Source organism: Microbacterium sp. 4-7, assembly GCF_014332665.1.
Classification (GTDB): Bacteria; Actinomycetota; Actinomycetes; order Actinomycetales; family Microbacteriaceae; genus Microbacterium.
In genome coordinates, this window is the sequence record NZ_MCRH01000001.1 from 1 (window position 1) to 57,671 (window position 57,671).

Here is a 57,671-nt window from a genome sequence, read left to right on the forward strand (position 1 = left end):
GCGTTCGCCGACGAGGTGAACGACGCCACCGGGTTCGCATTGGGCGGCGGCACGACCGTGCCGGGGATCTTGGCGACCAGGTTGTCGAACCGCACCAGGAACGGCACGTTCGATACTCCGGATCCCGCGTATGCCGCCAGGCCCACCTGACCGGGCGCCTGGAGCGCGGCCGTCGAGTCCGTCGTGCTCAGCTGCCATGCCGCCGGCTCCGCCGTGCCCGACTTCCACGCCTTCGCCCGGACGGTCGTCGGGTTCGTCCCCGATGCCTCCACCCGCAGCGTCAACGCTGTTCCCGGCGTGACGGTCAGACCCGTCAAGTTCTGCGTCGCCAGCGTCGTGCCGCTGCGCAGCACCTGCAGACTCACCGAACCGCTGGCTGTGACCGTGACCCGAGCCCGGTAGTCGTCCGCACCGATCCGACGAGCGAGCGCCTGCGCCTGCACGCTGCCGCCGACCGGCACTGAATCGAACGTCGCATCGACCGTGACCTCGGTCGCTGCCGACGAGACACCGGGCAGATACGCCGTCCGCAGCGCGCCACCGGCCGTCAGCCGGAACACACCCGAACCGTCCACGGCATAGTTCGCTGCCGCGTTCGCCAACGACCACGCACCGCCGGCCGTGGCCTCGCCGAGACCGCTCGCGGCTGTGCGATCGAAGACGTCCGACGCGAGGATCCCGTCGCCGACAGAGATCGCCACGGATTCCGTCTTGGTCGTCGTCGCACCATCGTTGTCCGTCACCGTCAGCGTGACCGGATACGTCCCGGCTGCCGCATACGTGTGGGTCGCGGTCGCGCCGGAACCGTGCGCGGTGTCGTCACCCCAGTTCCAGTCGTACGACGCGATCGACCCGTCCGAATCCGTGGATCCGGATCCGTTGACGTCGACCTTCAGCGGTGACAGTGCCGAGGTGAAGGTCGCTGTCGGCGCGACGTTCGCCACGACCGCGATCGAGGTGGTCTTCTCTGCGGTGCCTGTCCTGTCGTCCGTGACCGTCAGAGTCACGGAGTACGTTCCGGCCTCGGCAAATGTGTGGGTCGCGGTCGCACCGGAGCCGTGCGAGCTTCCGTCGCCCCAGTTCCAGTCGTACGACGCGATCGTGCCGTCGATGTCTGCGGACGCCGACCCGTCGACATCGACCTTGAGCTTCGACACCTGCGACGCGAAGCTCGCCGACGGCAGCTTGTTCACGGTGACGCCATCGCGTCCGAGGCTGTAGTGGTCGCTCACCGTCGCCGCGGGAATGACCGACGGGTAGACGGCGACCTCATCGATGGTCCCCAGGAAGGTGTTGCCCCCGGGGCCCCACGACACGTCACCTCCGACGTGCCAGTACCCCGTGTAGTTGCCCGACGTCTTGTTCGCGTTCTCTCCGACGAGCGCACCGTCGACATACAGCCGCATGCCCGAAGAACCCTGCGTCGCGACCACGTGATGCCACTGCCCGTTGTTGTAGGAACCGCTCGAGGTCAGGCGCACCTGCCCCCCATTGGTCGCCCCGAAGACGAGCTGCCCTGCGCTGGTCATATAGACGTGCCGGTCATAACTCGACGAGTTTCCTGTCGCGCTGTTGCCGAACCCGACGATCTTGCCGCCCGACGTCGACGTCGTCTTGAACCAGGCCTCCGTCGAATACACCACGGGGTTCACGAATGCCGTCTGGCTGATCGCCTGGCCCCCGCTGAACGTGACTGCCGAGTTGGCGACGCCCTGAAGCGCACCCGCCTGGCCCTTGGTGTTGGCGCCCACATACTTGCCGCCCTGCCCGGATCCCGACGCATCCTGAACCACGGTTCCCGTGGACTCCGCGAGACGCCAGTAGAGGGTGGGATCGGACTTCACGACGGTCGAGCCGTAGGCGTCGGCGGGCGGGTTCTGCACACCGACCGTGCGGCCGGCGGCCGTGAAGTGCTGCGCCACCTGAGTGGCAGAGAGCGATGCACCGTACACCGCGACCTCATCGATCGTGCCGGAGAAGTACTGCGCACCCGACCATGTGGCATCGCCTCCGACGCGCCAGAAGCCGCTGTAGATCTCGGCCGAGTACGAGTCGGTCCGCTGCCCGACGCGCACGCCGTCGACATAGAAGGTCATTCCTGCGATCGGATCCATGGTGCCGACGACGTGGTGCCATGCACCGTCGTTGTAGGCGTTCGGAGACGTGAGAACGCGCCTCTCGGCCGGGTAGACGCCGAAGTTCAGCCGACCGCTCGTGTCCATGTAGATGGCGCGGTCGCTCGACGTCGACGTGCCGCTCGACCGGTTGCCGAAGCCGAGGATTCGCCCGCCGGCGTTCGTCGTGGTCTTGAACCAGGCTTCAGCAGCGAAGGACTGCGGTCCTCTTTCGGCAGTCTCGGTCGAGGCATACCCCGACGTGGTGCCGTTGAACCGAGACGCGGGGATCGTCGCGGTAGCCAACGCACCGTCGACGCTCCGCGTCACCCCGTTGCGGACCGCGAGGTTGTTCGCACCCGCCCAGTCGGAGGATGCCTGTCCGGTGTCATTGAGCGGCCAGTAGTGCGTAGGGCGGTCCGCGAGGATCGCCTGCGAGTAGGACGAGGCGTTGAGATTGCCGGAGGTGCCCGCAGTCGCCGTGACGATGGTGCTCCAGGCGACGTTGCCCTTGGCATCCTGCGCGCGCACTCGATAGGTGTGGGAGCTGCCGGGGGCGACGCCGGAGTCGACGAAGGCCATGCCGGGAAGGCCCCAGTCGGCGGGCTTCGAACGGGCAGTGGTCGTGTGGATCGGAGACCCGTTGACCCCGTCGCGGATCACCTTGTATTCGAGGAACTCGTTGTCGCGATCCCAGTTCAACGGCCAGGTCACACGCACGGCACCCGAGGCGACCGCAGTCGCGGTGGGCACCCAGGTGCTGCCGCTCAGCCTCGGCCCGTCGGTGTTCGGCGCCTTCTCGGTCGTGGCGAAGCGCACGAGACCCTGCTGGATCTGGTTGTTCACGCGGGTGAACTCCCCCGCCATCACGACGTAGTCGGCGTTGCCGGTGACGCTCCAGGCCGCCTGCGTCGCGCCGCTCACCGTTCCGGTGTCGAACGTCGGGTACCAGTGCAGGAGACGAGGAGCGGGGTTGCCCGCCCAGTTCGCGTACCCGAGCGCCAGGCCGTTCGGCGTGGTTCGCGCGACGGAGTTCGAGAACGCGACCGCACGATAGTGGGTCCATGGGTCGCTCTGCGGGAAGCCGCCGACGACGCTCTCGCAGTAATGGGAGTGCCCGACGCCGTAGACGGCGTCGGGTGTGGCGTACGCGCTGTAGGTGTCGCCATGGCAATCCTCGACCCAGGTCACACCGCCGGTCGCCCAATCGCTCTTGAAGATGCCCTCGAGGTTGCCGCCTCCGCCGAAGGTGTATCCGGTTCCGTAGAGGCTCGTGCCGTCAGTGCTCAGAGACCAGATCGCACTGTCCTCGCCACCGTTCCGAACGACGCCGTTGGCCGCGAACGGAAGCAGGCCGCCCGTGGTCGCATCGACCAGGGCCATGCCGTATCCGGGGTTGGACGACCCGTTGACCGTCGTGAAGTGCCCTCCGAGCGCGACCTTCTGCTCGTCGGCCGAGATGACGATGTCGTTGCCCCTGTTGTCGAGCACGGGGGCCCAGGGCAGCAGGTCGCCCGCCGACGTCACTGCCGCGGCGCGACTGCGATCGTTGCTGGCGACGCGACCGAAGTTGCCTGTGAAGTACACCGCTGCGTTCGTCGCGACGATGCCTCGCACGGAGGCGTTCACGCTCGGAGCCCACGTGCTCACGAGGGTCCCAGAGGGCAGGTCGAATGCAGCGATCCTGTTGCGGGGCTGCCCGTCGACCGTCGTGAAGTCGCCCCCCACGTACAGGCGGGTGCCGTCCGGAGATGCGGCGACCGAGTTGATCTGGCCGTTCACGTCGGGCGCGAAGGGAAGCAGGGCTCCCGTTCGCACGTCGTACGCGAGGACGTTCTTCCGTGTCACCTCTTCGGTGCCCGCGGCCGCCCCCGCCGGACGCGCCGTCGTGAACGTGCCGCCGGCGAACACGGTATCGCCGACGATCACCTGATCCCACGCCGCCCCGTTGATCTGCACGGTCGGCAGCGCGTCGGTCGTCACCGTCTTCGGCGTGCTCGTGTCGACCGGCGCGGTGTCGGCGGATGCCGCAGACGGCGCGAGTACGAGCCCTGCCACGACCACCGCCCCCGCGGTCGCCATGACGAGAACCGCCCGACCCACGGCGCGCGAGCGCGCGAAAATCCCCAGTTGTACAGCCATAATTCATTCCCCAATGAATTGACACGTCCGGTGAAGGACGAGATCCCCAGATAACCCCAGTTATCGCTAGCTGGCGGGTGCCGCACCCCTGAACGCGGCATAAGGCTCGCCAGTTAGCAGGTCCACTGTAACCCCTACATCGCTCCGCGCGTCAACCGGAATCGAGAACGAGTACTCGCCGTCCGCGCTCTCACCGGCCGCGAGCGTCGCCGGAAGGCCACTCGCCACAGTGTCGCCGAGCGGCGGAGCGGGGTTCTGATCGGGCCCTGACGCCAGGTTCACCGTCGCTCCCCCGAGATCGAGCGCGGCGTCGGTGGAGTTGGTGACGCGGACCACGACCTTCAGCGCGGGACCGGCGAGATCGCCGGGCTGCTCGCTCGAGGACTCGAACGCCGTCATCGAGACGACCTCGACGGTCACTCCCTCGACCACAGTGGCGGTCTCGTCGATGTCGACCTCGACAGGCTCTGATTCCGACGGCTCGACATCGGTGGAACCGGGCGTGGGCGTGGGGAACACGCTGGGCGTCGGCGGCACCGACGCGGGCGCCGTCGGCGACGGCTCGGCATTCTGCTGCGCGCCCTGGGCGGTCAGGAACCAGATGATCCCGGCCACGACGACGACCAGGACCGCCCCCACTGCGATGAGAATCGTCTTGCGCGTTCGAGTCATGGGTCCCTCTCCCCTGCGCCTCGACGTCTGTGCGATCTCGGCGTTCGGCAAACTTTACCGCTTGCACCGCGAACGGTCGATGCGTCGGCTAAAGTCAGTGCAACCGCGCGTCACCGGCGCGGGTCGGCCTTGGGGAGGTCGAGCCGACCGACGCTCCGCGCGGCCGCACCGGCGAGTCCGCCATCCCGATCAGCAACGACCGGAGGATTCATGTCCCAGCAGACGCCAGGCGTCCGAGAAGCGCTCGCCTCGCTGCGGGCCGCCCAGAAGTCCAACTCGGGAGCGCCCGCATATTCGCGGTTCGTGAACCGTCCGATCGGCCGCATCTTCGCCGCCGTCGCGTTCGCATGGGGACGCACTCCCGACCAGGTGACCGCTGTCAGCGCCCTGTTCACCTTCGCCGGGATCGCGCTCATCGCGCTGGCACCGCCGACGCTGCTCACCTCGTTGCTCATCGTGCTCTTCCTCGTCCTGGGGTACGCCCTCGACTCGGCCGACGGCCAGCTCGCACGACTTCGGGGCGGCGGTTCGCCCCGCGGCGAATGGCTCGATCACATGGTCGACGCCACGAAGATGGCGACGATCCACATAGCCGTCCTGATCTGCTGGTGGCGCTTCTACGATCTTCAGCCGCCGATGCTCCTGATCCCTCTCGGCTTCCAGGTCGTGGCCTCCGTGTTCTTCTTCGGGGTGATCCTCACCGAGCTGATCCGCCGCGTCGGTGCGACGGGTACGACGTCGAAGGCCGCATTCCGGAACTCGCCGCTGTACGCCCTGCTCGTGCTGCCCGCCGACTACGGACTGCTGATCCTGGTGTTCGCGACGCTCTGGGTCCCCTGGCTGTTCATCACGCTGTACACGGCGCTGCTGGTAGTGAACGCCCTGATCCTGATCGCCTCGGTCGTTCGCTGGCACCGTTCCCTCGGCCCGAGCGGGGCAGGACATGCCTGAGTTCTCCGGGCTCTCCGCGCGCCAGTCACGCGCAGCGAAATGGAGCGCGTACCGCCGGGCGGCGGGAATGATCGCCCGAGGCCTCGTCCGTCGGCCGTTCTTCGGAACCGCGGGCGGCCCGCTCTTTCTCGGACGTCGGGTGCGGATCACCAACCCGTCGTTCATCCGCTACGCCGGACGGCTCGTCGTCGAGGACGGAGTCGAACTGCAGGGACTCTCCAAGAACGGGATCGTCTTCGGATCCGGGGTGTCGATCGGAGCCGGTACGGCGATCCGCCCCTCGTCGTACTATGGCGGCGAAGTCGGGGAGGGACTCCGCGTCGGCGACCGCTCGAGCGTCGCGACAGGATGCTTCATCGGCTGCTCCGGCAGCATCGTGATCGGCGATGACGTGATGCTGGGCCCGGGTGTTCGCGTGTTCTCCGAGAACCACGTGTTCTCGGATCCGAGCGCGACCATCAAGTCGCAGGGGGTTCAGAGAGGCGCCGTGACGATCGGCGACGACTGCTGGATCGGCAGCGGTGTGACGATCACCTCGGGCGTGACGATCGGACGCGGAGTCGTGATCGGCAGTGGCAGCGTCGTCACCCGGGACATCCCCGACTACAGCATCGCCGCAGGCAGCCCGGCGAAGGTCATCCGCACCCGACAGACTTCGATGGGTGGCGACGGCGGAGGAAATGTGTAAGCTGATCCACAGTCATGACCGTGGGGACGGCGTGGCTGGAAGGACTTTGGGGATTTTGGGGATCTGGGGATGTCAGTGATTTCTGGCGCACCCGCGGGAGCAGCGACACACGCGCCCTGCGGTCACGTGATTCTGCGTGCCGTCGATCGACGAACACCGTCAGTCCGGTTCACCGTACACATCTGATTCACGCACGTCGGCTCCGAGGGGGAACCACATGCAGGCAGCACACGACCGCACGGCGCAATCGCGGAAGAGCGACGAGGTATCACTCGTCGTCGCCATTCCGACTTTCAAGCGCCCCGAGCGTCTGGTCCAGACTCTGCAGCTGGTGGGAGAGCAGCTGGCGCCGCTCATCGACGCCAGACACGCGAGGTCCGTCTCGATCCTCGTCATCGACAACGACCCTGCCGAGTCCGCTCGCTCGGTCGTCCAGAACGAGTACGCCGGCGTGGCCACTCGCTACGTCGCGGAGGCGACACCCGGCATCCCCGCGGTTCGCAACCGCGCCCTGGATGAGTCGGTGGATGTCGACCTCCTCTCGTTCATCGACGACGACGAGGTTCCGCTCGAGGGGTGGATCTCGTCGCTTCTGCTCACCTGGTCGAACTCCGATCAGCCGGCCGCCGTCATGGGGCGCGTCGTGTCGCTCTTCGACCCGGACGCCGATCCGTGGGTTCTCGAGAGCGGCCTCTTCCGTCGTCCGCAACGCCCGACAGGTACCGAGATAGGTGTTGCAGCGACAGGGAACCTGCTGCTGGACCTGAATCAGGTGCGTGCCAGCGGTGTGCGCTTCGATCAGCGGATCGGGCTCGGCGGCGGCTCCGACACTCTCTTCAGCATGGGCCTGAAGAAGACGGGCGCGCGCCTCGTGTGGTGCAACGAATCCGTCGCCGAGGACACGGTGGAGCCCGAACGTCAGACCCGGCCGTGGGCGCTGAAGCGGTCGTTCAGCCACGGAAACGTCTCGATCCTCGTGCAGCTGCGATTGGAGTCGCGAACCGCACGTCGCCTGCTCATCCGCGCGAAGGGACTCGCCGGTGGCGCCGCCCGCGTCGTCGCAGGATACGCGCGCCATCTCTTCGGGCGCCTGACTCGCTCGATCCGCCACGATGCCAAGGGGCTGCGCCTCGCGTACCGAGGAGCGGGAATGATCTCGGCGAGCATCGGGCAGACATACTCCGCATACTCTCGGCCGGGCGCCTCGGCATGAGCCGGTTCGTCCCGGCACCGGCACGGCGATGGCTGCGCAGCCATGGCGGCCCCCTCGGGTCGATCGTGCGTGTGCGCACGAGTCGCCCAGAGTTCGTGCTCACCTACGACGACGGACCGGATCCCGTCGAGACCGAACGCGTTCTCGAGGTGCTCCGCGACGAGTCCGCGTCCGCGACCTTCTTCGTGCTGATGACGCGGGCCCGTGAGCATCGGACGCTGATCTCGGACATCCTCGCCGCCGGCCACGAGGTCGCGCTGCACGGACCCGACCATAGGCCGATCTCACGCCTCGGCCACCGCGAGGTCCGCGAACGGACGGCTGCGGCGAAGGCCGAGCTCGAGGACATCTCCGGCACTGCGGTGCGGTGGTACCGCCCGCCCTACGGACTGCAGTCTCTCACCAGCTTCCGGGCGATCAAGGCGACGGGTCTCGAACCCGTGCTCTGGGGCCCGACGGCATGGGACTCTCGCGAGGCGACGACGGAGCAGCGGGTCGCCCGCGCGCTTCGCGGTGCCGAAGCCGGCGCGATCCTGCTGTCGCACGATTCGTACGCGGGCTTCGCCGACGGCGGTCGCAGCGATTCACCGCCGACCGTGGATCGGAGCGCTCTCGCGACCCGCATCCTGGCGGCGTATCGCGAGCGAGGACTCCACGCGCGAAGTCTCGCGCAGGCACTGACCTCCGGCTCGCCGGTGAAGGGAATCTGGTTCAAACGATGAAGGGGAAGAAAGATGACTGAGGAGAACCGCCGAGAGGCACAGAAGGTCGTCGTCATCGGACAGGGGTATGTCGGTCTGCCGGTCGCGATGCGGTCGGTCGCCATCGGCCATGAAGTCGTGGGTCTCGACCTCGATCCACGCCGTATCGACAGCCTCGGCGCCGGCAGCTCGCATGTCGATGACATCTCGGACGACGAGCTGCGTGCCGCGCTCGACTCCGGCCGCTACCGCGTGTCGTCCGACTACGCGGATGCAGCCGGCTTCGACGTCGCCGTGATCACCGTGCCGACGCCGCTTCGCGAGACACTTCCGGACCTCTCGTTCATCGAGAGCGCCGCGGTGTCCCTCGCGCCGCAGCTCACACGGGGAGCGCTCGTGGTTCTCGAGTCGACGACGTATCCGGGTACGACGCAGGAGCTGCTGATCCCGCTGCTCGAAGAGGGCTCCGGCCTGACCGCCGGCACGGACTTCTTCGCCGGCTACAGCCCCGAGCGGATCGACCCGGGCAACCCGACCTGGGGCCTGCAGGAGACGCCGAAGATCGTCTCGGGCATCGATCCGGAATCGCTCGCGAAGGTGTCGGAGTTCTATTCGGCGATCGTCGACACGATCGTGCCGGTGAGCTCCCCGAAGGAAGCCGAGATGGCGAAGCTCCTCGAGAACACCTTCCGTCACGTGAACATCGCTCTCGTGAACGAGCTCGCGGTCTTCGCTCACGCCCTCGGTGTGAACGTGTGGGAGTCGATCGACGCGGCCGCCACCAAGCCGTTCGGCTTCATGAAGTTCACGCCGGGTCCCGGCGTCGGCGGGCACTGCCTCCCGGTCGACCCGAGCTACCTCTCGTGGCAGGTGCGTCGCAAGCTCGGCAAGAGCTTCCGGTTCGTCGAGCTCGCCAATGACGTCAATGACCACATGCCCGAATACGTTCTGCAGCGGGTCAGCCGACGCCTCAACGAGGAGGGCAGCGCACTCAACGGCGCGCGCGTTCTGCTCCTCGGGCTCGCCTACAAGAAGAACACCGGTGACATCCGCGAGTCGCCGGCGCTTCCGCTCATCGAGCTGCTGCAGGATCAGTCGGCGGTCGTGCATGCGGTGGACTCGCACGTCGAAGAGCACCATTGGCCTCGCACCGTCGAAAGGATCCCCGCCGCGGAGGTCGATTTCCACGCGTACGACGTCATCGTGCTCATCACGGATCACGACGACGTCGACTACGAGGTGCTCGAAGCGAGCGGTGTACCCGTCTTCGACACGCGCAACCGCCTGCGAGGCGAGGGCATCGAGCGCCTCTGACCTCTGTCATGCATGAAGCCGGGCGGTGCGACAGGATGTCGCACCGCCCGGCTTCTCTGTTGTGGCGGGAGTGATCAGCCGATCGTGTAGCGGGTGAGGGGCACAGCGCCCACCTCCCAGATGTTGCCGCTGAGCACCGGTGCGCTCGACACGGGTGCCACGATCCCGCACCCGGCGAAGATGCGCTCGGGTCCGAAGACGTTGCTCGTGACGATCGGTCGGTTGTTCGCCGCGGATGCTCCGACGTTGATGGTGCAACCACCGTCCTGCAGATAGTTGTCGCGGATGGTGATGGAGCCGAGCTTCGCGATCGACGAGTTCTGGGTGATCTGCACCGCAGCGTTCGTCGCGCCCTCCATCCGGTTGCCCTCGAGGAGGATCGATGCGCCGCCTTCGATCTGCACCGAGTCGTCATGCGACGGCGTGCCACCGCGCAGCGGGTCCTTCTCCCAGTGGGAGTTGTCGTGCAGCCAGGAGTCGCGCACGACGACGTTGTCTCCGAGGACGCGGACGGGATCGACCACGCGGTGGATGTCCATCCGCAGCGCAGTGAAGTTGGAACCCACCAGGCCGTTCCATGCCGGGTCTTCCGATGCCGCGTAGACCTCGGAGTCCTGGATGGTGAACGGCTGACCCGAGTTGACGTTGGTGACGAGTCCGATGCTGCGCGCCGTCGAACCGCCGACGATGCGGGAGTTCTTGATCACGACGCCGGGCGCCTTGATCTCGATGATCCCTCTGACCTCCAGCCCGTCGACGACGGTGTTGGCCTTCGTGATCACGAGGTCGCCCTGGTGCACCTTCAGCGTCACGCCAGCGGGTACGCCGGTGGTGGCTGCCGTCGGGTGACCGGATTCGGGCACCGTCGGGTTGGCGGGCGGTGCGGGAGCCGGCGCAGGTGCGGGAGCCGGCGCAGGTGCCGGAGCGGGCGCCGGAGCCGGTGCCGGAGCCGGAGCCGGTGCCGGAGCGGTCGGCTTGGTCGTGGCAGTCGGCTTCGGGGCCGGAGCCGGAGCCGGCAGCTGCGCTGCCGCGTAGGACGACGAGTTCACCGCGGCCTTGAGCGACGGCGATCCCTTCGAGGTGTAGAAGGTCACCGCCCCCTTGCCCTCAGCCGAGATGCGCGAGCCCGACGTGTCCTTCGCAGACACTTCGCGGGCCGCAGAAGTGCCGATCTTGGCGGTTGCCTTGAGGGTCACCGTGGAGGTGCCCTTGGCTTCGAGCGTCAGGGTGAGCTTCTGGCCCGCCTTGATCTTCTCGGGCAGAGTGATGTACGACGAGATCGTCGACTGGGTCAGCGAGCGTCCGGTCCCGTTGATGCGCTTGATCGAGACCGAGACGGTCCCGTTCGGGTAGCTGCGGGCCTGAGCGACGTACGCACCGGTCTTTCCGGATCGGGCCTGCACAGATGTGTAGACGCCGCTCCCGGAACCGGGCAGCGAAGCGAGGGTGGTCGATGCTGTGACCTTCGCATCACGGATCGCGGTGCTTCCGACCGCGACGGTGGACAGCGAACCCGGCTTGATTGTGACCGAGGTCGCGGCGCTTGCGGGTGGAGCGAAGATCAGCCCTGCGGCGACGAGGATCGTGGAGAGCAGGAGAGCGACCAGAAGTCGGGCGCTTCGAGGGGTCGAGGTGGAGGATCGGGTTGAGCGGACGAGGGCAGGGTAAGAAATATTATTCATAGGTGTCCAGCCGTTTCGGGGAGGGGCTGCGCCGAGGCACAGAGTTTGGCGGCTATCGCAGGCCATATTAGGTGGGTCGAACCTGTATGTCACCCGAGAATCTGGAATATTCCAGTAGACCCATGTCTTCAGGGCGATATATTCCGCATCCGGGTCCCCCCTAATACGCTCTTCGGCTCAGAGCTCGCCGGGCTTCATCGCCTCGGCATCGATCGCCCGTATGATGCGCAGCGTCGCCGTGTCCGGCTTCGGCTCCCCGTCCTGCGTCGCCTCCTTCGCCCGTCGCTGCGGCGCGTAGACCACGAGGGAGTGGAAGAGGAATCGCGCGAAGAAGGCGACGATGAGCGACAGCCCCGTCGCGAGCACGCTGGAGATATGCCAGGTCTCGACCATGAGCGCCATCACGGGGATCCGCAGTGCGGCTTCGACGTTGTTGAAGGTGAACGACGCGGCGAATCGGCCGCCCAGTCCGCGTGCGTCCGTGCGCATGTCTGCGAAGACGAACCGCTCCTGCAGGAGGAAGTTGCCGATGATCGTGACCTCGGCGCCGATGATCGCGGCCCATATATAAGGAACACCTGCGGCGGTGAGCAGCCACATGATCCCCAGGTTCGCGGCCGCGCCGATCACTCCGATGATCGCGAAGAGCGACATCTTGCCGAATCGGAGTCTGGCCAGGTGCGCCACGAAGGTCGCCCCCTGACGCAGGCTCGCCTTGGAGGTCCCGTGACGACGCTCGCCGAACTCCATCGGCACCTCGGCGATGCGGAGGTCCGTGCGAGCGAGGATCTCGAGGAGGATCTTGAATCCCTGCGGCTTGAGGGCGGCCAGGTCCAGACGCGACCGGTCGACGAGGAAGAACCCGGTCATCGGATCGGTGCTGCGGGCGAGACGGATCGGGAACATCGCCCGTGTCAGCCAGGTGGCCGCCCTGGAGACACCGAAGCGGACCGCCGTTCCCAAGCCGCTCGTGTCGCCGCCGCCGATGTATCTCGAGGCGGCGACGAGATCGGCGCCGCCTTCGCCGTGCCTTCCCAGGAGAACGGGAAGCAGCTCGGGCGGATGCTGCAGGTCGCCGTCCATGACGATGCAGAGATCGTGCTGTGCGGCCTCCAGCCCGACGACGACCGCTCCCCCGAGCCCACCGGTGTTGTCGGCCCGGTGGATCACGCGCACGGGCAGCGGAGCATCGGCTGCCACCCGCTCAACCTCGGCGGCCGTGCTGTCTGTGCTGTCGTCGACGAACAGGATCTCGGCGTCGTACGCGGCGAGCGCGAGCGCGGTGCGGGCCACCAGTTCAGCGACGTTGTCGCGTTCGTTGAAGGTCGGCACGATGACGGTGACCGCTGTCCCCACTGTCCGCCCCCTTCGCCTGTACCGGCATCACTGCGGACTCCATAGTTCCATGTGTTCCTATGCGTCGGGAAACCGCGACCTGCTAGAGTGACGGGATGCGGCTGTGGGAGTCGCTGGGCGGATGGGGATCCGCCTCTGGGGAAATACTGATCTGGGGAGATCATGGGGACGCGCATCGGCTATGCCGTGGGTGCTTTCGACCTGTTTCACGTCGGGCATCTCAACCTTCTTCGTCACGCCAAGCAGCACTGCGACATTCTCGTCGCCGGTGTCGTCAGCGATGAGATGCTGCGGCAGGTGAAGGGCATCGAGCCCGTCATCCCGACCGTTGAGCGGGCGGAGATCGTCCGTCACATCTCGTTCGTCGATGATGTGTACGTCGAGACCACGCCGTCGAAGATGGATTCGTGGCGAGACGTGCAGTTCACGCACTTCTTCAAGGGCGACGACTGGCGGGGCACCGAGAAGGGCCTGCGGCTCGAGAGGGAGTTCGGGGAGGTCGGCGTCGAGGTCGTGTACTTCCCGTACACCGCGCACACGTCGAGCTCGTCGCTGCGTCGTGCGCTCGATGCGATCAGCGCAGGCGCGACCGTCGGCGGCGCTCCTGCGCTCGCGACGCGCTGACTGCCCCTGACTGACGGCGGGGCGGGCCCGGGCCGGACCCTGCCGTCAGTCAGTTCGCGACGCCGAGCAGGCTGCGCGCCATCCGTGCGACGTGCGGCGGCGTGTGCGCACCGAGCCAGACCGTCCATTGCAGCGCCGGCTCCGCGCACGTCCACTCGACGCACCAGGAGTGCACCGCGTTCGCGAGGCGCTCGCCTTTCGCATGCTGACGGGCACCGTCACCGCGCAGCAGCCACCGCACGGACACTCCCTCGGGCACGTCGATGTGGCGGAACTGGATGCGAGCGGCCGCCTCGATGAGGATGACCCCCTCGGCATCCCACGGCATGCGAGCGGCGATGGCGGCGATGGCCCCGGCATCGGTCGAATCACCCGCGATCAGCACGACTCCCTCGATGTTCTCCCAGTCCGGATCCTCGAGGTGCTCGCATGCGCTGTTCATACGCCCGAGTATAGGTAAGGGTACCCTTATCTATCAATGGCGGATCAGTCGCATCGCCGCATCCGCCGTCTCGGCGCCTGCCCAGCCGAGCGGCTCTACGCTGGATACATGACTTCTCCTGCAGACTCCGCCATCACGATGTTCGGTGCCGATTGGTGCCGCGACTGCATCCGCACCAAGAAGCAGCTCGACTCCCTCGGCGTGGAGTACACCTATGTCGACCTCGTCGCCGACCCCTCCGCGGCCGACGTCGCGAAGGAGATCTCCGGTCGCACGAACATCCCCGTCGTGGTCTACCCCGACTCCTCGCACCACGTCGAGCCGTCGAACGCGGACGTCGAGTCGAAGCTCCGCGAACTCTCCCTGATCTGACCTGAAGCGGCCTCGTCGCGCACCGATACACTGGCGCGATGAGCACCGCGGCTCGGCCCGAACGGGCGTCCGTCCGCCTGCCCGTTCGCACGGTCGCCCTGTACGCGATCGGCTCGCTCGGCACAGGCGGCTATGCCACGCTGCCCGGGCTCGTGCTGACGTACTTCCTGACCGACAATCTCGGCGTCGCCGCACTCGCGGCCGGTCTCATCGTGACCGCGGCGAAGATCTGGGACGTCGTCATCGACCCCCTGATCGGCGCAGCCTCGGACCGCCAGTACGCGAAGACCGGTTCGCGTCGCGGACTCATGGTCGTCGGCGCTCTGACACTCCCCGTGTTCTTCGCGTTGACCTTCGCGGTGCCGCCGTCGTGGGGGCCCCTCGCCGGCGCGGTGTGCGTGCTGCTCGCGTTCCTCGCCACCGCGACGTCATTCAGCCTGTTCCAGGTGCCCTACGTCGCGCTGCCCGCCGAGCTGACCTCAGGGTACGACGAGCGCACCCGCCTGCTCGGGTGGCGCGTGGTCGTGCTCACCGCATCCATCCTGCTCTTCGGCGCCGGCGGACCCGAGTTGAGACGCGCGACCGCCGACCCCGTCACGGGATACCTGCTGATGGGCGTGGTCGCCGGTGTGGTCATCGGCGTCGGCATGCTCATCGCATCGCGGACAGCCGATGCGGCCGCGCGGAGCATGGCCGCGGCTGACCGACCGAAGGCCCTCGCCCCCGTGGGCCTGCGTGAGCAGTACGCTGCGGGCCTGCGCACGTTGCGTCGCAGCCAGCCCTTCCGCGCACTGCTCGGCACGTTCCTCCTGCAGGCGCTCGCCACCGGCACGATGCTCGCCGGCGCGCAGTACGTGGCCACCTGGGTGCTGCGCTCGGAGGACGCCGTCACGCTGGTCTTCCTGGCACTCGTCGGTCCGGCCCTGGTGGCGACGCCCGGCTGGACGATCGTGGCGCGACGCCTGGGCAAGGAGCGGGCGTTCGCGATCGCGAGCGGGGTCTTCCTGACCGCCGCCGCATCGCTCGTCGTCGCGGTCTGGACGCCGGGAGCATGGATGTACGGCTCGATCGCGGTGGCGGGCATCGCCTACGCCGGACTGCAGTCGCTGCCCATGGCGATGCTCCCCGACGTGATCTCGCACGATGAGCGGCACAGCGGGCGCGGGCAGGCGGGCACCTTCACGGGAGTGTGGACGGCGGGAGAGACCATCGGGTTCGCGCTCGGAGCGAGCGCTGTGTCCCTCACCCTCGCCGCGACGGGCTACGTGTCGAGCGTCGCAGGTGCCACAGCCTCACAACCGGATGCCGCGATCACGGGGATCGTGCTCGCGTTCAGCATCCTCCCCTCGTTCCTGATGGCAGCGAGCCTGCTGACGCTCCGCCGCTACCGTCTGCGTCGCGCCGACATCGACACCCGACCGGAGTACGCGACATAAGCTGGGATCCCGTCCGAAGGAGACGCCGATGACTTCTGCGACAACGCCCGCCGCTTCGACGGCGAGCCCCGAGCTGGGTGAGGCCGAGCGCACTCGCCTCGACACCGCGATCGAGGACCTGCACGCCGGCACCCGAACCTGGGCAGCGCTGACGCTGGCTCAGCGGGTCACGCTCCTGCGGGCCGTCCGCTCGAGCGTCGCCGCCGCTGCTGAGGACTGGGCGCACACCGCAGCCGCCTCGAAGGGCCTCGACGCCCGGCATCCGCTGCGTGGCGAGGAATGGCTCAGCGGTCCCTACAGCGTTCTCGGCGCCCTCGACGCCTACATCGAGACCCTCGCGCGCCTCGCGCACGGCACCAACCCGCTCGACGGGATCACGATCGACCGCGCCCCGGGTGGACGCACCCGCGTGCATGCCTTCCCTCTCACGGGCCTCGATCGGTTCCTGCTCTCGGGCTACACGGGCGAGGTCTGGCTCGAACCCGGGGTGACCCCGAACGGCGCACGCGCCGCGGCCGGACTGGCCCAGCGCACACCCTCGGAATCGGGGGGCGTGGGGCTCGTGCTCGGCGCCGGCAACATCACCTCGATCCCCGTGCTCGACGTGCTCTACGAACTGCTCGCGCACAATCGCACGGCGCTGCTCAAGGTCAATCCGACCCAGGATGCGCTGGTGCCCGTCTACAAGCGGGCGCTCGCACCGCTCATCGGCCCAGGACTGCTGCGCATCACCCGTGGCGGGCCCGAGGTCGGCACCTACCTCACCGGCCATTCCGGCCTCGCGCACGTGCACATCACCGGATCGGCCGCGACCTTCGACACGATCGTGTGGGGCACCGGAGCTGCCGCCACCCGGCGACGCCGTGAGGACCGCCCGCTGCTGAAGAAGCCCATCACCGCCGAGCTCGGCGGAGTATCGCCCATCATCATCGTGCCGGGCGAGTGGACCGACGCCGATCTCACGTACCAGGCCGAGCACGTGGCCACCATGCGCCTGCAGAACAGCGGCCACAACTGCATCGCCGGACAGGTCGTCATCATGTCCTCCGACTGGGCGCAGGCCGATGACTTCCGGGCGGCGCTCCGCCGCGCCTATGCGAACGCTCCGGAACGACCGATCTGGTACCCGGGCTCCCCCTCGCGGATGCACCTCGCGACCGACGCGTACCCCGATGCCCTCGTGCTCGGCGACAGGGTGCTGGTCGAGGTCTCCGAGGGCGACGACGCCACGGCGCTGCAGAGCACCGAGTACTTCGCCCCGGTGCTGGGCGTCGTCTCGCTCGCCGGAACCGGTCAGGAGTTCCTCGACTCGGCGGTGGCCTATGCGAATGACCGGCTGCAGGGGACCCTCGGGGCGAACCTGCTCATCGAGCCGTCGACCGAGAAGGCCCTCGGCGCCGGATTCGACCGTGCCATCGCCGCCCTGCGCTACGGGTCTATCGCGATCAACGGCTGGACCGCCTTCGGCTTCATCACCCCGACGATGACCTGGGGAGCATTCCCCGGCAGCACGATCGCCGACGTCGGCAGCGGCATCGGAGTGGTCCACAACGCGCTCCTGCTCGACCGCGTCGAGCGCTCGGTGATCCGCGGACCGTTCCGTCCCTTCCCCCGGTCGCTCCCGGTGGCGAATGGCGGCGGACGCCTCAGCATCCTCCCGAAGCCGCCGTGGTTCGTCTCCGCGCGCACGGGGGCGACGGTCAGCGAAGGGCTCACGCGATTCCGCGCCGACGGCGGTCTGATCCGGCTGGTGAAGACGCTGACTGCGGCTCTGCGCGCCTGACGCACTCCCTGCGGCCGCGAGCCGTCAGGCCGAGAAGCGGTCGGTCGCTGCACGCAGCGCTCGCTGGATGCCGGCCTCCGTCGCCGAGTGACCCGCGTCGTCGACCACGACGAACTCCGCCTCCGGCCAGGCCACGTGCAGATCCCACGCCGTCATCATCGGCGTGCACACGTCGTGGCGTCCCTGCACGATGACCGTCGGGATATGGCGGATGCCGTCGACACCGTCGATCAGCTGACCCTCGCTCCACCATCCGCGATTCACGAAGAAGTGATTCTCGATCCGGGCGAAGGCGATAGCCGTGTCCGGGTCTGACATCGCCTCGATCTGCGCGGCGTCCGGGCGAAGGGTCACGGTCGACGCCTCCCACCGTGACCAGGCCACCGCCGCCGGACCATGCACCGCAGGGTCGGCGTCGAACAGACGCCGGTGGTAGGCCTCGATCATGTGCGAGCGCTCGAGCACCGGAATCGGAGCGATGAACTCCTCCCACAGGTCGGGGAACAGCGCGGCGGCCCCGCCCTCGTAGAACCATTCGAGCTCTGCGCGCCGAAGGGTGAAGATGCCTCGCAGGATCAGCTCGCTGACGGCATCCGGATGAGCCTGCGCATAGGCGAGTGCGAGCGCGCTACCCCACGATCCCCCGAACACCTGCCACTGCTCGACGCCGAGGTTCTTGCGCAGCAGCTCGATGTCGGCGATCAGGTGCGCGGTGGTGACGAAGCGGAGGTCGGCGTCCGGCGCACTCGCGTGCGGGGTGCTGCGCCCGCAGCCCCTCTGGTCGAGCAGCACGATGCGGTAGACCTCCGGGTCGAAGAATCGTCGCTGCCAGGGCGAGGTGCCACTGCCCGGTCCGCCGTGGAGGAAGACCACGGGCTTGCCCTCGGGGTTCCCGCTGACCTCCCAGTACATGCGGTGTCCGTCACCGACGAGCAGCTCGCCCGTCTCATGGGGCTCGATGGGCGGGTACAGCGCGTCCAGGTCCATCGCGCCTGCCTACAGCTCTCCGCCGGACACGGTCAGCGGCTGCTCACAGACGTCCAGACCGTTGGTGTATCCCTGGGCGAACCAGGCCTTGCGCTGCACACTCGTGCCGTGCGTGAAGCTCTCGGGATTGACGGTGCCGGACGACTGCTGCTGGATGTTGTCGTCGCCGACGGTGTTCGCGGCGTTAAGGGCATCCTCGAGCTCCGCCTCGGTCGGCGGCAGGAGGTAAGGAACCCCGTCGGGGTCCTTCTCCTTCGTCATCTGCCCGATCCACGCACCCGCATAGCAGTCGGCCTGCAGCTCGACGCGCACGCCGTTGCTGTCCGGCCCCGTGCCGTTGTTCGGGTACCTGTCCATGACGCCGGTGATGTACTGGATGTGGTGTCCCCACTCGTGCCCGACGATGTACAGCTGGGCGAGGTTGCCGGCGGATGCTCCGAACTGCTGCTCCATCAGATCGAAGAACGTGGGGTCGATGTAGACCGTCTCATCCGGCGGGCAGTAGAAGGGACCGACCGCGTTCGACGCGGTGCCGCAGGCGGTCGAGGTCGCTCCATCGACCACGATCAGCTGCGGCGGCCGATACGGATCGATGTAGTCCTCCCAGTAGCCGTCGAGCGCGAGCTGGGATGCGGCGACACGGCAGTCGACGTTCTCGTTGGCATCCTCGCCGGTCTGGCAGTTCTCGATCACACTGCCACCCTGCGGCTCCGTCCCGCCACCCGTCGTGCCGCCGCCCAGGAGGCCGGTCAGATCGATGCCGAGCAGGGGTCCGGCGATCAGGGCGATGATGCCGAGCAGGCCGACGCCGCCCGCTCCGGCTACGACGGCACCACGGCCACGTCGGCGGGCCGTGTTGCCGGAGACGTCTGCGTCAGGGTTGAAGGTCATGCCACGAGGGTACTCTGCACCACGGGCTCGCACCGTCGTAGGCTCGAGGCATGACGACCACCATCACGCTCACGGGTGCGGGCGGACAGATCGGCTACGCACTGCTCTTCAGGATCGCCGCGGGAGACCTGCTGGGCCCCGACGAGAAGGTACGGCTGCGGCTGCTGGAGATCCCTCAGGGGCTCGGCGCCGCCGAGGGTGCGGCCCTCGAACTGCAGGACGGCGCCTTCGGACTGCTCGAGCACGTCGAGGTCACGGACGACCCGGCCGTCGGCTTCGACGGGTGCGATCTCGCTCTGCTCGTCGGCGCGAGACCGCGCGGGCCGGGCATGGAGCGCGGAGACCTGCTCGCGGCCAACGCCGGCATCTTCGGTCCCCAGGGTGCCGCTATCGCCGCCCATGCCGCGGATGGCGTGCGGGTCACGGTGGTCGGCAACCCGGCGAACACGAACGCGCTGATCGCGTCGGCCTCGGCGGACGGCGTTCCGGCCGAGCGATTCGCGGCGCTCACCCGGCTCGACGAGAATCGCGCCAGAGCCCAGCTGGCACAGACGCTCGCCGTGCCGGTCGACACCGTGCGACGTGTGCCGATCTGGGGCAATCACTCCGCGACGCAGTTCCCCGACGTCTCGCACGCGACCGTCGGCGGCAAGCCCGTCGCGGATGCGCTCGAGGCCATCGTCGGCGATGTGCCCACGTGGCTCGAGCAGACCTTCATCCCCCGGGTCGCGAAGCGAGGTGCCGAGATCATCGAGGTGCGCGGCTCATCGTCCGTCGCCTCCGCCGCGAACGCCACGATCGAGCATGTGCGCGACTGGGTGCGCGGCACCGACGACTGGACCTCGGCCGGCGTGGTCTCGCATGGCGAGTACGGCGTGCCCGCCGGCCTGATCTCGTCGTTCCCCGTGCGGTCGGTCGACGGAGAATGGCAGATCGTCGAGGGGCTCGAGGTCAGCGAGTGGGCCCGCACGCGCATCGACGCCTCGGTGGCCGAGCTCGTCGAGGAACGGGACGCGGTCACAGCCCTCGGGATGCTCTGAAAGGTCACCGCTCCGGCTCCGCGCAGGGCAGAATGGATGCCGGAGGTGCGCGATGAGCGAGACGATCGATCCCATGAAGGCGACGGCATCCGTCGACGAGGCCCTGACGAGCCCGCTGCATCTGCCGCACGCGGCTGCGGAGTGCCCCAAGTGCTTCACCGAACTGCAGCAGAATCGCGACTTCTGGCTCGCACGCCCGGACGGTTCACGTCTGGTCGGGCTCGTGGTCTCCCGCGAGGGCATGCCCTCGGTGGTCGAGCAGCGCGACGATCTCACGCGTTTCGGGGTGCCGATCGAAGGATTCCGGCACCCCGCTCCCGACATCCTCGAGAGCTGGAGCGATCGGCTGTCGCGATTGATCAGCACACTGAAGCCCGGTGACGTCCTGGTCGTGGCGAACATCAACGCTCTCGGCCGCGACTCCGAAGAGGGCGCGCGTACCGCCAAGGAGCTGCGTCGCCACGGCATCATCGTCAAGGTGCTGAGTCACGACGCGCGTCATCTGGCCGACGCCACGCGCTGAGCTCGCGGGTTCACACGTCTCGCGCTCAGAAGTCTCCCGAGCGAAGTCGAGCGAGAGTTCCCGCTCCGATCTCGGCGCGGGCCTCGGGGCGCTTCCCGTAGAAGGAGACGAGTTCCGCGAGGATCACCGGATCACTCGCGAGATCGCGCGTCGCCCACGAGGATGGTCGCGTCGTGGTCGTCCGGACGACCACGCGATCGCCCTCCAATGATGCAGCCGAGATCTCATCCCAGGCCGCATTCACGCGGTTGCGTGGAATCCGCAGCTCGACCCCGTCACGACGCAGGGTGAGGCGATGGCCGTCGAGAGGACGGAACCACGAGCGCACGCCGACGGTGAGCAGGATCAGCCCGATCACCGGCACGCCCAGCAGAGTCAGTATCGTCATCCGTTCGGCAGGAACGGTGAAGATGCTCCACGCCCATCCGGCGAGGAGCAGCGCTCCGGCTGCGACGAACGCGCGCAGCGGCCAGACGACCTCCGCCGCACCGCCGAACACGACCGTCGATCCGTCGACCGCAACCCGTACGACCCTCACTCGCTCGATCCGGAGATGAGCGGTCAACAGCCACGCCGCGACGCCGACCGCCAGCACGACCCCCGATCCGAGGAGCTTCATGGCCGGGGCGGGGTCAGCCAGCAGTGTCACCGCATAGAAGACGACTGCTGCCGTGAGCACGACGCCGAGCACCACCAGCCCCGTCGTCGACCCCTTCTGGCCCTGCCATCCGGCATGGCCGGGAACCCAGACGGTCTCCGCGGTCTTCTCCTGCCCCATCACCCGAACAGACCCTTCCACGCCTTCCCGACGCCGTCACCGACGTCGCCGACGAAATCGGTGGTGTTCTCCCACGCGTCCTCGGCGAAGTCCGTGGTCGCGTCCCATGCGTTCTCCATCCCTGCATCGATGGACTCCCGCACGTCCTGCGGCACCCAGCTCTCGTACGCCCAGACAGCGCCGGCGCCCACTGCCACCGCTGCCCCGCCGACGACGACCGCAGTGCCCCAGACCGGCAGAGTGATCACGCCCGCCGCGGCGAGAGCCGCGACGCCGGCGGTGGCAGCGATGCCGCCGATGACACCGCCGCCGATCTCCACAGCAGTGGAGGAGGGGTCGTCACCTGTGGACATGTCGGAACCCAGGTTCCAGATGTCGATGCCCCAACCCACGACCGGCAGCGCCTTGCTCGCTCGGGAGAGTCGCCGAGCGAGGTCTTCCGCCTCGTCCGCCGCCCAGCGCATTCCGCCGGGGTTGGCCGCCTCCGCAGCCGCCTTCACAGCCGGGTTCCCGGACCGCAGCTCGCGCACGAAGTCGGAGGCCCCGAGGCGGAGATCCTCCGCATGGGAGACAAGGTCGGTCGCCGTCGTCTTCCACGCGAGCGCCTGCCCTTCGAGGTAGATCTTCGGAGCCTCACCGCCCGCCTCGTGGAGCCCGGCGAGGATCTTCTGTGCGGTGGACTGCGTCGGGAGCCCATCGAGGAAGCCGTCGAGATTCTCGCTGATCCAGACTTCGAGCTCGCCCCACCACGAACCGACGTCCTCGGCGATCTTGTTGTACAGGTCGATGCGGTCGAGGTGCTGCTGCCACTCATCCCAGTACGGATCGTCGCGCGTCGCAGGACACACGGGAATCAGGGAGACCGGCCGCCCGATCACCATTCCGTTCACGGGGAGCCCCTCGCCGCGGGCCTTCTCCCGATGCGCGGCGAAGTCCTCCTTCATCCGCTCCAACTGGCCGGCGTACGAGCGCAGCTTCTCCGCCGCGTCGCGCGCCAACCCTGCGATCTCGTCCGCCGCGTCCGTGGTCCGCGACAGGATGGTGACGTAGTCGTCAGCCGATTCGCCGTACCAGTGCGATCGCACGCCCGTGGGGATGAAGCTCGTCGTGCGGGACGAACCGTCGGCCGCGTCTTTCAGACCGGGATCGAGCCACTCCGCAGCCGCCCGCACCTGCGCGGCGTCACCATGGGTGGTCGTGTCGATCGTCATCAGAGGTCCTCGACGATCGTCGCGACCGGGGTGAGCTGATCGATCACGTCCTGCTCGTTCGTCGCGGAATCCTGTGCGATGGCACGGACGATCTCTCCGAGCGTGCCGTTGATCCGGTACAGCGCGTCGACGCCGTCACCGACCCGCATCATGATCGCCGCCACCGCATCGGAAGCGAGGCCACCGTCGACGGCGGTCGGAATGGCGGCGAGCTTGCCTTCGATCGCCTCCACGGCCTCCTCGTGCATGCTCGCGTGGACGGCCATGACCTCCGGGTCCATCGCGATGCGAGTCATGCGATCGCCCCGTCCCGTCGATACGACGCGGGCACATCGAGATCGAAGATCACGACGTCGTACGGCTGCGCGCGCTTGATCTCCGCGAGGTCCTCGGTGCGCACCAGGATCCACGGCTGCCGTTCGCCCGCAAGCGTCAGCAGCCGGTCGAGCGCCGTGTATGCGAGGAGCGCGAGCCGCCCGTCCTTCAACTCCCTGATCTCGACGAGCTGCGCCTCCGGAGTCGACGTCACGCTCAACGGCAGATACAGCACGGGCGGCACCATCGGCTGAGACGGCGTTAGGGGTTCGAAGGTCATGACGGCCTCTCTCTCGGTCCTACTGGTAGCTCGGCGGCACCCACAGCAGCTGGGCGGCGACCAGCCCGCGGTCTCGGCTGACGATCTGGGCACGCCCCGGAATGGCCGGGATCGCCTTGACCTTGCCGATCAGCTGGCCCTCCTCGGGGTTTCCCGAGAGCAGGATGCCGGTGGCACCCAGGTCGGTCATCCGCTGGATGATCGGATCGTAGGCCGCGCGGCTGGCTCCGCCGGTGCGACGCGTGAGGATCACGTGGAGCCCGAGGTCGGCGGCCTGCGCGAGCAGAGGCGCGAGCACAGCGACCGGATTGCCCTGCGACGTCGCCACGAGGTCGTAGTCGTCGATCAGCACGAAACCTTCGGCGCCCTTCCACCACGACCGGGAGCGCAGCTGGTCGGGTGTGACATCGGCGCCGGGGATGCGGCTCTGGAAGAACTGCGCGAGCTCGCTCATCCCGCCCTCAGTCATCTCGTGCGACGTGAGGTAGGCGCCGAGATACTCCTGCGGGATCTCGCCCAGCAGTGCTCGGCGATAGTCGACGACGAAGATCTTCGCCTCCGTCGGGCCGTAGAGACGCGTGATCTCATGCACGACGCCACGGAGCATCGACGACTTGCCCGAGTCGGCGTCGCCGTAGAGATAGAGCAGAGGCTCTTCGAGCGGATCGATCGAGAACGGGGCCAGGTTGGCCTCGTCGATTCCCAGCAGGATCTCGCGGGGTTCCGAGCCGTCGGTCGAAGCGGCGGCGGCGACCGCTCGCAGATCGGCGTGGCTGATGCGCGACGGCAGCAGACGAAGCTTCGGACCCGCGGGGCCGTGCCACGCTGATGCCACCCGGGTGACCAGGTCGTCGATGCCGTCGGCCAGCGAGGAGGCGTCATCGACACCGTCGATGCGCGGCAGTGCGGTCAGCATCTGCAGGCCGTTCTCGTTGAGTCCGCGGCCCGGGATCGACGTGACGTTCTCGGCGGCCTTGCGGTTGACCTCGGAGTCGGTCGGATCGCCGAGGCGCAGCTCGATGCGGGTGCCGATGAGGTCCTTGATGTTGGCTCGGACCTCCATCCAGCGCGACGCCGTGATGACGATGTGCACACCGTAGGTGAGGCCTCGCGCGGCGATCGCCTGGATCTGGGGTTCGAGCATCTCGAACTCGGCACGCAGGGTGCCCCAGCCGTCGACCAGGAGGAAGATGTCGCCGTAGCCGTCGTCGGCGAGGCCCTGGGCGCGGCGCTGGCGGTAGGTGTCGATCGAGTCGATGCCGTTCTGACGGAAGTACACCTCGCGGGCGTTGAGCAGGCCCGTGACCTCGGCCACCGTGCGACGCACGATGTCGGGTTCCGAACGCGTGGCCACCCCGCTGATGTGCGTGAACCGCTGCAGGCCGGTGAAGCTGCCGCCGCCGAAGTCGATGACGAAGAACTGCACCTCCTGCGGAGTGTGCGTGAGCGCCAGCGCGACCAACGTGGTGCGGGCGAGGGTGCTCTTGCCGCTGAGCGGAGCGCCCACGATCGCCATGTGACCGGCCGCCCCTCCGAGCGAGATCGCGAGGTTCTCGCGTCGCTGTTCGAGCGGCACGTCGACGATTCCCAGCGGCACGGTGAGTGCGCCGGCGCCCCGCCAGCGCGGGGAGATGAGACCGAGGGCGGGGTCTTCGACGAGGTCGCCGAACAGCTGGTCGAGCGTCGCGGGCGTCTCGAGCGGCGGGAGCCACACCTGATGGGCGGCCGGTCCTCGGCCACTCATCGTCTCGACGGCGATCTCGAACGTGTTGCGCTTCTCTTCGGGCTCGGCGTCGACGACGACCTCAGGCTCGTCGACGGGCGTCTCGGCCCGCCACACGGGTGCTGCGGTGAAGAGCTCGACCGCTGTCGACCCGGTGCTCTGCGCAGAGCCCGATGTCGCGCGGCGCCGACGGCGGGGCGGGGGCCCGGACACATAGGCGGCGCGGAACTGCGTCATCGTCTCGGTGTCGGACTTCAGGATTCCGGCACCGGGCTGAGTGGGCAGGTGGTACGCGTCAGGAACTCCGAGCACGGTGCGCGACTCGGCGGCCGAGAACGTGCGGAGGCCGATCCGGTACGACAGGTGCGTGTCGAGACCGCGCAGCTTGCCCTCCTCCAGGCGCTGCGAGGAGAGCAGCAGGTGCACTTGGAGCGAACGTCCGAGGCGACCGATGTTGACGAACGTGTCGACGAACTCCGGCTTCGCCGACAGCAGCTCCGAGAACTCGTCGGCGACGATGAGCAGAGCGGGAAGCGGAGCGAGGTCCGTGCGTCCGCCACGGCGGGCCTTCTCGTAGTCTGCGACGTTGGCGAAGGGCCCCGTCGCTCGCAGCAGCTCCTGACGGCGGACCATCTCGCCTTGCAGCGCATCCTGCATACGGTCGACGAGCGAGATCTCCTCGCCGAGGTTAGTGATGATCGCCGAGACGTGGGGCATGTCCGCCATACCGGCGAAGGTGGCACCACCCTTGAAGTCGACCAGCACGAAGTTGAGCTGCTCGGGAGAATGCGTCATCGCCAGCGCGAGCACGAGCGTGCGGAGGACCTCGGACTTGCCCGAACCCGTCGCACCGATGATGAGGCCGTGCGGGCCCATGCCCTGCTGGGCCGATTCCTTGATGTCGAGGATCAGAGGGCTGCCGTCTTCGGTCTGCCCGATGGGCACCCGGAGACGGTCGCGCTCGAGACGCGGGGCCCACGCGGCATCGAGATCGAGATCGCGGACGTCGGGAAGGCCGAGCAGCTCGACGAGCTCCGCCTGATCCGTCGCGCTCTTCTTCTTCGCGATGGTCGTGCCACCCGCGTAGAGGGCGATGAGTCGACGCGCTGTCGCCTCGGCCTCGACGATGCTGATCGAGTCGGCTTCGAACGGACGCGCAGGCACCTGCAGGCTGACCAGCTCGGCTCGGCGACCCTTGTCCCCCGGCTCGAACGCGATGCGCAGGGCGTTCGGATCGTCGAGATCGCCCCACCGCGAGGGGAGGTCGATCACGGTCACACCCTGCACGCCGTCGCCGCTGACGAGCGCGTCGTTGAAGGAGGTGCTGACCCCATCGGTCAAAATGACGATGTGCGGCACCTTGGCACCGGATCCGTCACGCGCGAAACGCGACCGCTCCCTGACCTCGGCCGGAAGCATCTCCTCGAGCTCCGACAGCTGAGAGCCGATCATGCGCGCAGCGCCGAGCCCGTCCCTGACCGTGCGCGAGTGCGTGTGCGGCATCCACTTCGCCCACTCCCACTGCGGGAGCACCGCCGCGTCCGCCGCGATGACGACCTGCACCGTGTCGGGGTCGTGCATCGTCGCGAGGTGCAGCAGGATGGCGCGCGCGAGGCCGCGGGACTCGGCCTCGTCTCCCGTGATCTCGACACGGGCGTAGTCGCGCAGCGTGATGCCGAGCGAGAGGTTCTTCTGGATCTCGTGCGTCAGCATGAAGCGGTGCGCGGCAGAGGCGGCGACCGGGTCGAGCTGGGCGAGCGGCGGCAGCTCCGGTGCCTCGAGCGAGATGCACAGCGGCTGGTCGCTCGTGCCGACACGCACCGTCAGGAAGTCGGGGTCGTTCATCCCGCGTTCCCATACCCTGGTGCGCTCTTCCGCGATGTACGGCAGCGCCGACGGTGCGGGGAGGTGCCAGTTCGCGGCACGGCGCTGCTGGCGAGCCGCGACCCGCACGGTCTGACGCAGCTCGGTCAGGTAGGCGAGATACTCACGGCGCGAGCCGAGCGTCGCGGCCTGCCGCTGGGATCGCTGACGCCATCCGTTCACCGCCACGAAGCCGAGCGACGACAGCAGGAACATCCCGCCGGTGAGCAGTCCGGTCACCGACTGGTTCGACATCGTGACCATGACGATCGCGCCCACGCTGCCCAGCATCGGCAGAAGGGATCCGAGGATTCCCATACCGCCGTCATTGGGCTGCAGCTCGGGCGGCGCCTGGACGGGGAGCTTTCCGGAGGGGACTCGGGGCGGCGCGAGACGGGGTCCTGTCATGCTCTCTCTCCGGCGCTGCTGTCGGTGGCCAGCAGGAGGCTGATGGTGAAGCTGCGATTGCCGATGCGCACCCGGTCGGCATCGTCGAGCAGAACGCGCTCGCCGGCGACGAGCTCGGTCGTCTGCCCGTCGTCGGATCGGATGTCGGACCCGTTGGTGGAGCCGAAATCGGTCACCCAGGTTCTGCCGCGCGAGTGCTCGAGCCGGAGGTGCGTCTTCGACACCGAGGAGTCGGGGTCGGTCACGGTCACCAGCCGATCGTCGTGCACACTCGCCACCGGCGCGCGACCGATGTTCGCCGCCAGAGGGAGCCCCAGCTGCACGCGCTGGCCGGTGTCGAAGATCAGGAGCAGCGCCCCGGACTCGGATGCCGGAGTCGGAGCATCGGAATGCTGCGCAGCCGCCGGGGCGACCGTGAAGAGCGGCTTGTCGTCACCCTGGGCCGCGGGGGCGGGCTTCTCGGTGCGGTGCGAGGCCGCGCGGGCGCCGGTGGGCTCGGAGTCCTCGTCGACGACGGACGGATGGGCACCGAGAGGCACGACCTGCGGAGGAGCGAGCGGAGTGGCGACCTCGGCGACCGTCGCCTCCTGCGGCGCATCGGCGGGCGCCCGAGGCGGGACGGCGACGACGACCGTGCCGGCCACGCGATCGGCCCACGATTGACGACGTCCGCCACGGTCCCATGCGCTCGAGGCGACGACGACCCAGCTGCCGACCGCGACGAGGAAGCCGGCGCCGGTGATGATCCCCCGCACGAACTGGCGCCCCACGCCGGGCGAGTACGGCCGGTCGCCGCGAGACGCGCGCAGACGCAGCACGGCGTTGCCCAGGGTGAGTCCTGTGCGCGCTTCGAGCACGCACAGGAAGATCGCGAGCTCGGCGACCGTGAGGCCGGCCAGCAGCATGCTGCCAGTGGTGACGAGGACGATGGACGCGGTGAGGATGACGGCGGCGCTGTCGAGCGTGAAGGCGGCGATCCGCGCCCCGGTCCCCGCGGGCGAGCCGACGAAAGCCGGACCGAGCCCGTCTTCGGGTCGTCTCGTCCTGGCGCGTGTCGAGACGATCGGAGTGGGGCTGGGAGGCGCGGATGCGGACCGGAGGGGCGCGCCGTCGACACCGGGGGCCGCGGCGATCAGCGCCGGCGGGAGCGCCGGGACCTCTCCGAGCTGGCCGGGTCCGGGCTGGACGGGCGGGATCGCTCCACCGCCCGGCCAGGACTGTGGTTCACCGTTCCCGCTCATCCGGCCATCATTCCACGAACGAGGGACAGCACATTCGCGTAGAGCAGCGCCGCGGGAAGGGCGAGGGCGACGGCGAGCCATTCGAAGGCGTCACCGAAGCGCGACCAGATGAGCGAGCTCGCACCGCGGGAGACGGGGATGATCACGGCGACCGCCGCGAGGCCCACCGCGAACAGCACGGCGGCGCCGAGCACCTGGAAGCCGGAGCCCAGCGCTGCGGCCGCCTGCAGCCCGGCGACCACGGACACCACCGCCGCCGCCGCACGCGGGAGCCAGCGGAGGATGCGCGATGTCGTGTGCCGAGGGGTCAGGAGGAGTGCGAGCGCGACGCAGACGAGGAGTGCGATACCACCCGAGATCACGAAGGGGTCGTCCGGCCACGGGCGCAGGAAGGCGAGAGGAGCCATGAGCGCGGCGACGACGCTGAGCACCGCTGTTCCGGCGATGAGCCGGGCCGAGGAGTCATCGACGACGGCGATGATGCGCTCGGGCCGGAGCAGCCCGACCGACTCCGGGATCGCTCCTCGAACCGTCCACCGGCTGGTCATGAAGTGCTTGTAGTCGATGAAGTACCCCTCCGGGAGGTTCACCAGGCTGCTGGGCAGTGCGCGCAGCCCGAGCGGCACGAGTCCGAGAGAGATGGCTGCGGCCTCGGCGGGGCCCCATCGCAGCAGCAGCGAGAGCCCCCAGACCGCCGCGAGCCCCACGAGGAGCACCGTCGCCGTTCCGGCGGCCGCGCGCATCGGACGGGCTCGGGCAGAGACGGCGATGACCGAAGTGGTGATGCCCGCGGCGAGGAACCCGGATGCGGCAGAGAGGTGCGCACTCGCGTCGAGCTGAGCCGGGATCAGGAGCGCTCCGGCCGAGAACGACAGGAGGACAGGCGCGAGGACGCCGAGGATGCCGCGCACCCCCGCTGCGGAGTCCCGGCGCGACCATGCGACGGCACCGCTCACGGCGCCGACCACGAGGAGGAGACCGATCAGGAGCCTGAGCAGCGGATCTCCGGCCCCCTGGGCGAATACCGCGACGAGCAGCAGTCCGCTGACGCCGAGCATCCACCATCGGGCGCCGTGGTCCGCGCGCGAAGGCCGCTCCGGCGCGCCCGTGGCTCGCGCCTGCGGCGCGAGTGCCGTGCGGTCGATCAGCGCGTAGAGGCCTCCGTCGATGAGGTCCTCGCATTCGGTGTCGCCGGGGATCTCGAATCCGCCGGGACCGATCGTCGCGAAGCGATCGGCCGTCGACAGTCCGCTGAGGACGAGCGCGTCATCGAGGGTCTCGTCGAAGGGAAGCGAGAGGTCGAAACGACGGTCCTCGCTCTGAAGAACGATCCGACGCCGTTCTACCGTTTCGACTGACATACCTGAACCCTATCGACCGTGTGCGGCTGCTCACTCCGCGGCGTGACCGACCACCGACCATGCACGCGTGCGGGTCGTGGACGGCATCCGCCGTCCACGCCCGCCGCGGTGATGCTGATCAGTCCGCGTGCTCGTCGCGGGAGCCCGCCTGGGCGCCCTTGGCACGCGGACCGCGCTCCTCGTCGTCTTCGAGCTTGGGAGCGATCGGACCACCGAGACCGGAGCGCTTGGCCTTCTCCTCCTCGTCGGCGCCTCCCGCGCCGCCCATCATTCCCATACCCGGACGCATGCCGGAGCCTGCTGCGCCGGACGAGCCCGCCGCACCGCCTGCTCCGCCGACACCGCCAACACCGCCAGCGCCACCGACACCGCCAGCGCCACCGACACCTGAGCCGAATCCACCCGCGCCGCGCGCACCCACTCCGCCGACGGCGGACTTGCCCAGCAGGCCGCCACTGCCTCTCTGGCCGGCGCCGGACGAGCCTCCGAGTGCGGATCCGCCGAGGGTGCCCATGCTGCCGATACCGGCGATCTTGGATCCTGCAGCGATGGCCGCGGCTCCTGCGCCGCCGCCCACGATGCCGCCGATGCCGCTGCCCCCACCGATGACTCCGCCGGGGAGCGTCGAACCGGGGTGCAACGGATACCCGCCTCCGGTCCCTGAACCGCCGCCGCCGGTGCCTCCCGGCAGCACGCCGCCGCCGGGGAAGTCGACCGTCGGGTCATCGCCGCCGGTATCACCGGGGCCTCCCGGTCCGTCGGGGTCGTACTCCCAGTCTCCGGGACCATCGGGAATCGTCGGATAGGTGGGGTCAGGCAGGTACTCGGGGACGGTCGGGTCCGTCGGCGTCGGCGGGACATACTCGCCGACCCCGCCTCCACCGCCACCGGTCTGGTATCCACCGCCACCGGGCGTGTACCCGGACGGGCCGCCGCCGATCCCCGGGGATCCGATCCTCGGGGCGTCGATCTCCGCGCCCGGGATCGGCTCGTCAGAACCGGACGGGGCCTTCGACGACCGGTAGTCGACCTCGTTCATCGCGCGGGCCGCCTGAGCCAGCTTGTTCGTCGGCTCCGTCAGCGACGCCTCGACCTTCTGAACGACCTCGCGCGCGGCATCCTCCCGCTGGTTGCCGAGGAAGTCGCCGATGGCGTCCAGAGCCTTGTCCGCCGCGAGCGGACCGAGGACCGGGTGCACCACCAAGGACGCGCCCTTGGCAGCGTTCGCCCAGAAGGGGTCGATCGATGCCGACGGGAGTTCGGCGGCCGCGATCTCGCGTCGAGCCGAGTTGCCTTCGACGACCGCGGAGTCCACGGCCTCGACGAGTCTGAGAATGGCCGACACCTTCGACCGGATCTCGTCGATGTCAGCGGTCGCCCCCTTGGCGGACTCGCCCTCCCAGAACTCGGAGAGGCGCACGGCCGAGAGCGCTCGCTCCAGTGAGGTGAACGCATTCGTCACGGCGGAGAGCCGCGGGATGATCGAGTCGTCGAGCTGCCGGATGCGGTTCAGTTCCGCCTCGTACCCGCCCGGGCCCATCTGCTTACCGGCCATGGTTTCCCCCTTGTTCGGTGGTGTCTCGTCGTGAGGAGCGTGTCAGTACGATCGCGAGGATGATCCCGCCGATGACCAGCAGCAGGAGGACGATCCCTCCGCCGATGAGCCAGGGCGTGATCGGCGATGCCTGCTGATCGGGTTGCTCGGCGACCGGCGCGTCCGTCGGGACGGGTGTCTGCGCGCCGCCTCCGAGCGCCGCCTTCGCCTCGTTCACGTCGCCGAGAGACGGCTGCGCGTACGTGTCCTCGGTGTCGAAGAGCGGGTTCACGTCAGGATATTTCGACGGGTCGACCGCGAGCATCCCCGTGAGGGAGGCCGCTCCATACCCGGTGCTGTCGTTCCACTCCGGCTCGTGCTCGCCCTTGGTGCCCGTGTTGTGGATCAGGCTCTGGATCAGCTGCCCTGCTGTCGCATCCGGGTACTTCTGCTTGACCATCGCGAGGAAGCCCGCGACGATAGGCGTCGAGAACGACGTTCCCGACCCGATCTGCTGGGCGTCCCAGGAATCCGGGGTCCCCTGCAGGAGGAGCCCGACCCCGGGTGCGGCGACGACGACGTCCTCCGCCAGGTTCGGCTTGCCGTTCGTTCCGGTCTGGATCTTGCCGTCCTCACCGAAGGCCTGCACCGCGACGACTCCGTTGAGCCCCGCGGGCCACAGGCTGATCCCGTCCTCGTTCGACATGCCGGCGACGACGACCGCGTCGGAGGCATAGGCGTCGGCGAGACCCTGCCGCATGTTGATGCTGCTTCCGGAGGAGATCGAGATGATGTCGGCGCCATCTGCCGCGGCGTCCGAGATCGCGCGGTCGAGAGCGAAACGACCGTCGTCGCCCAGCTCCTCGCCGTTCTCCTGGAGGCACTCCGCATCGCCGCCGTCTTCGCCGATGACGCCGTCGAGGACGCCGGTGCTGTAGAAGACCACCTCTGCCCCCGGCGCCACACCCTTGACCGGGGCGCCCCCGGCCGGAGCCTCGCCGGTTCCGGCGATCATCGAGACCACCTGGGTGCCGTGAGAGGACTTGCCGTACTCGGCAGAGACCGCCGGATACGGCTGGCCGGTCGCGTCGAAGCAGTACGAGGAGTCATCGACGGTGACGTTCGCCCCGCGGAGCCCGACCACGTCGGGGTTGATCTGACTGTCGATCACGGCGATCTTGATTCCCGCCCCGTCGAAGCCCGCATCGTGCGCCTCTTGGACCTTGCCGCGATCGAACCACCACAGACCCGATGCGGCGGCCGCTGTCGCGCTCGAGGGCACCGCGATCGCGGCGGCCAGCGCCATAGCGCCGACCGCCGCGATCACTCCGCGGCGAGTGCGTCTCATCAGTAGTCGGCCTCTTCGGGCTCATCGGCACCCGTAGACGTCGGTGCAGATGCCTGGACTCCGGCTGAGCCCCCACCCGTCGCGCCGGTCCCAGCGCCTGTCGATGTCGCGGTGTCGCCGTCGCCCTGGGCGACGGCCGAGTCCAGCAGCGACACGATCAGCTTCGTCTCGTCGGCGAGCGACGCGTCCTGCTCGGCGATCTGCATCACGGCGGCGCGAATCACGTCGTGGGTGTCCTGGATCTTGGCGATGGTCCGCGCCGTGGCGTCTCCCATCGACTGCGCGGCATCGGCCACGGCCCGCCGGAAGTCGACGGTGGCCTTCGACGACCCTCCCTCCGAGACCGCCACCTCGGACGGGCTGGGGAACTCCTGCAGCTCACGCAGGATCCGCTTCAGCTCAGCGAACACTCCATCGAAGTCGATTGCGATGCTCATCGACGCCCCTCCCCTTCACAACGGCAGATGATTCCGAAACATCTGCTGCGCCCTCCGACTCGATCGCCGAACAGCACAGCAGACGGCGCGGGCCCGGCGCATCGCTGCGTCGGGCCCGCGCCACGGATCAGGCCCCGAAACGCCCAGCGGCCGACTTGTCGGTCTGGACGTACTGGCCCGAGATCTCCTCGGTCTTGCCCGCGATCTGCGTGAGAAGCTGCTGCATCTCGCTCAGCGAACGGTTCCACTTGGCCTGAGCCTGGTCATACGCCTGCTGCGCGGAACCATCCCACGCCGCACGGAGCTTGCTGACCTCGGACTCGAGACGGTCCAGCTCGGAACGAATACCCTGCGACCCGCTGCGGATCTGCGCTGCCAGAGCGTTGACCTGCTCCGGGCGAACTGACATCGACTGCATCATGTTCTCCTTGAAATCTCTGTGGTCTACGCTCAGGCGCCCATCATCGAGCCGAGGCCCGAGATGGTCTGCTGGTGAGCTTCTTCGGTCGCAGCCTGGTCACGCTCGGTGCCCGCAAGAGCATCCTCGAGCGTCACGAGGACCTCATTGAGCTGACGCGCCTGCTCGTCCCACCGCGACATCAGCGTCGTGAACGACACAGCAGCCGCACCGGTCCAGAAACCACGCAGCTGCTCGATCTCACCGCGGACCTTCTTGGTCTGCTGGTCGATCCCGGACTTGGTCTCCCGCACCGCCTGGGCTCCGCGACGCAGAGCCCCTTCTTCTGCGGAGATGACATCAGCCATAACTCACTCCCTCCGGTCCACATGGGACACACGTGCGGGGGAGCGCATCCCAGTCTTGGGACGACAACGAAACAACCCCCCACGAATCTGTTTCACGACACAGGCTAGAACACATCGGAACGAATCGCCAGATTTCATGATGCATCCGAGCGGAGATCCTGCAGTCGATGGAGAAAATCGAAGATGCTCAGTTCAGCGCCCTGTCACGGCACACGATCAGCGCACTGGTTCCCCCGCGCTTCGAGTATCGCGTAGAGGCTCGAGAGGTCCTGCCTCCGATCACCAGAGCGCACAGCGCATCCTCCGGGAGATCGTGCAGTCGATGGAGAAACGTCGCATCCTGCGACTGTGCGTTGTCGCACGCCTCAACTAGGGTGAAAGGCGGAATGCGCAGCCACGGGTCTCCTCCCGCCCGGCTGCACACCATGGAGGGGGCATCGTTCCATGACTCAGAGCAGCGCAACGGCAGGCACCGTGCTGCGGCTTTCCGTCGTCAGCGACGACCGTCGGCTCGACGTCGGCGTGCCGTCGCAGGTCCCGCTGGTCGAGATCATCCCCGGGTTCGCCCGGAGTCTCGGCGTGCTCGACCCGACCCTCACCCACGGCGGCTACTCGTTGCAGCGAGCCGATGGCACGCCCCTGGACCCGGCACGCGGCGCGGCGGCGCAGGGTGTGCACGACGGAGAGCTGCTCACTCTCGTCCGCGGCGGCCTCATGCAGGAGCCGCGCGTCTACGACGACGTCGTCGAAGCGGTGATCGACGCGACGGCAGAGCAGCACGGCTCCTGGACGCCCGCGGACAGCTCGCGCACGGCGCTCTTCGTCAGCCTCACCTTCCTCGCCCTCTGCGCGCTGCTGCTCGTCGCCACACCGCCGACGTCCCTCCTGCCCGCGATCATCGCGGGCTCGGGAGCCATCGTCCTCAGCGTCGCGGCCGCCGTGCTCATGCGCCTCCGTCAGCCGGAAGCCGGACACGCCCTGGGACTCACCGCCGCAGCCTACGGAGGGCTCGCGGGTTTCCTCGCCGTTCCCGTGCAGAGCATCTGGGGCTGGCCGCTCGCGGCCATGGGACTGGGTCTCGTCATCGTCGGCGGCCTCGGCCTCGCCGTCACTCAGGAGAAGCCCGAGATCCATCTCGTGCCGATCGCGCTCGGCGCCTCGATCGGCATCACCGCGACGACCGCCGCGATCTTCGGCGATGCGCTCGCTCCCTACGCGATCATGCTCGCCACGACCGCACTGCTCGCGAACGGCATCCCGTGGCTCGCTCTCAGCTCGACGCGCATCAGAGTCATCTCCCCTCAGAGCGACGCCGACATGTTCGCCGCACCCGAGCCCATCGATGCCGACGAGGTCAAGCGCCGCGCCGCCGCGGGGACGCGCACTCTCATCGCACTGCGCGCTGCGCTGGGCCTCGCGGCGCTGATCGCGACCCCTCTGGTCGCCGGGAGCGGCGTCTTCGGGGCTCTGCTCTGCGTGCTCGCGTTCGTGGGCATGATGTTCCAGTCGCGTCAGATCCACGCGCGCCTCGGCGTGCTCGTCCTCATGGCCATCGGCGCGATCGGGCTCGCCGTCACCGGTGTGACGGTGGCACTCGCTCTGCCCGACGTCCGCACCTGGATGCTTCTCATCCTCGTCGTGGCCACCGTGATCCTGGTCGGTCTCACGCTGCTCACGCCGAAAGCGCGTCTGCGGCTCACGAGGCTGGGCGACACGGTCGAGGTCATCGCACTCGCTCTGCTGCTGCCGCTCGGCGTCACGACGGCCGGACTCATCTGACCCATGGCGACCAAGAAGGATCTGATCGAGGCCCAGGGCTTCAGCAGGCGCCGCCTGCTCTCGGCGTTCACCGGCGGAGCCCCCGGGGGCAAAGAGCTCGACCCCGCGAAGCCCCTGCGCGCGGTCGTCGCCGGAGTCGCACTCACGGTCGGCGTGATCCTCGTCGGGGTGTTCTGGGGAATCATGCAGCCCGGGCTCCCCGGCGACTGGCAGAACAACCGCCTGATCGTCGCCACCGACACCGGTGCCCGCTACGTCTCCGTCGAGGGCACGCTGTACCCGGTGATCAACACGGCCAGCGCGCGGCTTCTGATCCCCGCCGGAGAGTTCAAGGTGGTGCGGACGGATCAGGCGGCGCTCGACGGGATCCCGGTCGGCCCCTCGATCGGCATCCTCGGTGCGCCCGATGATCTGCCCGCGCCCGCGGCGCTGATCAACTCCTCCTGGACAGCGTGCATCGACGACACGGCCGGCGCCGCCGTGTCGCTGTCGAGCGCGCCGATCGCCGAGGTGTCGACGGGAACCGGTGCCGTCGTCCAGCGCGGCGACGAGCTGTTCGTGATCGCAGACGGCAAACGCCACGCAGTGCCCGCCGACGATGCCAACGCCGTGCTCCGCGCCGTCGGACTCGGCACCAGCGACGTCCTCGAGGTCGACGGACGATGGCTCAACCTCTTCGAGTCCGGTGACGAGCTCGAGCCGATCCGCATCAACGGCGTCGGCGCATCGGTGCCCGGAACGGATCTGAGAGCCGGCACGATCGTGCACACCCAGGGCAGCCCTGCCGACGAGCGCTACGTGGCGCTCGGCACCGGCGAGCTCGCCAGACTCAGTCCCCTCGCGTATCAGCTCTACCTCCTCGGCAGCGGCCAGGAGGTCGGTGCTCAGCAGGAGGTCTCCCCCGCCGAGGTCGCCGACGTGGAGACCCGCCCGTACATCGGGGGCGAGGACTGGCCGACGCTGCCGTTGACCACGCTCGCCGCCGGCGAGACGCCCTGCGCGATGCTCACCGATGACGCGCACACGGTGCTCGCGGCGACGACCACCGAGTTGCCCGAGCAGCGCTCCGGCGTCGATGTGAAGGTCGGTGGCGGCGCCCTCGTCGAGGTCACGGGTGGGTCCGAGGACGCGGCGGGTCTGGCCGTGCTCATCGACGAATCCGGCACCGCGTTCGCGATCCCCGGTGCTGCAGCAGCGCAGAGCGCCGAGGAGTCCGCAAGCGGCCCCATCGCTCAGCTCGGGTACTCCCCCGATGACGTCGGACAGGTGTCGGACGCGTGGATCGAGTTCTTCGCCGCCGGCCCCGCGCTGACCTCCGATGCTGCGAGAGAGTCGCCCGGCTCGGGGACCGACTGATGCGCGGCCGCACAGCCGCTCTCACGGCCGTCGTCCTCGGCGCCACGCTGCTCGGCGCACCGGCATCCGCTCTGGCATCGCCTGCCGTCCCGACGTCGATCGCATCGATGGCGACGTCCGGCGATGCCTGCACACCCGGCAACGTGGTGTTCACGCCCGAGGTCCCACCCGCCCTCGCACTGCTCGGTGCTGACGAGGCCCACCGCGTCGCCACGGGCCGAGGGGTCGTCGTCGCCGTCGTCGACTCGGGCATCGATGCCGGCAATCCGCATCTCGCCGGAGCCGTGATCGGCGGTGTCGATCTCGTCGGCGACGGCGAGCGGGCTGATGGTCTGACCGACACGACCGGGCATGGCACGGCGATCGCCGGGCAGATCGCCGCACAGCCGGTCGCGGACTCCGGCGTCGTCGGACTCGCGCCCGACGCCCGGCTGCTCTCCGTGCGAGTGTTCCGCAGCGAGCAGCAGCAGGACAAGGACAAGGGGTACGGGCCCACCTCGCAACGCATCGCGGACGGCATCCACTGGGCGGCCGACAACGGCGCGGACATCATCAACGTCTCGATCTCGCAGACAGCCGACTCCCCCGATCTCCGGGCGGCGGTCGAACACGCGTCCGCCGTCGGCGCCCTGGTCGTGGCGAGCGCCGGGAACAGGGCGTCAGATCCGGACGCGGAAGACGGCGCTCGCTACCCCGCGGCCTATGAGCAGGTTCTCGGGGTCAGCGCGGCCGACGCCACCGGACGCGCGACCGATGACTCGATCCACGGACCCCAGGTCGGCGTGACAGCCCCCGGAAGCACGGTGCTGAGCGCAGCGGTGGGCGGGGGCGACTGCGTCTTCGCCGCCGATGCCCCTGCCTCGAGCTTCGCGACCGGATACGCGAGCGCGGCTGCCGCACTGGTGGCGCAAGCGCACCCCGAGGATCCGCCCGCCGGCTGGGCGTATCGGCTCACCGCCACCGCGCTGCGAACCGACGCCGACAATCGGGACGACATCGACGGCTGGGGCTTCATCCAGCCGCTCGCCGCCATCGAGCTGCTCCCGGATGAGACGACGCGCGGGCCCGTGAGCCCATACTTCGACACCTCGGAGAGCGCCGTGCGACCGCCCGCAGCCACCGCCGACCCCGACCATGGAGCGTCGCCGTTCCTGCTCACACGGGAGGCCGCGCTGTTCACCGCGATCGGCGGAGCGACTCTGCTCGGTGTGCTCGGCATCCTCATCGTGCTGCGTCGCCGCAGAGAGCAGCCGGTCGTGGATCCGGTCGAGGTCGAACGCGAAGGCGGACTGCTCAACATCCCCGGTCCGGCATCGGGTGACCCGAGCACGTTTCACTGAGACGCGCGGCGCGATGGTCCGCAGCGACACGGCGCGGCCGCTTCAGGGCACCCAGGCGGCCCGACGGCCGGTGGGAGTGCGCGGACGCTGAGCACGGCTCCGTCAGGGTGAGGGCGTCACCCGAAGACGAAGAAGCCCAGACCCACCAGACCCGCGACGGAGACGACGCAGGCTGCTGCGAACGTGATGAGGGCCGCCCGGCTCCAGCGCAGTCCCTGCTTCGCGACCGACGGGAGATCCGGGTCCACCGTGCGCGTGGGCGCCGCGGCGCCGATCACGACGGGCGGGGCAGAAGGGCCGAGCGGGGCCGGACGCGGCCGGTAGATCTCCGGTGCCGGCGCATCCGTCGGCGCCTCGAACGAGGCGGGCAGGTCAGCCTCTGCGCGGTCGGCAGAGTCGTCGCTGTCGGCGGGCTGTTCCGATCTCTTGCGTCGCACACGACGCGGCGTCCGGGAGACGAGCACCGTCGACTCGTCGACAGGGTCGTCCTCCCGATCGGCACCTGGCTCCTCAGCCTCCGCGGGTCTCCGGTCGACGACGACCGTCGCCTCGTCCACGTCATCCGGTGGCTCAGCGGGTTCGGCGACTTCGGCAGGCTCGACGGGCTCAGCAGACTCGGCGACTTCGCCGGACTCGGCGACCGATCTCCCCCGGCGCCGATCGCGTCTGGTCAGCATGACGGTCTCTTCGACCTCGGTCTCGTCGTCCGTCATCTGGCTCGAACCGGGATCGTCGTGCCCTCGAGCATCGAATCGGTCAGCGAGGCGGATGCGGCATCGCGGCCCGCAGTGAGGTCGTCCGGGCGCCCGTTCGCGCCTCCCGAGATCACGTCGATCACGACGACCGACACGTTGTCGCGACCACCCGCTTTGAGCGCCCGGCTCACGAGAGCCGCTGCCGCGGTCTCCGGCCGCCCGTTCATCGTCAGGGTCGCTCGGATCGCCTCGTCGCTCACCTCGCCGCTCAGGCCGTCGGAGCAGATCAGCAGTCGCTCGCCGTCGACCACGGGCAGCAGCCAGCTGTCCGCGGTGCTGTCGGGAGCACCGATCGCCCTCGTGATGACGTTGCGCTGCGAGAACGTCGAGAGATCCTCGGCGCGGAGCTCACCGGCATCCACCAGTTCCTGCCCCAGCGAATGATCGATCGTCAGCTGTGTCAGCTCGTTGCCGTGGTGCCGGTAGACACGGGAGTCGCCGACATTGAAGACGAGCCAGTGCGGCACGCCGTCGTGATCGACGAGAGCGACACCGGTCACGGTGCTTCCTGCCCCGCGCTTGTGCTCGGCGGAGATGTCATCGACCACAGCCGAAGCGCGACTCAATGCCTGTCCGATGTCGGCGACGTCGACCGTCGCCCCGCGAAGCGGCTCGAACGCCTCCACCACCGCAGCGCTCGCACGATCCCCCGCCTCATGCCCGCCCATGCCGTCCGCGACGAGGAAGACCGGGGACGCCACCAGCACCGAGTCCTCATTCGCCGAGCGCGTGAGACCGGTGTCGGTGAGTGACGCGACGCTGAGGACGACCGAGGAGAGCGTCATGAATCGCGCTCCGCGATCACATGCATCCCCACTTCACCGAGGATGAAGCGGCCGTTGCCGGTGACGCTCTCTCCGGGATCGAGCAGGGTCTCGGTGCCGTTCTCCTCGACCACGACGACGCCGTTCGTGGCGTGCAGATCGGTGAGACGCCACTCGTCGTCGTGCACGACGAGACGAGCGTGCGTCTTCGACAGCGTGCGGGTCGTATCGGAGATGGCGAGCCGCTGCTCGCCCGGCTCGCCGATCGGATTGCGGCCGATCACGACGCTGGCGCCGGACAACGAGAACTTCCGTCCGTCATCGAGCACGAGCGATCGGCGGACTCCGCGCTTGCGGGCGACGACGACGGTGGCGTCGAGGTCCTCGTCGACATCGTGCGTCGGACGCGGTGTGACGACCGTCTTGTCGACGTCGGCCGCGAGGCCTCCGAACGGCATCGCGAGGGGCGTCGGGACGGGTTCCTCGACCGCGGGTGCGGGCGCTGCATCGGCCGGGGGCACCACCGCGGCCGTATGCACATCCGCGGTGGTCCCCGCAGCTGCGGGGGACGACGGGACAGGCCGGATCACCGGCGCCTGCGGCTGTTCATCCGAGAGGCCACCATCTCGGAACGAGGGCGGAGCGGGCCGCACCATACGCTGCGCCTCTTCGGCGGGAGCCGCGGCAGGCGGGTTCTCCGCCGGCCGCTCGAACTCGGGCACGGGAGCGGATGCCGGGGCCGCCGCCGGTGTCTGTGCCGATTGCTGAGGCACGACGTCGTCGGATACCGGCACCGGCGGCGCGGGTGGCTGCGGCGCCGCCGGAGCCACGGGCGCGCCACCCATTGCGGCCATGATGCCGGTGGTCGGGTGCGCCTCGGTCGGAGCCGGCGGGTTCGCGGCGGGTGCCCGCTCCGCTGCAGGGGGCTCAGGTGCGCGCACCGGCGCGGGCGGCGCAGGAGGCTGCAAAGCCGGCGCCTGAGGAGCAGGAGGCTGATGCGCAGGAGGCTGAGGAGCAGGAGGCTGCTGCGCGAAGGACGAGGTGGGCGGCTGCGGCGGAGCGAACGATGCCGCCGGCGCACCCTGCACAGCGGGCTGTCCGGCGACGGGAACCGGCGGGGCGCCCGGGACGGGAGGCGCGCCCCACCCTGAACCCGCGGGACCACCGCTCACCGCGGCTGCGGTCGCAGTCCGGTCAGGCTGCGCGGTCGGACGGCTCGGTGCGGCGTAGTCGGGGAACACGGGCGCGGGGGCGTCAGGCTGGCTCTGGGTATGCGGAGCCAGCGACGGGATCGTGTACCCCGATGCGTCCCTCGCCGGGGTGGCCGTGGGCTGCGAGCTTCGGCGTGGGCCGGGCTGCAGAGCGGCCAGCCGTTCGCCCTCGGGGTACGGCGGCGCCCCCCAGGCGAGAACCGTCGCCCAGACCGGGGGCAGAAGGATCGCGAGCACCGTCATTCCCGCACCGCGACCGAACCTCCGATTGATGCGGTGGGTCGCGACGACCTTGAGGTAGATGCCGTACAGCTGCACGATCGGGATGAAGTAGAACACCACCGACCACGCCGGCACTCCGCCGCGCGCCAGGATCTCCGCCTCGTTGAGGATGGGGACCCAGCCCTTCCACCCCTCTCCGTCGATGCGCGGGAAGAGGCGCGACAGCGCCAGCGCGTACCAGACGTAGACGGCGAGGCCGATGAGCACGCCGACGCCGCCGACGATGGCGAGCATCGTGACGTAGCCGGTATCCACGGGCGCGATCATGAGTTCCCCTTCTTCCGGTCGCCGGGCGACCAGGTCAATCCGAGCGTAGCGAGCACAGGCACAGCGGCCGTGAATCCACGACCGTTCGCGCCCCGTATGCGACCGACGAACGACGTCGGTCGCACGCGCATGACGATGCGATGCCACCATCTGCCTGCCGCTGCGAGCTCCGTCCGCTCGGCGTCGACGATCTCCCAGGCGGCGCGCGCATCCTCGTCCGTCGGAGGATGCTCGGCGAACACGGCGCGATCGACAATCTCTGCCAGGCGGTCCGCTGCCTCTCGGTCGGTCGAGAGTGCGCGCTGGATGCGGGTGCCTTCGGCATCCATCGGCACATCGTGGTCGGCGTACACGTCGACCAGCTCCTCCCACGCCCCGGCGAGACGCACCTCGGGATCTTCGGCGGTTCGGCGGGCCCTGGCTCGCTGCCGTTTGGCCAGCAGCAGCACGAGGAAGGGCAGCGCGAGCAATGCCAGCGCGAGCATGCCGAGCCCCACAGCGCGGAGGATCGGCAGCAGGACGGCGAGCACCTCTGACTGCGGCGACTCGAGCGGAGGCGCGTCATTGTTGGAATCGCTCTGCGCCTGAGGCGGATCCAACGCCTCCGACCGGGGCTGCTCGGGCACCGTGGGATGCTCGGGCAGCTGCTCGCCCTCGGTGATGGAACTCGGAAGCATCGCGTACTGCGGTGTGGTGTCGACCGGCATCCACTCGCCGCCCGAGCCTCTCACCTCGACCCAGGCGCTCATGTTCGCGCCCGTGCAGGTCTCCGTGCAGGCGGGAATGCCGGGCACCTCTTCTGCGGCCGCAAGGCGCGCACCGATCACGACTCGGGACTCGAGCCCCCAGTGCTCGGCGAGAAGCGCCGCTGCCACTGAGAACTGCTCATCGTCGCCGACCGCCGACACGAGCAGCTCGGGCGCGGCATCCGAGCCTGCCCTGCGCTCCTGTTCGAGCAGGTCGGTGAACAGCTCCTCGATGCGGGCCGCGGAGTGTCCCGCATAGCTGGGTGCGAACGCGTACCCCTCGGACTCCTTCAACGAGGCGATCCATCCCGCCGCCGCCTCATCGTCGATCAGCGCGTGGCTGAGGTAACCGCGGGAGCGCAGGCGGTCGATGATCTCGAGATACCCGGCCCCGGTGCGGGGCTGCTCCTGCATCTCGGCCCACTCGGTGAGCGCGGGATACAGGTCGGTGTCGAGGTTCGAGGCACCGCCCTGCACGGCGGTGATGTCGCCGGGGCTCGCCGGGGCGTCCACGAGCACTCTGTAGCGATCGCCCGGAACGAGCCCTTCTCCCCCGCCGGGTGCCTCTGCCACGGTGATCGCCGTGTCGCCGCCCGAGTTGACGTGGAACCCGTCGGCGAGCGCTTCGGCGCGCGCACCCGAGAAGTCCGGCGCCTCGGCGAGACCGGCCGGCGAGGGGACCCAGATGCCCCGATAGGCGTCGCCGATCGTGATCCCGAGCGACACGCGGCCCTCGCCGGGCATCGCACTGCGGGGCAGCCGGCTGAACCGGTCGTCCGGCGCGATGTGGAAGTCCTCGCCGTCGTACGAGTCGAGGGTGACGAGCCGGAGGCGCTCCAGCGCTCCAGAATCGCCCTCCACCTGCACGACCGTGTCATCGAGAGTGCTGCCGGCGAACCACGACCGGTAGGCGCTGAGGGGGCTCGCCTGCTGCTGCACGACGATCATCGGCTCGACCTCGTCGCGCAGAACGGAGCGGTCGCTCCACCCTGCCGCGGCGGGAGCCACCGCGAAACCGGCGACGAGGGCGATCACCGCGAGACCGGCCGACAGGAGATGCCGACGGATCGTGAGCCACACCGGGGTCGCCCGGCGCGAGATGTTCGCCGCCGCGACGGTGCGCAGCGCCTGTGCTCGCTGAAGCCGCGAGCGTCCGACCAACCAGACGAGAGAGACCACGAAGAGCGCGACGCCGATCAGCCATTCCCGAGGAGCGGGAAGCGCGACGCCGAGCACCGAGACCGGAGCCGTCGTGCCGCTCACACCGAAGGCGATGCCGAAGACGCTCATCGCGGTCACGACGGGAACCGCTATGGTCGCCCGGCGTCCGCCTTCGAGCACGAGCAGAGTGGCGATGAAGGAACCGAACAGCATGACCACGAGGAGCGGGATGAGCACCGCCTGGTACTCACCGAGGGGCGGGTTCAGCGTCAGCATCTGCTTCCAGCCGAGCACCACCCCCAGCACCGCGTCGCGGATTCCGCCCAGGAACGCGGGAAGCGACGAGAGCGCCGATGGGATGGCGAGCGGAACCGAGACGACCAGATAGGCGCCGGTCACCGCGAGCGCACCGATCAGCAGCCCCCACCGCAGCAGCCGGGTCAGCACGGCGACGACCATGCCCAGCAGGCCGCCGATCAGGCCGACCGCCAGCGCCCGGGGGGACTCGTACACCGGCCATGCAGCCGCCGTGGCGAGACCGATGCCGACCAGCACATATCCGAGAGACCAGAGGGTCAGAGCCGAGAGCGCGAACGTCCGGCGCGACCTCGCGACGCCGCGCCGCGGACCCGCGGCGCTCATCGCAGTGCTCCGCGGGCGAGCATCTGCGGAAGGTCGCCGAGTGCGCCCAGCGTCATCACGGCGAGTTCGCGCGCCGTGCGCAGGGTGGGCTGCTCGCCGAGTTCGCTGCGCACCGCGACCGCCTCGACCGCCGCCGGCAGCGTGATGGCGGCGTGGCGCAGACGCTCGAGCGGCATGCGCGAGCCCGTCATCAGGAATCCGATCGACAGGTCGGGGTAGGACTGGGCGGTGAGCGCGGCGACCGCCTCGAGCCGCATCACGCGGTCGGCCGGATCGATGGTCGAGGTGGCATCGAGGAGGGCCTTGGGAGTCACCGTGGGAAGAGTGCGTATCGACAGCAACTCGGCACGGCTGTGCTCGGGGATCTCGTTGCTCACCGAGAAGAGCACGTCACGACCGTCGCGCACACCCTGCAGGGCGAGGGATGCGGCGGCGCTGACCGTGTTCTCGAACTCGTCGTCGCTCTCGTACGACTCGCTGTCGAGGTCGAGGATGATGGCGATGCGAGCGTGCCGCGACTCCTCGTACTGACGCACCATGAGCTTGCCGGTCTTGGCGGTCGACTTCCAGTGCACGTGCCGCTGCGAATCGCCCACGACGTACTCGCGCACCGCGTGGAACGAGAGGTCGGCATCGACGAGGGTCGAACTCGGCGTGCCCTCGAGATCGCGGATGAGACCGGCGCTGGTGCTGGGCAGGCGCACCGTGACCGGATGCACGTGGATGCGCTGGACATCGGGCCAGCGCAGCTCACGGCGGAGGATGCCGATCGGATCACCGCGGGTGATGGTCATGGGGCCGACGTCGATGACACCGCGGCGGTGGGCGGCGATCGTCAGCTGCTCGCGATGGTGGGCGGCGGGGCGCAACAGGGGGACGTGCGCTTCGACGAGCCCCTCCCCCACGGGAACGTCGACGATGCCGGGCAGCGACAGACGCTCGCTGTTGTTGCGCACGTCGAGCGTCGCACCGATCTCGGCACCGGCGACCACGCGGTCGCGGTCGAGGGTCAGCTCGATGCGATAGTCGTGGGTGCCGAGGATGAAGGGGATGCAGGCGATCAGCAGCACGAGCGCGATCGCCGCCACCGCCCACGCCTCGACCCAGCCGAACAGCAGCCCGGCGGTGACGCACAGGACCAGCGCCGCGACGACCAGCATCCCGGCGGATGTGACCGTCTCACGCACCCACGCGACAGCCGCTCGGGTTGCGCGCTCCGTGCTGCGAGCGGCCCGACGCACGCCGAAGACGGCGCCGCGGACGGGGCCGCGGCGCGTGCGGTCGTAGCGCGTGACCGTCGACGTGCGCGTCGACGTGCTGGTGCCCGCCGTGGTGCGCGTCAGACGGGACTCGGTGCTGAAGCTCACGCAGTGCCGTTCTCGCGCGGCGGCTCGACGTCGAGCAGGATCTGCCCCACCACGGCGACCGCGGTGACGCCGTCGAACTCGGCCTCCGGCTCGAGCACCAGGCGGTGCGCGAGGGCGACGACGGCGAGCTCTCGGACGTCGTCGGGGGTGACGAAGGTGCGACCGTTCTTGGCAGCCCACGTCATCACGAGACGTGACAGGGCGAGGGCCCCTCGCACACTGGCACCGAGGCGGACCTCGGACGCTCGACGCGTCGCATCGACGATGCGCATGATGTAGTCGGAGACCAGCGGGTTCACGTACACGCCGCGGGTCATCTCGGCCATCGTGAGGATGGTGTCGACGCCGACGATGCCGTCGAGCACGTGCTTCGGCTGGGCTGCTCCCTGGAGGATGCGCATGGTCGCGGCTTCGTCGGGGTATCCGATCGACGTCTTGATCATGAAGCGGTCGAGCTGCGCCTCGGGCAGACGGTAGGTGCCGCCCTGCTCGATCGGGTTCTGCGTCGCCATCACGAGGAACGGCGATCCGACCGGCCGCGTGACGCCGTCGACCGTGACCGTGCCCTCTTCCATGACCTCCAGCAGCGCCGACTGCGTCTTCGGGCTCGCCCGGTTGATCTCGTCGGCGAGCACGATGTTCGCGAAGACGGGGCCCGCGTGGAACTCGAAGGCGCCCTCCTTCTGGTCGTAGACGGTGATGCCCGTGACATCGCCGGGGAGCAGGTCGGGCGTGAACTGGATCCGGGTGCTCGTTCCCGTCACGGTCTGCGCGATCGCCCGCGCGAGAGCCGTCTTGCCTGTGCCGGGGAAGTCCTCGAGCAGCACGTGGCCGCCGCTGACCGCGGCGGCGAGCACGAGCTCGATCACGTGCCGCTTGCCGAGGATCGCCTGTTCGACGTTGGCGGTGAGGATCGAGAACGTCTCGGCGAACCAGGCGGCCTGTTCGGCGGCGATGGTCACGGGAGCAGCGGAGGGAGCAGGCATAGGGCAACCGTATTCGTCTCTGGCACCTGCGCTGTGCAGGGCGGTGGGGAGGAGGGAGTCGTCATCGCGGCGGGTTCATCCGGCAGGATCGGCGGGGTCGGCGGGCTTGTCGGAGTCCTTCGGATCCTCCGGCTCCGGCTCCGGTTGCGTGCACAGCGTCACGCGGTGCGTGATCGGCTTGAGCGAACTGAAAGCGCCCGTCCACGTGATCTTCATGTCGACCATGGAGATGCCGTCGACGATCCTCGGAGTCACGGCGAGGGAGTACGACCCGCGGGCGGCAGGGCTGACGACGAACGCGTCATCCGGGTTGGCGGGCACGCACTCGCGGAACTCGACCGCCACCGTCGTCGGCGCCGTCCGGGGCGAGATCTCGACCGAATCGGAGCAGTACTCCCGCAGCACCGCGTGGCAGGAGCGCGCCCCGACCGGCAACGGTGATGAGTCGGTGCTCAGCTGGAAGTCCGACCGCCACGACCCGTACATGTAGTACTGCGGAACGAAGCCGTCTCGCACGGCGATGTCGGGCGCCGACTCGAGCCGGTAGGAATAGCGGTTGTCCTGGACCGACGGCTGGGTGGCGATCGTGTAGCTCGTGTTGCCCTTCGGGCCTTCCACGAAGGTGAACGTGAAGACCTGGGTGGTCGCCGACTCGGCGACGCCGAAGCCGTTCGATGCGCACGCCTTCACGTTGTAGGTCGAGTACTCGGCGAGCTTGGTGAGGGTGGGTGACGACGACTGCGCCTCCGCACCCGAGACCTGCAGACGACCGTCGCCGTCAGCGGTGCAGCTCGCATTGCCCGATCGCCAGGCGAGGTACACGACGTCGATGCCGAGGGCGCTGCCGTTCGGCTGCGCTGCCACTCCCGAGACGTCGATCGAGGTGTTCGACGTCGCGGTCGCGCGTGCTCCCGAGGGGTCGAAGTAGACGGTTCCCGCAGCGGTGACGGACGTGCGGAAGGCTCCACCCTCGTTTCCACCATCGCCCGTCGGCGGCTGGAACTGGCTGATCGGGACGATCGTGATGTTCTGCGGGCCCGGCGCCAGCGCGATGTCGGCCGTCGTCGTCGCGCCGGTGCGGTTGATGACCTGCCCGGTCTCCTCGATGCGGAACGCGAGGGAGTCGTCCGACGCATCGACCGCGAGAGCGACGATGCCGCGCCCGCGCTCCGTGCTGCCGGGGCGATAGACGGGTGTGGCGTTCGCCTTCGACACCACAGGGGCGGCGTACGCCCAGCTGGTGTGCGGTGACGTCGCCGCCGATGTGCCGACCGCGTTGACGGCCGCCGCGGTGAAGACGTGCGGCGCTCCGTTGACGAGTCCGTTCACCGTGCACCGGTAGGCACCTGCCGCCGGGCTGCACGACGCGTTCGCCGGCGCTCCGTCCTGCAGGATCTCGACCCCCGTGACGCCGGGGTGCGCGCGACCGGCCTCGCCGAGGGGCACGTCGAGCACCACGGTCGAGCGGGTGAATCCGACCGTCGTGACGCTGGCGGGTGCCTGCGGGAAGCCCTGCAGATCGAGGGTCAGGGTTCCGGTGCCGGTGCGCCCCTGCGCATCCTGCACGACGAAGGGGATGATGCACTGGCCACCCGGTGCCTGCCCTCCGCCGGGCCAGCTCGCCGTGATCGCCTTGCTTCCCGAAGTCGAGATCGACGCGACATCGCATCGTGTGCCCCCGCCGAGGGACATCAGTCGGAGGCCCGATCCGGGCTTCCCGGCGAACGGGTCGTACTCGCCGGCGACGTCGACGACGTCGATGGTGCAGCTGGGGTTCGTCACGATGCACTGCTTCGTGAAGGTCGCGCCGCGCGGCGCATCCGGTGGCGCGGCTCCGACGACGAGGCGGACGGATGCCGACGGCTCGCCGTACTGGGGCACCGTGACGCTGACGTTCTCGGCGTTGCCGGGTCGCGCGTCTGCGCGTGCCTCGATGGTCAGCTGAGGCCCGTTTCGGGTGACGATGAAGGCCGAGCCCGAATAGACGATCCGGTACTCGAGGGATCCCGCGTCACCCTCACGTCCGCCCTCCCACGCGGCCATGTTCGCGTACATGTCGACCGTCTCGGTGGTTCCGGGGGCGATCGTGTGCGAGATCGACGACAGCAGCAGCTGCGGCTCGGCAGGACGGATGCTGATCGGCACGTCGATGAACGACCAGCGCTCCTGCCCCTGCAACCGCACCTGGACCAGGCAGGTGTCCGACCATGGCGCTTCACGGCCGGCGCGATACGTCACGCTGCCTGCACCCTCGGCGGAGCACGATGCGGCCGCCCGCTGCGCGGTGAACTGCCCGGATCCCACTTCGAGGGCATCTGAGGAGGTCAGGTCGACGTAGTCGGCCGCATCGAACGAGACCGAGGCGTCCTCGTCGACCACGACAGGAGGCGAGGCGGGCTTGAGCTGGACCTGCATGTCGTCGAAGGCGGGTATGCGCAGGAACCCGTAGGCGACCACCGCTCTGCCGCCCGATCCCTCGCCCTTCAGCTGGAACGGAACGAGCGCACCGTCTTCGGGGGCAGCGCCCACGATGCGGTTCCCTTGAACAGTGAACCCGGGCTGGTCGCCCCACAGGCTCAAGGTGAGGGAGGAGGCGTCACCCGAGGGCCAACTGACACGATCGGTCACGACGTCGATGCCGCGATCCGGGAGCTCCTCCCGATCGCGCGCAGTGAGCACCGTGTCGGCGACGCTCGGCTGGTCGGCGACCGCACCGTCGGTCACGGTCACGACGATGAGACCCTGCGACGTGCTGGATGTGCGAGTGGACCTGACCGTATAGAAGTAGGAGTTCGTGCCGGCGGTGTCTCCCGCGCGCAGCACGACACGGCCGTCTTCGAGAGAGGTGTCGGGATCGATCAGCGCGTTCAGGCGGTCGTAGAGCGGATTCCCCTTGACCGGTGGCGCGTTCGGGACGAGTTCGGTGATCTCGAGCTCGCTCTGCGCCGGATCGAGGTCGTTGAGACGCGGGTCGAGGACGATCGGTGTCGTCGACCCGGCCTCGACGCGCACGTAATCGCTGAAGGTCACGGGCGCCGCGTCATCGATGTCCGCGTCGAGCACGCCGACGCGGACGGTGCCCGTCCCCTGCTCGCCCTGCGGGTCGCGCACCGTGTATCCGAAGCTGACCTGACCGCCGTCGACACCGCCCGCGGGCGCCCGGTAGAAGATCGCGTCGCCGTCGGCCGAGATCGTCGCCGTGCCCGCACCCTTCTGGGGCTGGTCGACGCCCGCGAGCACGACTCGATCGCCATCGCTGTCCATGCCGGTCGAAGGCACGGGCAGCGACACGGTCTGACCGCTGAGGACTCGGCCGGTCAGGGTCGACGGCGTCGGGGCACGGTTGGTGCCCGGAGGCACGACCGTGACCGTCACGACACCGTTGTCGGCGAGGGCGGGGTTGCGCTCGAGTGACACCGAGTACGACAGACGGTAGGTGCCGGGCGTCGTGGGTGCGAGGTAGCGCAGCGCGTTGCGGTCGGCGAAGACGAGCTCACCCGATTCGCCCGAGCCGGTCACCTCGGGGAGAACGACCAGGGGCTCCCCTCGCGGCGCCACGTCGTTGGCCGTGACAGCGATGCGCGTGAGCGAACCTGCGCGCACGGTGATCGCGTCGGGGAAGACGATCGGACGCGTCACCGTCGACGGCGGCGTGAGGAAGACCGTGACGGTTCCCTGCACTGCGGCACCGGTGCCGTCGGCGATCGTCACGGTGGCCTTGCCGATGACCCCGGGCTCGCCGTCCTCCGTGGTGCCGTTCACCCGGATGCTCTCGTTGCCGACCACACGCACGCCGAGCTGCGGCGTCGAGCTCACCGCATCGGCCAGCATCAGCACCCGACCACTGGTGTTCTGCACGGCGCGGATGACGTCGACCGTCGTGTCCTCGCCCTCGCGCACGAACGCGGTCAGCGGTGCCATCGCGAGGCCCGCGGATCCGTCGACCGCGGTGATGCGGATGACGGCCGACTGCTCGGCCTGGGTGGTGACGTCCTGAGCCGTGTAGGTGACGACGTACTGCCCCGGTTCGGCCACCGTCATCTCGACGGTGCCGGATGCCGCGTTCGGGTTGACCTCGAGTCCCTGCGCGGTCGCCGCAGTCTGCACGGCGTCGACGAGACGATACGAACCGGAGCCGCCGGACAGATGATCCGAGATGCGCACCGATTGGAGCTCCCCGACACGCGCGGTCAGCGCGACCGGCGAGGCGACGAGAGCCGGGCTCCCTGTGACCTGCACATCGAGGGTCTTCTCCGCGGTCGCACCGTGCACGTCCTCGACCACCACGGTGACCGAGATGACGGCATCCGCGGCATTCGGGTCGGTGTGGCGGATGGCCACCCGTCCGTCGGCCATCGGTACGACCATGACGGGCGACGAGGAATCGGTCTCGTAGGCATCGCTGAGCACGAACGGATCGCCCTCGGGATCGACCCAGCCCGACAACGCCGAGACGACCGTGCTGCCGCCCGGAAGGAGCTGGGGCGTCGGCCACTCCTGCTGGCAGGCGTCGACTCCGCACCACACGGGCGCGGAGTTCGCTCCCGGATCGACGACGGTCAGGGTCACGGTGGCCGGAGCCGACACCGCGGCGCCGTCGGTGACCGCATATGTGAAGCTCGCCTGCCCCGAGCCCGCCTTGACGTCGACCACCAGCGACTGCCCGTTCGCGACGAGGGTCAGGTCTCCGAACGCCGGGTCGCCGAGCCCGCCCGAGACCGATTCGGGATCGATCGACAGCACGTCCTTCTTGTTCGGATCGTGGTCGTTGAGGAGCACCGGCAGGATCACCTGCTCGCCCGCACGGACACCGAATGCGTCGTCGACGGCGACGGGCGGCATCTGCTCGGCCACGTCCTCGACGATGATCGTGCCCTCCTGCTGCTCGGTGTCGTCTTCGATCGCCCACTGCTCGAGCGGGATGAGCACGCCGTCGGGGGCCGTCCAGATGAGTCCGGTACCGATCTCGCTCAGTACCGCTCGATCGCCGTTCTCCTGGAAGACCGGTTCGATCGTCGAAGAGTCGAGGGCCTCGTCCGGAACACGCAGCGGAACGGTCTCGCCACCTGCCCACAGAGTGCCCGCACCCGTGTCGAGCCAGGCGGCATAGACCTCGCCGTCGACGACGACCGGCGTCGCCGGCACGCCCGACGCGTCGGCGACCCGCTCCGACTCTCCGGAATCCAGATCGACCGACACGAGTCCGTCGGAGTCGGCGATCGACACGTTCTCGCCCGACTCAGCGCCCTCCTGGAGACGCGCGTCCTCAGCGACGTCCAGCTCCACGGGTTCGTCGCGCCCCTGCAGCCACAGCTCGCCGGTGCCCGCCTCGAGCATCGCCCAGCGGTCGCCCACGACCGTGACGAGGAGGCCCTCTGCGGCATCCGGAGCCTGCGAGACGGACTCGGGATCGCCGAGGAATCGGTGCTCGTCGATGTCGAACCGGCGGATCGCGCCCTCGTCTGCGGAGAAGAGCACCAGCAGGCCCGCGGGCGACAGCCCGATCGCATCCGCCGTGTACGTCGGAGGGTCCTCGCCCTCCTCGACCTCGACGCCCGCGAACGGGTCGACGAGAGCAGTGGCGGCCCCCGCCTCGAGAGTGGTAACCGATACCTGGCCGGTGTCGGTGCGATACGCCACGTAGGCACCGGCCGACAGGATCTCCCGCGTGCCCGCCGGCGTCGGCTCGGAAGCGATCGGCGTGCCTTCATCCGACGCGTCGGAGAGCAGGTCGGCGGGATTCGCGGGGTCGAGATCCCACCGCTGCCTGTTGCCCTGGGCGTAGATGACGGCCGCCGAGCCGCTCTGCCAGACGGCCTCGGGATCGTCGACGTTGCGCACGGTGTCGATCTCGGCGAGCTCGGTGTTCACGCGGGCGTACTGGCCGCTGTCGCGCATGACCCAGACGGACGACTCGAGGCGGGGCACCTCCTGCGACTGGTATCCCTGGGCCGTGATGGCGAGCGTGAGCACCACCGCCAGGGCGGCGACACCCGAGATGGCCGCGATCAGGCGTCCGCGCGATCGGGGGTTCGCCTCCGCGCGAGCGCGGTCGCCGATGGCCATCACAGGACCCCGGTCAGGTAGAGCACGCCGACGCCGACGCCACCGAGGACAGCTGCTCCGATCAACGCGCCGATCACGCCGGCGACGAGGGGCGAGCGGGTCTTCGCCCGCGCGGCGGGCAGTTCGTCGCGGTCGCGCGGCATCGCCTGCTGCTTCGCGGCGCGCACCGCACGTCGCGAGTCGGGGGCCACGGTGGTGATCACCGGGCCGCGGGCGCTGGAGTCGGAGAAGCTGACGGGCGCTGCTGCGGCCCATTCAGCAGACGCCGCCTCGAAGGCCGTCGGGTGCAGACCCAGCTCGAACTGCGCCCAGCGCAGGCGTTCCGCGAAGTCGGCCATGCTCGCGAACCGTCTGGCCGGATCACGGTGCATCGCGGTCGCGAAGATCTCGTCGATGATCGGCGGGATGCCGGGTATCGGCACCGCGGTATAGCGCGCCTTGATGATGCGCTCGGTGAGCTGGTCGCGGGAGTTGGAGCCTCGGTCGGCGCGTTCGAACGGGCTTCTTCCCGCGAGGAGCGTGTACAGGGTGGCTCCGAGGCTCCAGATCTCGCTCGGGACGGATCCGGAGACGCGCTCCTGCAGCACCTCCGGCGAGCTCCACGGCACCGACATCGCGATGGTCTCTCCGTCGCCCTCGTCGATCACGGCGGCCGCGATGCCGAAGTCGGCCAGCACGGGGGCGCCGAGGGAGTTGATGAGCACGTTGGACGGCTTGATGTCGCGATGCAGGAGTCCGGCCCTGTGCACGGTCTCGAGGGCGCCTGCCATGCGCACGCCCGTGTCGAGCACCTCGGCGAGCGCCAGCGGCGCCTTCTTGTACCGCGCGCTCATGGTGTCGGGGCAGTACTCCATCGCGAAGTACGGCCGACCGTCTGCAGAGATGGAAGCCTGATAGATGGTGACGATCGAGGGGTGGGCGCTGAGCCGCGCGGAGATGTCGGCCTCGACGTTGAAGGTGCGGAGAACCTCGCGGTTCACGGCATCCGCCAGCAGCACCTTCACAGCGGCGACGCGTCGCGGCATGTCCTGTTCGTAGAGGAAGACATCTGCGAACCCGCCGGATCCGAGCGGACGCACATAGCTGTACCCCGCCAGCGTCGGCGGTGTCGATGCCATGCGCGTGGCCACCCATGCTCCTCACGGTCGGTCGGGAGACCGCGCTCTGCATGATCCCTGCGCGCCGCGCTGGGCGATCCCCCCGACCACGAGTATATCGAGGGTGTGGACGATCCCGAAGGCGGGCGATCGCCCCTGCACTCGCCCCGACACGGCGGGCGCGCCCAGCACGCCTCGGTGGTCAGGCGCGCCAGCACCCGACGACATGATCGTCGACCATGCCCGCGGACTGCATGAGCGCGTACATCGTCGTCGGACCCACGAATCGGAAGCCGCGACGACGCAGTTCCTTGCTCATCGCCGTAGACTCCGGCGTCACCGCCGGAACATCCGCGAACGATGCGGGCCGCGGTCCCGATGCCGGCGCGAACGACCACATCAGCTCATCCAGCTCGCCGTCTGCCATCGAGCGCACGATTCGGGCGTTGCCGATGGTGGCCTCGATCTTCGCCCGGTTGCGGATGATCCCCGCATCCGCCATGAGCCGCTCGACGTCGGATCGGTCGAACTCGGCGACCCGCTCGGGCTCGAAGCCGGCGAAGACCTCGCGGAACCGGGGGCGCTTGCGCAGGATGGTGATCCACGAGAGCCCCGCCTGAAACCCCTCGAGGGCCATCTTCTCGAACAGCGCCCGGTCGCCGTGAAGCGGGGTGCCCCACTCCTCGTCGTGATAGCGGCGGTATTCGGCGTCGTCGCCCACCCACCCGCATCGGTCGCGGAGGTCGGGGCCGGCGATCAGAGACGTCATGAGCCCACGCTAGCCGCCGCCACCGACACGGCGGGTGATCCCGGCTCTCCTGCCGGGACTACGCAGCGGCCTCTGCGGGGCCGGACCCGAGCGCGTCGATGAACGACGTCGAGAACCCGTCGAGAGCGTCGCGCGCCGCGGCAGCATCCTGTCGTTCGATGGCGGCGAGGGCGGCGGAGAGGAGACGGCGGCGGGAGGCCCGATCCGTGTCGAGATCGATGCCGTGGTGGCGGGCCGTCTGCGGATCCACGAACAGCCGCAGCGGGTCGATGTGGTCGCGGGCGAGGCGGGGGCCCAGACGGCCGAGCTCCCGCGAGATGAGGATCTCGGAGAGCTCGAGGTAGCCGAGCAGCTCGCAGGTCTCGTCCGCCAGTCGCGTCGACTGCTGGTGCGTGCGCACGGGCGGGCCGATGCAGCTCTTCTCGACGATCAGGCGACCGACGACGTGGGCGCGCTCGATCATGTCAGCGCGCGACCACTCCGCCACACGAGTTCCGGCGCTCGGAGACACCTGGACGAACCGCATCTCGACAAGCCGTTGCAGCGCCTCGCGCACCGGCGTCCGGGAGACGGCCCACGCGTGGGCGAGCAGATCGAGCCGCAGTCGCTGGCCGGGCGGGATGCGGCCGCTCACGATCTCGGCGAGCAGGCGCTCGTAAGCGAGACCGCTGAGAAGCTGCGGGCGCAGTTGGTCCTCGAGGGAGCCCATGGGCATGATCACATCGCTCTCATCAACTAACATATTGGATGATTAGAGGATGACATAAGTTAGCCGTGGACACAAATCATCTGATATTTCAATGCGCGGGCACCCTGCCTGAAGTCGTCGCCTCCATCCACCGAGCCAGGGCGTGGGTATATATTGCGGGCGATTGATATATCAGGTACCCAGATGATTCCGACTAGCATTGACCCATGCCTGTGCCCAAGACCCCGGCGCAAATGCCCCGAAAACTGCTGCGCGACCAGATCTTCGACACGCTTCTGGATGCCATCGTCGCCGGTGACCTGGCCGCAGGGGAGCCGATCTCCGACAAGCAGCTCGAGAGCTGGTTGGGCGCCTCGCGCACGCCGATCCGGGAGGCGGTGAACCGGCTCGCCGGCATGGGGCTGATCGAAGTGCTTCCTCAGAGGGGCACCCGCATCGCACCTCTCGATCCCACGAGGTTCGCAGAGGAGATGGAGATGCTCGGCGTCGTGTACTCGGCGACGGTGCGCGAGGCTGTCCCGCTCCTCACCGACGCGGACCGGACGCAGATCGCCGACCTGCACACGACGGTGAGCCGGACCTCGAACGCCCTCGAACGCGCACGGATCGTGAACAACCTGATGAACGTGTTCGTCGACCGCTACCGCAACACCCTCGTTCAGCGCATCCGCGAGAAGTCGGTGCCGCACGTCACCCGGATGATCACCGCTCGACCCGGCGCACTCGACGCGACCGACACATCGGCCGCGCTCGACGCACTTGCCTCCGCCGCCGCCACAGGGAACGCGGATGCCGCAGCCCTGGCCGCACAGGCGTACTTCACTGCAGGGGCCGCAAGCGTGCAGGCACGAGATGCGGCCGAATCGAGCCCGCAGGTCGCTGCTGGCGCTGATACAGCTGAGCGGCGCGGAAGCGAGGACGCGTGATGCCCACGAGGGACACACCTCCGCCGCGGCGGCTGCTTCGCGACGAGGTCTACGACACGATCCTCGGGGCGATCCTCGACGGGACGTTGGAACCCGGGGAAGTTCTCCACGACGAGGAGCTCATGACGTGGCTCGGGTCGTCCAGAACCCCGATCCGCGAGGCGCTCAATCGACTCGCCGAGGAGGACGTCGTCGAGTTGGTGCCGCACCGTCACACCCGGGTGGCCCCGGTGAACGTCGCGGCGATCAACGAGAGCCTGTTCGTGATCGGAGTGATCCACGAGCACCTTGCCCGCACCACCACCGCCGACCTCGCGGATGCGCATATCGCCGACCTGCGTCGCGAGCTGGCGCATGTCGAGGATGCGGTGGATGCAGATGACGCGGCCGCTCTCGGACGAGCGATCCGCCGGTATTTCCTCGTCGTCGTCCGCGCCGCGACGAACTCCGTGCTGCGAGCGAAGGCCGAGACCCTGTCGCTGCAGCTGGTGCGCTTCCTCACGCCTCGCGAGAACCTCGTCACGCCTCTCCAGGCGCGCGATTTCATCCGCGCGATCACTGCAGCGGCCGAAGCCCGTGACGGCGAACGAGCCGGAGATCTGATCCACGACCTGCACGCCGCGACGCGCATCAACTTCCTCGAGTACTACCGCGAGCCGGATCCCGCGAACTGAGCGCGGCTACGGCTACGGCTACCGCGCCGCCCTGCCGCACAGGCCCAGCACCACCCCGACCCACACCGCCGCACCCACTGCGCGAACGGTCCCAGGGGAGCAACCGACGGGGGTCCCCTGGGGCGTACCCCGAGGACCCCCTCCGGAACTCAGTCGGCGATGGTCGCGGCGTCGATCACGAAGCGATAGCGCACGTCAGAGGCGAGCACGCGCTCGTACGCCTCGTTGATCTGCGATGCGCTGATGATCTCGATCTCGGCTGCGATGCCGTGTTCGGCGCAGAAATCGAGCATCTCCTGGGTCTCCTGGATGCCGCCGATGTTGGACCCCGCGAGCGATCGACGCCCGCCGATCAGAGACGAGACGTTCACTGAGAGCGGTTCTGCGGGGGCTCCCACGCAGACCATCGACCCGCCCACGTCGAGCAGACCGAGGTAGGCGCGGAGGTCGACGACCGCGCTGACCGTGTTGAGGATGACGTCGAACGACCCGCGCAGCGAGCGGAACGTCTCGGCATCGCTCGTCGCATAGTAGTGATCGGCACCGAGACGGAGGCCGTCATCCTTCTTGCTGAGCGTC

The 57,671-nt window shown here is 69.0% G+C and carries 46 protein-coding genes (1 of these 46 running past the window's edge); 16 read left to right on the forward strand and 30 right to left on the reverse strand.

Translation table 11 applies throughout. The features are described 5' to 3' along the window. Together BEP68_RS00005 and BEP68_RS00010 are read right to left on the reverse strand one after the other, a co-directional pair. A partial coding sequence (locus BEP68_RS00005) for a LamG-like jellyroll fold domain-containing protein (protein ID WP_187248868.1) occupies positions 1-4,196 on the reverse strand: 4,196 nt, incomplete at its 3' end. A 126-nt stretch (positions 4,197-4,322) separates the two neighbouring features. Then, on the reverse strand, positions 4,323-4,928 hold the full coding sequence (locus BEP68_RS00010) for a hypothetical protein (RefSeq protein ID WP_187248869.1): 606 nt from the start codon (positions 4,926-4,928) through the stop codon (positions 4,323-4,325). Positions 4,929-5,138: 210 nt separating this feature from the next. Here BEP68_RS00010 and BEP68_RS00015 point away from each other — a divergent pair, with 210 nt between their 5' ends. From BEP68_RS00015 to BEP68_RS00035, 5 genes are all read left to right on the forward strand, one after another. Next, the gene (locus tag BEP68_RS00015) at positions 5,139-5,879 is read left to right on the forward strand and encodes a CDP-alcohol phosphatidyltransferase family protein (protein ID WP_187248870.1); all 741 of its coding nucleotides are present in this window, start codon (positions 5,139-5,141) and stop codon (positions 5,877-5,879) included. Then, entirely contained in the window at positions 5,872-6,567 is a 696-nt protein-coding gene (locus tag BEP68_RS00020; protein WP_187248871.1) for an acyltransferase, read from the forward strand. The genes BEP68_RS00015 and BEP68_RS00020 overlap by 8 nt, the downstream gene beginning before the upstream one ends. A gap of 217 nt (positions 6,568-6,784) precedes the next feature. Continuing rightward, a complete protein-coding gene (locus BEP68_RS00025) occupies positions 6,785-7,780 on the forward strand; it encodes a glycosyltransferase family 2 protein (RefSeq protein WP_187248872.1) in 996 nt (331 codons plus the stop codon). Continuing rightward, positions 7,777-8,502 (forward strand): polysaccharide deacetylase family protein, encoded by a 726-nt coding sequence (locus BEP68_RS00030; RefSeq protein WP_187248873.1) that lies wholly within the window; start codon positions 7,777-7,779, stop codon positions 8,500-8,502. Before BEP68_RS00025 ends, BEP68_RS00030 begins: the two co-directional genes overlap by 4 nt. A 12-nt stretch (positions 8,503-8,514) precedes the next feature. Beyond that, positions 8,515-9,795: a nucleotide sugar dehydrogenase gene (locus BEP68_RS00035; RefSeq protein WP_072590677.1), complete on the forward strand. Its 1,281-nt coding sequence runs from the start codon at positions 8,515-8,517 to the stop codon at positions 9,793-9,795. Between the two features lie 74 nt (positions 9,796-9,869). Here BEP68_RS00035 and BEP68_RS00040 read toward each other — a convergent pair whose 3' ends face one another. After that, positions 9,870-11,477, reverse strand: a complete 1,608-nt coding sequence (locus tag BEP68_RS00040; RefSeq protein ID WP_187248874.1) for a right-handed parallel beta-helix repeat-containing protein — start codon at positions 11,475-11,477, stop codon at positions 9,870-9,872. A 177-nt stretch (positions 11,478-11,654) separates the two neighbouring features. Then, positions 11,655-12,833, reverse strand: coding sequence for a glycosyltransferase (locus BEP68_RS00045; protein WP_056276680.1), 1,179 nt, complete (start codon positions 12,831-12,833; stop codon positions 11,655-11,657). A gap of 162 nt (positions 12,834-12,995) precedes the next feature. Between BEP68_RS00045 and BEP68_RS00050 the strand changes: the two genes are divergently transcribed. Beyond that, positions 12,996-13,457 carry an adenylyltransferase/cytidyltransferase family protein gene (locus tag BEP68_RS00050; RefSeq protein WP_053098689.1) on the forward strand — a complete coding sequence of 154 codons (462 nt, stop codon included), beginning with the start codon at positions 12,996-12,998 and terminating at the stop codon, positions 13,455-13,457. A 49-nt stretch (positions 13,458-13,506) separates the two neighbouring features. Here the strand turns inward: BEP68_RS00050 and BEP68_RS00055 are convergent, their stop codons facing one another. Continuing rightward, positions 13,507-13,899 carry an SIP domain-containing protein gene (locus tag BEP68_RS00055; protein WP_056276678.1) on the reverse strand — a complete coding sequence of 131 codons (393 nt, stop codon included), beginning with the start codon at positions 13,897-13,899 and terminating at the stop codon, positions 13,507-13,509. 108 nt (positions 13,900-14,007) lie between these two features. Between BEP68_RS00055 and BEP68_RS00060 the strand changes: the two genes are divergently transcribed. Genes BEP68_RS00060 through BEP68_RS00070 form a run of 3 tightly spaced genes read left to right on the forward strand, consistent with a single transcriptional unit; the run spans position 14,008 to position 17,490 of the window. Further along, on the forward strand, positions 14,008-14,271 hold the full coding sequence (locus BEP68_RS00060) for a glutaredoxin family protein (protein ID WP_053098687.1): 264 nt from the start codon (positions 14,008-14,010) through the stop codon (positions 14,269-14,271). A gap of 38 nt (positions 14,272-14,309) precedes the next feature. Next, on the forward strand, positions 14,310-15,707 hold the full coding sequence (locus BEP68_RS00065; protein WP_187248875.1) for an MFS transporter: 1,398 nt from the start codon (positions 14,310-14,312) through the stop codon (positions 15,705-15,707). Positions 15,708-15,735: 28 nt separating this feature from the next. Then, on the forward strand, positions 15,736-17,490 hold the full coding sequence (locus BEP68_RS00070) for an aldehyde dehydrogenase family protein (protein WP_187248876.1): 1,755 nt from the start codon (positions 15,736-15,738) through the stop codon (positions 17,488-17,490). 24 nt (positions 17,491-17,514) lie between these two features. Here the strand turns inward: BEP68_RS00070 and pip are convergent, their stop codons facing one another. Further along, complete coding sequence (gene pip / locus BEP68_RS00075; protein WP_187248877.1) at positions 17,515-18,477, reverse strand: prolyl aminopeptidase; 963 nt, start codon at positions 18,475-18,477, stop codon at positions 17,515-17,517. Between the two features lie 9 nt (positions 18,478-18,486). Continuing rightward, positions 18,487-19,368 carry a neutral zinc metallopeptidase gene (locus tag BEP68_RS00080; protein ID WP_056276671.1) on the reverse strand — a complete coding sequence of 294 codons (882 nt, stop codon included), beginning with the start codon at positions 19,366-19,368 and terminating at the stop codon, positions 18,487-18,489. Between the two features lie 50 nt (positions 19,369-19,418). Here BEP68_RS00080 and BEP68_RS00085 point away from each other — a divergent pair, with 50 nt between their 5' ends. Further along, positions 19,419-20,408 carry a malate dehydrogenase gene (locus tag BEP68_RS00085; RefSeq protein WP_187248878.1) on the forward strand — a complete coding sequence of 330 codons (990 nt, stop codon included), beginning with the start codon at positions 19,419-19,421 and terminating at the stop codon, positions 20,406-20,408. A gap of 52 nt (positions 20,409-20,460) precedes the next feature. Continuing rightward, the gene (locus BEP68_RS00090) at positions 20,461-20,931 is read left to right on the forward strand and encodes a recombinase family protein (RefSeq protein ID WP_056276664.1); all 471 of its coding nucleotides are present in this window, start codon (positions 20,461-20,463) and stop codon (positions 20,929-20,931) included. Positions 20,932-20,956: 25 nt separating this feature from the next. Here BEP68_RS00090 and BEP68_RS00095 read toward each other — a convergent pair whose 3' ends face one another. The 12 genes from BEP68_RS00095 to BEP68_RS00150 form a co-directional block, all read right to left on the reverse strand. Then, complete coding sequence (locus tag BEP68_RS00095; RefSeq protein ID WP_056276661.1) at positions 20,957-21,709, reverse strand: hypothetical protein; 753 nt, start codon at positions 21,707-21,709, stop codon at positions 20,957-20,959. Further along, positions 21,709-22,920: a hypothetical protein gene (locus tag BEP68_RS00100; protein WP_187248879.1), complete on the reverse strand. Its 1,212-nt coding sequence runs from the start codon at positions 22,918-22,920 to the stop codon at positions 21,709-21,711. The genes BEP68_RS00095 and BEP68_RS00100 overlap by 1 nt, the downstream gene beginning before the upstream one ends. Next, entirely contained in the window at positions 22,920-23,216 is a 297-nt protein-coding gene (locus BEP68_RS00105) for a hypothetical protein (RefSeq protein WP_053098679.1), read from the reverse strand. The genes BEP68_RS00100 and BEP68_RS00105 overlap by 1 nt, the downstream gene beginning before the upstream one ends. After that, the gene (locus tag BEP68_RS00110; protein WP_053098678.1) at positions 23,213-23,515 is read right to left on the reverse strand and encodes an SAV_915 family protein; all 303 of its coding nucleotides are present in this window, start codon (positions 23,513-23,515) and stop codon (positions 23,213-23,215) included. The genes BEP68_RS00105 and BEP68_RS00110 overlap by 4 nt, the downstream gene beginning before the upstream one ends. 19 nt (positions 23,516-23,534) lie before the next feature. After that, the gene (eccCa, locus tag BEP68_RS00115) at positions 23,535-27,509 is read right to left on the reverse strand and encodes a type VII secretion protein EccCa (RefSeq protein ID WP_187248880.1); all 3,975 of its coding nucleotides are present in this window, start codon (positions 27,507-27,509) and stop codon (positions 23,535-23,537) included. After that, complete coding sequence (locus tag BEP68_RS00120) at positions 27,506-28,750, reverse strand: FHA domain-containing protein (protein ID WP_187248881.1); 1,245 nt, start codon at positions 28,748-28,750, stop codon at positions 27,506-27,508. Before BEP68_RS00120 ends, eccCa begins: the two co-directional genes overlap by 4 nt. Further along, a complete protein-coding gene (locus BEP68_RS00125; protein ID WP_053098675.1) occupies positions 28,747-30,111 on the reverse strand; it encodes a hypothetical protein in 1,365 nt (454 codons plus the stop codon). The genes BEP68_RS00120 and BEP68_RS00125 overlap by 4 nt, the downstream gene beginning before the upstream one ends. A 118-nt stretch (positions 30,112-30,229) precedes the next feature. Further along, positions 30,230-31,666, reverse strand: coding sequence for a hypothetical protein (locus tag BEP68_RS00130; protein WP_187248882.1), 1,437 nt, complete (start codon positions 31,664-31,666; stop codon positions 30,230-30,232). Further along, positions 31,656-32,993: a S8 family peptidase gene (locus tag BEP68_RS00135; protein WP_082586491.1), complete on the reverse strand. Its 1,338-nt coding sequence runs from the start codon at positions 32,991-32,993 to the stop codon at positions 31,656-31,658. Before BEP68_RS00135 ends, BEP68_RS00130 begins: the two co-directional genes overlap by 11 nt. After that, a complete protein-coding gene (locus BEP68_RS00140; protein ID WP_053098672.1) occupies positions 32,993-33,430 on the reverse strand; it encodes a hypothetical protein in 438 nt (145 codons plus the stop codon). The genes BEP68_RS00135 and BEP68_RS00140 overlap by 1 nt, the downstream gene beginning before the upstream one ends. Positions 33,431-33,557: 127 nt before the next feature. Further along, positions 33,558-33,839, reverse strand: coding sequence for a WXG100 family type VII secretion target (locus tag BEP68_RS00145; protein ID WP_082298072.1), 282 nt, complete (start codon positions 33,837-33,839; stop codon positions 33,558-33,560). A gap of 41 nt (positions 33,840-33,880) precedes the next feature. Next, positions 33,881-34,195 carry a WXG100 family type VII secretion target gene (locus BEP68_RS00150; RefSeq protein ID WP_053098670.1) on the reverse strand — a complete coding sequence of 105 codons (315 nt, stop codon included), beginning with the start codon at positions 34,193-34,195 and terminating at the stop codon, positions 33,881-33,883. A gap of 444 nt (positions 34,196-34,639) precedes the next feature. On the opposite strand from BEP68_RS00150, the gene eccD reads away from it, so the two are divergent. From eccD to BEP68_RS00165, 3 genes are read left to right on the forward strand one after another with little or no spacing between them, the layout of a single operon-like run. After that, positions 34,640-35,974 (forward strand): type VII secretion integral membrane protein EccD, encoded by a 1,335-nt coding sequence (gene eccD, locus BEP68_RS00155; protein WP_056276643.1) that lies wholly within the window; start codon positions 34,640-34,642, stop codon positions 35,972-35,974. Between the two features lie 3 nt (positions 35,975-35,977). Further along, a complete protein-coding gene (eccB, locus tag BEP68_RS00160; RefSeq protein ID WP_187248883.1) occupies positions 35,978-37,330 on the forward strand; it encodes a type VII secretion protein EccB in 1,353 nt (450 codons plus the stop codon). Continuing rightward, positions 37,330-38,670 (forward strand): S8 family serine peptidase, encoded by a 1,341-nt coding sequence (locus BEP68_RS00165; RefSeq protein WP_187248884.1) that lies wholly within the window; start codon positions 37,330-37,332, stop codon positions 38,668-38,670. The genes eccB and BEP68_RS00165 overlap by 1 nt, the downstream gene beginning before the upstream one ends. A gap of 116 nt (positions 38,671-38,786) precedes the next feature. On the opposite strand, the gene BEP68_RS00170 is transcribed toward BEP68_RS00165, so the two are convergent. From BEP68_RS00170 to BEP68_RS00215, 10 genes are all read right to left on the reverse strand, one after another. After that, positions 38,787-39,383 (reverse strand): hypothetical protein, encoded by a 597-nt coding sequence (locus BEP68_RS00170; RefSeq protein ID WP_187248885.1) that lies wholly within the window; start codon positions 39,381-39,383, stop codon positions 38,787-38,789. Beyond that, complete coding sequence (locus BEP68_RS00175; RefSeq protein ID WP_187248886.1) at positions 39,380-40,210, reverse strand: PP2C family protein-serine/threonine phosphatase; 831 nt, start codon at positions 40,208-40,210, stop codon at positions 39,380-39,382. Before BEP68_RS00175 ends, BEP68_RS00170 begins: the two co-directional genes overlap by 4 nt. Continuing rightward, positions 40,207-41,949, reverse strand: a complete 1,743-nt coding sequence (locus BEP68_RS00180; RefSeq protein ID WP_187248887.1) for a DUF5684 domain-containing protein — start codon at positions 41,947-41,949, stop codon at positions 40,207-40,209. The genes BEP68_RS00175 and BEP68_RS00180 overlap by 4 nt, the downstream gene beginning before the upstream one ends. Next, on the reverse strand, positions 41,946-44,498 hold the full coding sequence (locus BEP68_RS00185) for a transglutaminase domain-containing protein (RefSeq protein ID WP_187248888.1): 2,553 nt from the start codon (positions 44,496-44,498) through the stop codon (positions 41,946-41,948). The genes BEP68_RS00180 and BEP68_RS00185 overlap by 4 nt, the downstream gene beginning before the upstream one ends. Next, positions 44,495-45,865: a DUF58 domain-containing protein gene (locus tag BEP68_RS00190; RefSeq protein ID WP_053098662.1), complete on the reverse strand. Its 1,371-nt coding sequence runs from the start codon at positions 45,863-45,865 to the stop codon at positions 44,495-44,497. The genes BEP68_RS00185 and BEP68_RS00190 overlap by 4 nt, the downstream gene beginning before the upstream one ends. Next, entirely contained in the window at positions 45,862-46,827 is a 966-nt protein-coding gene (locus BEP68_RS00195; protein WP_053099368.1) for an AAA family ATPase, read from the reverse strand. Before BEP68_RS00195 ends, BEP68_RS00190 begins: the two co-directional genes overlap by 4 nt. 99 nt (positions 46,828-46,926) lie before the next feature. Next, positions 46,927-52,917: an Ig-like domain-containing protein gene (locus tag BEP68_RS00200; RefSeq protein ID WP_187248889.1), complete on the reverse strand. Its 5,991-nt coding sequence runs from the start codon at positions 52,915-52,917 to the stop codon at positions 46,927-46,929. Continuing rightward, positions 52,917-54,047, reverse strand: a complete 1,131-nt coding sequence (locus BEP68_RS00205; RefSeq protein ID WP_230100873.1) for a serine/threonine-protein kinase — start codon at positions 54,045-54,047, stop codon at positions 52,917-52,919. The genes BEP68_RS00200 and BEP68_RS00205 overlap by 1 nt, the downstream gene beginning before the upstream one ends. A 169-nt stretch (positions 54,048-54,216) precedes the next feature. Further along, positions 54,217-54,783, reverse strand: a complete 567-nt coding sequence (locus tag BEP68_RS00210) for a DNA-3-methyladenine glycosylase I (protein WP_053098659.1) — start codon at positions 54,781-54,783, stop codon at positions 54,217-54,219. Between the two features lie 58 nt (positions 54,784-54,841). Then, positions 54,842-55,525, reverse strand: a complete 684-nt coding sequence (locus tag BEP68_RS00215) for a GntR family transcriptional regulator (RefSeq protein ID WP_261987657.1) — start codon at positions 55,523-55,525, stop codon at positions 54,842-54,844. Positions 55,526-55,698: 173 nt separating this feature from the next. Between BEP68_RS00215 and BEP68_RS00220 the strand changes: the two genes are divergently transcribed. Both BEP68_RS00220 and BEP68_RS00225 read left to right on the forward strand, forming a co-directional pair. After that, on the forward strand, positions 55,699-56,418 hold the full coding sequence (locus BEP68_RS00220; RefSeq protein WP_187248890.1) for a GntR family transcriptional regulator: 720 nt from the start codon (positions 55,699-55,701) through the stop codon (positions 56,416-56,418). Beyond that, complete coding sequence (locus BEP68_RS00225; protein ID WP_187248891.1) at positions 56,418-57,092, forward strand: GntR family transcriptional regulator; 675 nt, start codon at positions 56,418-56,420, stop codon at positions 57,090-57,092. The genes BEP68_RS00220 and BEP68_RS00225 overlap by 1 nt, the downstream gene beginning before the upstream one ends. Before the next feature lie 149 nt (positions 57,093-57,241). On the opposite strand, the gene BEP68_RS00230 is transcribed toward BEP68_RS00225, so the two are convergent. Beyond that, positions 57,242-57,671 carry the final stretch of an NAD(P)-dependent alcohol dehydrogenase gene (locus BEP68_RS00230; protein ID WP_187248892.1) on the reverse strand. Its footprint extends 617 nt past the window's final position, so the window shows 430 of its 1,047 coding nt (coding positions 618-1,047); its start codon lies off the right edge, out of view — the gene reads right to left on this strand; it ends in the stop codon at positions 57,242-57,244.

What these genes read in the sequence shown, in the direction of transcription:
- BEP68_RS00010 (WP_187248869.1), bottom strand. Translation starts at nt 4,928, where the DNA reads ATGACTCGAACGCGCAAGACGATTCTCATCGCAGTGGGGGCGGTCCTG.
- BEP68_RS00015 (WP_187248870.1), top strand. Translation starts at nt 5,139, where the DNA reads ATGTCCCAGCAGACGCCAGGCGTCCGAGAAGCGCTCGCCTCGCTGCGG.
- BEP68_RS00020 (WP_187248871.1), top strand. Translation starts at nt 5,872, where the DNA reads ATGCCTGAGTTCTCCGGGCTCTCCGCGCGCCAGTCACGCGCAGCGAAA.
- BEP68_RS00025 (WP_187248872.1), top strand. Translation starts at nt 6,785, where the DNA reads ATGCAGGCAGCACACGACCGCACGGCGCAATCGCGGAAGAGCGACGAG.
- BEP68_RS00030 (WP_187248873.1), top strand. Translation starts at nt 7,777, where the DNA reads ATGAGCCGGTTCGTCCCGGCACCGGCACGGCGATGGCTGCGCAGCCAT.
- BEP68_RS00035 (WP_072590677.1), top strand. Translation starts at nt 8,515, where the DNA reads ATGACTGAGGAGAACCGCCGAGAGGCACAGAAGGTCGTCGTCATCGGA.
- BEP68_RS00040 (WP_187248874.1), bottom strand. Translation starts at nt 11,477, where the DNA reads ATGAATAATATTTCTTACCCTGCCCTCGTCCGCTCAACCCGATCCTCC.
- BEP68_RS00050 (WP_053098689.1), top strand. Translation starts at nt 12,996, where the DNA reads ATGGGGACGCGCATCGGCTATGCCGTGGGTGCTTTCGACCTGTTTCAC.
- BEP68_RS00055 (WP_056276678.1), bottom strand. Translation starts at nt 13,899, where the DNA reads ATGAACAGCGCATGCGAGCACCTCGAGGATCCGGACTGGGAGAACATC.
- BEP68_RS00060 (WP_053098687.1), top strand. Translation starts at nt 14,008, where the DNA reads ATGACTTCTCCTGCAGACTCCGCCATCACGATGTTCGGTGCCGATTGG.
- BEP68_RS00065 (WP_187248875.1), top strand. Translation starts at nt 14,310, where the DNA reads ATGAGCACCGCGGCTCGGCCCGAACGGGCGTCCGTCCGCCTGCCCGTT.
- BEP68_RS00070 (WP_187248876.1), top strand. Translation starts at nt 15,736, where the DNA reads ATGACTTCTGCGACAACGCCCGCCGCTTCGACGGCGAGCCCCGAGCTG.
- pip (WP_187248877.1), bottom strand. Translation starts at nt 18,477, where the DNA reads ATGGACCTGGACGCGCTGTACCCGCCCATCGAGCCCCATGAGACGGGC.
- BEP68_RS00080 (WP_056276671.1), bottom strand. Translation starts at nt 19,368, where the DNA reads ATGACCTTCAACCCTGACGCAGACGTCTCCGGCAACACGGCCCGCCGA.
- BEP68_RS00085 (WP_187248878.1), top strand. Translation starts at nt 19,419, where the DNA reads ATGACGACCACCATCACGCTCACGGGTGCGGGCGGACAGATCGGCTAC.
- BEP68_RS00090 (WP_056276664.1), top strand. Translation starts at nt 20,461, where the DNA reads ATGAGCGAGACGATCGATCCCATGAAGGCGACGGCATCCGTCGACGAG.
- BEP68_RS00095 (WP_056276661.1), bottom strand. Translation starts at nt 21,709, where the DNA reads ATGGGGCAGGAGAAGACCGCGGAGACCGTCTGGGTTCCCGGCCATGCC.
- BEP68_RS00100 (WP_187248879.1), bottom strand. Translation starts at nt 22,920, where the DNA reads ATGACGATCGACACGACCACCCATGGTGACGCCGCGCAGGTGCGGGCG.
- BEP68_RS00105 (WP_053098679.1), bottom strand. Translation starts at nt 23,216, where the DNA reads ATGACTCGCATCGCGATGGACCCGGAGGTCATGGCCGTCCACGCGAGC.
- BEP68_RS00110 (WP_053098678.1), bottom strand. Translation starts at nt 23,515, where the DNA reads ATGACCTTCGAACCCCTAACGCCGTCTCAGCCGATGGTGCCGCCCGTG.
- eccCa (WP_187248880.1), bottom strand. Translation starts at nt 27,509, where the DNA reads ATGACAGGACCCCGTCTCGCGCCGCCCCGAGTCCCCTCCGGAAAGCTC.
- BEP68_RS00120 (WP_187248881.1), bottom strand. Translation starts at nt 28,750, where the DNA reads ATGAGCGGGAACGGTGAACCACAGTCCTGGCCGGGCGGTGGAGCGATC.
- BEP68_RS00125 (WP_053098675.1), bottom strand. Translation starts at nt 30,111, where the DNA reads ATGTCAGTCGAAACGGTAGAACGGCGTCGGATCGTTCTTCAGAGCGAG.
- BEP68_RS00130 (WP_187248882.1), bottom strand. Translation starts at nt 31,666, where the DNA reads ATGGCCGGTAAGCAGATGGGCCCGGGCGGGTACGAGGCGGAACTGAAC.
- BEP68_RS00135 (WP_082586491.1), bottom strand. Translation starts at nt 32,993, where the DNA reads ATGAGACGCACTCGCCGCGGAGTGATCGCGGCGGTCGGCGCTATGGCG.
- BEP68_RS00140 (WP_053098672.1), bottom strand. Translation starts at nt 33,430, where the DNA reads ATGAGCATCGCAATCGACTTCGATGGAGTGTTCGCTGAGCTGAAGCGG.
- BEP68_RS00145 (WP_082298072.1), bottom strand. Translation starts at nt 33,839, where the DNA reads ATGTCAGTTCGCCCGGAGCAGGTCAACGCTCTGGCAGCGCAGATCCGC.
- BEP68_RS00150 (WP_053098670.1), bottom strand. Translation starts at nt 34,195, where the DNA reads ATGGCTGATGTCATCTCCGCAGAAGAAGGGGCTCTGCGTCGCGGAGCC.
- eccD (WP_056276643.1), top strand. Translation starts at nt 34,640, where the DNA reads ATGACTCAGAGCAGCGCAACGGCAGGCACCGTGCTGCGGCTTTCCGTC.
- eccB (WP_187248883.1), top strand. Translation starts at nt 35,978, where the DNA reads ATGGCGACCAAGAAGGATCTGATCGAGGCCCAGGGCTTCAGCAGGCGC.
- BEP68_RS00165 (WP_187248884.1), top strand. Translation starts at nt 37,330, where the DNA reads ATGCGCGGCCGCACAGCCGCTCTCACGGCCGTCGTCCTCGGCGCCACG.
- BEP68_RS00170 (WP_187248885.1), bottom strand. Translation starts at nt 39,383, where the DNA reads ATGACGGACGACGAGACCGAGGTCGAAGAGACCGTCATGCTGACCAGA.
- BEP68_RS00175 (WP_187248886.1), bottom strand. Translation starts at nt 40,210, where the DNA reads ATGACGCTCTCCTCGGTCGTCCTCAGCGTCGCGTCACTCACCGACACC.
- BEP68_RS00180 (WP_187248887.1), bottom strand. Translation starts at nt 41,949, where the DNA reads ATGATCGCGCCCGTGGATACCGGCTACGTCACGATGCTCGCCATCGTC.
- BEP68_RS00185 (WP_187248888.1), bottom strand. Translation starts at nt 44,498, where the DNA reads ATGAGCGCCGCGGGTCCGCGGCGCGGCGTCGCGAGGTCGCGCCGGACG.
- BEP68_RS00200 (WP_187248889.1), bottom strand. Translation starts at nt 52,917, where the DNA reads ATGGCCATCGGCGACCGCGCTCGCGCGGAGGCGAACCCCCGATCGCGC.
- BEP68_RS00210 (WP_053098659.1), bottom strand. Translation starts at nt 54,783, where the DNA reads ATGACGTCTCTGATCGCCGGCCCCGACCTCCGCGACCGATGCGGGTGG.
- BEP68_RS00215 (WP_261987657.1), bottom strand. Translation starts at nt 55,525, where the DNA reads ATGTTAGTTGATGAGAGCGATGTGATCATGCCCATGGGCTCCCTCGAG.
- BEP68_RS00220 (WP_187248890.1), top strand. Translation starts at nt 55,699, where the DNA reads ATGCCTGTGCCCAAGACCCCGGCGCAAATGCCCCGAAAACTGCTGCGC.
- BEP68_RS00225 (WP_187248891.1), top strand. Translation starts at nt 56,418, where the DNA reads ATGCCCACGAGGGACACACCTCCGCCGCGGCGGCTGCTTCGCGACGAG.